Source organism: Pseudoalteromonas sp. SWYJZ12 (assembly GCF_015864395.1).
GTDB classification, from domain to species: Bacteria; Pseudomonadota; Gammaproteobacteria; order Enterobacterales; family Alteromonadaceae; genus Pseudoalteromonas; species Pseudoalteromonas arctica.
Map to the genome: position 1 here is coordinate 402,562 of NZ_JADYXH010000003.1, position 57,671 is coordinate 460,232.

49 protein-coding genes and 2 pseudogenes (2 of these 51 only partly in view) are annotated in these 57,671 nt (G+C 40.0%); 27 read left to right on the top strand and 24 right to left on the bottom strand.

Features of this window, described 5'->3' with window-relative positions:
- A protein-coding gene (locus I6F42_RS06115) for a 2,5-didehydro-3-deoxy-L-galactonate 5-reductase (protein WP_033012689.1) crosses the window boundary here: on the top strand, positions 1 to 454 show its 3' portion. The gene continues 311 nt to the left of window position 1, outside the view; 454 of the gene's 765 nt are visible here — the last part of the coding sequence; its start codon lies off the left edge, out of view; it ends in the stop codon at positions 452 to 454.
- 4 nt (positions 455 to 458) lie between these two features.
- Positions 459 to 1,907: an aldehyde dehydrogenase gene (gene aldA, locus I6F42_RS06120; protein ID WP_197151482.1), complete on the top strand. Its 1,449-nt coding sequence runs from the start codon at positions 459 to 461 to the stop codon at positions 1,905 to 1,907.
- A 72-nt stretch (positions 1,908 to 1,979) separates the two neighbouring features.
- On the opposite strand, the gene yfaE is transcribed toward aldA, so the two are convergent.
- From yfaE to ubiG, 5 genes are all read right to left on the bottom strand, one after another.
- A complete protein-coding gene (gene yfaE / locus I6F42_RS06125; protein WP_010552864.1) occupies positions 1,980 to 2,252 on the bottom strand; it encodes a class I ribonucleotide reductase maintenance protein YfaE in 273 nt (90 codons plus the stop codon).
- Positions 2,252 to 3,382 carry a class Ia ribonucleoside-diphosphate reductase subunit beta gene (nrdB, locus tag I6F42_RS06130; protein ID WP_007583038.1) on the bottom strand — a complete coding sequence of 377 codons (1,131 nt, stop codon included), beginning with the start codon at positions 3,380 to 3,382 and terminating at the stop codon, positions 2,252 to 2,254. The genes yfaE and nrdB overlap by 1 nt, the downstream gene beginning before the upstream one ends.
- 65 nt (positions 3,383 to 3,447) lie before the next feature.
- A complete protein-coding gene (nrdA, locus tag I6F42_RS06135) occupies positions 3,448 to 5,730 on the bottom strand; it encodes a class 1a ribonucleoside-diphosphate reductase subunit alpha (protein WP_010552863.1) in 2,283 nt (760 codons plus the stop codon).
- A gap of 1,065 nt (positions 5,731 to 6,795) precedes the next feature.
- The gene (locus I6F42_RS06140; RefSeq protein ID WP_007583042.1) at positions 6,796 to 7,476 is read right to left on the bottom strand and encodes an HAD family hydrolase; all 681 of its coding nucleotides are present in this window, start codon (positions 7,474 to 7,476) and stop codon (positions 6,796 to 6,798) included.
- Positions 7,476 to 8,186 carry a bifunctional 2-polyprenyl-6-hydroxyphenol methylase/3-demethylubiquinol 3-O-methyltransferase UbiG gene (ubiG, locus tag I6F42_RS06145; RefSeq protein ID WP_008171708.1) on the bottom strand — a complete coding sequence of 237 codons (711 nt, stop codon included), beginning with the start codon at positions 8,184 to 8,186 and terminating at the stop codon, positions 7,476 to 7,478. Before ubiG ends, I6F42_RS06140 begins: the two co-directional genes overlap by 1 nt.
- Positions 8,187 to 8,362: 176 nt before the next feature.
- On the opposite strand from ubiG, the gene gyrA reads away from it, so the two are divergent.
- The 10 genes from gyrA (at position 8,363) to I6F42_RS06195 (ending at position 19,644) form a co-directional block, all read left to right on the top strand.
- The gene (gene gyrA, locus I6F42_RS06150) at positions 8,363 to 11,062 is read left to right on the top strand and encodes a DNA topoisomerase (ATP-hydrolyzing) subunit A (RefSeq protein WP_007583046.1); all 2,700 of its coding nucleotides are present in this window, start codon (positions 8,363 to 8,365) and stop codon (positions 11,060 to 11,062) included.
- 321 nt (positions 11,063 to 11,383) lie between these two features.
- A complete protein-coding gene (serC, locus tag I6F42_RS06155) occupies positions 11,384 to 12,466 on the top strand; it encodes a 3-phosphoserine/phosphohydroxythreonine transaminase (RefSeq protein WP_197151488.1) in 1,083 nt (360 codons plus the stop codon).
- A complete protein-coding gene (aroA, locus tag I6F42_RS06160) occupies positions 12,466 to 13,743 on the top strand; it encodes a 3-phosphoshikimate 1-carboxyvinyltransferase (protein WP_197151489.1) in 1,278 nt (425 codons plus the stop codon). Before serC ends, aroA begins: the two co-directional genes overlap by 1 nt.
- A 106-nt stretch (positions 13,744 to 13,849) precedes the next feature.
- Positions 13,850 to 14,560 carry a (d)CMP kinase gene (gene cmk / locus I6F42_RS06165; protein WP_007583052.1) on the top strand — a complete coding sequence of 237 codons (711 nt, stop codon included), beginning with the start codon at positions 13,850 to 13,852 and terminating at the stop codon, positions 14,558 to 14,560.
- A gap of 95 nt (positions 14,561 to 14,655) precedes the next feature.
- Positions 14,656 to 16,323: a 30S ribosomal protein S1 gene (rpsA, locus tag I6F42_RS06170; RefSeq protein WP_002961176.1), complete on the top strand. Its 1,668-nt coding sequence runs from the start codon at positions 14,656 to 14,658 to the stop codon at positions 16,321 to 16,323.
- A 67-nt stretch (positions 16,324 to 16,390) separates the two neighbouring features.
- A complete protein-coding gene (gene ihfB, locus I6F42_RS06175; RefSeq protein WP_007583054.1) occupies positions 16,391 to 16,678 on the top strand; it encodes an integration host factor subunit beta in 288 nt (95 codons plus the stop codon).
- Positions 16,679 to 16,699: 21 nt separating this feature from the next.
- Positions 16,700 to 16,981: a lipopolysaccharide assembly protein LapA domain-containing protein gene (locus I6F42_RS06180; protein WP_007583056.1), complete on the top strand. Its 282-nt coding sequence runs from the start codon at positions 16,700 to 16,702 to the stop codon at positions 16,979 to 16,981.
- Positions 16,982 to 16,983: 2 nt separating this feature from the next.
- Positions 16,984 to 18,120 (top strand): lipopolysaccharide assembly protein LapB, encoded by a 1,137-nt coding sequence (gene lapB / locus I6F42_RS06185; protein WP_010552858.1) that lies wholly within the window; start codon positions 16,984 to 16,986, stop codon positions 18,118 to 18,120.
- Positions 18,121 to 18,471: 351 nt separating this feature from the next.
- Positions 18,472 to 19,176 carry an orotidine-5'-phosphate decarboxylase gene (gene pyrF / locus I6F42_RS06190; RefSeq protein ID WP_010552857.1) on the top strand — a complete coding sequence of 235 codons (705 nt, stop codon included), beginning with the start codon at positions 18,472 to 18,474 and terminating at the stop codon, positions 19,174 to 19,176.
- Positions 19,177 to 19,269: 93 nt separating this feature from the next.
- Complete coding sequence (locus I6F42_RS06195) at positions 19,270 to 19,644, top strand: hypothetical protein (RefSeq protein ID WP_007583062.1); 375 nt, start codon at positions 19,270 to 19,272, stop codon at positions 19,642 to 19,644.
- A gap of 43 nt (positions 19,645 to 19,687) precedes the next feature.
- Here I6F42_RS06195 and I6F42_RS06200 read toward each other — a convergent pair whose 3' ends face one another.
- Complete coding sequence (locus I6F42_RS06200) at positions 19,688 to 20,521, bottom strand: S1 RNA-binding domain-containing protein (protein ID WP_010552856.1); 834 nt, start codon at positions 20,519 to 20,521, stop codon at positions 19,688 to 19,690.
- A 2-nt stretch (positions 20,522 to 20,523) separates the two neighbouring features.
- Positions 20,524 to 21,852 carry a DEAD/DEAH box helicase gene (locus tag I6F42_RS06205; RefSeq protein ID WP_007583068.1) on the bottom strand — a complete coding sequence of 443 codons (1,329 nt, stop codon included), beginning with the start codon at positions 21,850 to 21,852 and terminating at the stop codon, positions 20,524 to 20,526.
- Positions 21,853 to 22,060: 208 nt separating this feature from the next.
- On the opposite strand from I6F42_RS06205, the gene I6F42_RS06210 reads away from it, so the two are divergent.
- From I6F42_RS06210 to I6F42_RS06220, 3 genes are all read left to right on the top strand, one after another.
- Positions 22,061 to 23,068: a rhodanese-related sulfurtransferase gene (locus I6F42_RS06210; RefSeq protein ID WP_007583069.1), complete on the top strand. Its 1,008-nt coding sequence runs from the start codon at positions 22,061 to 22,063 to the stop codon at positions 23,066 to 23,068.
- Between the two features lie 148 nt (positions 23,069 to 23,216).
- Positions 23,217 to 25,112 (top strand): DUF294 nucleotidyltransferase-like domain-containing protein, encoded by a 1,896-nt coding sequence (locus I6F42_RS06215; RefSeq protein ID WP_007583071.1) that lies wholly within the window; start codon positions 23,217 to 23,219, stop codon positions 25,110 to 25,112.
- Positions 25,113 to 25,115: 3 nt separating this feature from the next.
- Positions 25,116 to 25,826, top strand: a complete 711-nt coding sequence (locus I6F42_RS06220) for a 3'-5' exonuclease (protein WP_165725804.1) — start codon at positions 25,116 to 25,118, stop codon at positions 25,824 to 25,826.
- Between the two features lie 243 nt (positions 25,827 to 26,069).
- Here the strand turns inward: I6F42_RS06220 and I6F42_RS06225 are convergent, their stop codons facing one another.
- Positions 26,070 to 27,650: a BCCT family transporter gene (locus tag I6F42_RS06225; protein ID WP_007583074.1), complete on the bottom strand. Its 1,581-nt coding sequence runs from the start codon at positions 27,648 to 27,650 to the stop codon at positions 26,070 to 26,072.
- A 626-nt stretch (positions 27,651 to 28,276) separates the two neighbouring features.
- Here I6F42_RS06225 and egtB point away from each other — a divergent pair.
- Positions 28,277 to 29,548 carry an ergothioneine biosynthesis protein EgtB gene (egtB, locus tag I6F42_RS06230; RefSeq protein WP_197151492.1) on the top strand — a complete coding sequence of 424 codons (1,272 nt, stop codon included), beginning with the start codon at positions 28,277 to 28,279 and terminating at the stop codon, positions 29,546 to 29,548.
- The gene (egtD, locus tag I6F42_RS06235) at positions 29,545 to 30,519 is read left to right on the top strand and encodes an L-histidine N(alpha)-methyltransferase (RefSeq protein WP_197151496.1); all 975 of its coding nucleotides are present in this window, start codon (positions 29,545 to 29,547) and stop codon (positions 30,517 to 30,519) included. Before egtB ends, egtD begins: the two co-directional genes overlap by 4 nt.
- 18 nt (positions 30,520 to 30,537) lie before the next feature.
- Here the strand turns inward: egtD and I6F42_RS06240 are convergent, their stop codons facing one another.
- The 6 genes and pseudogenes from I6F42_RS06240 to pxpB all read right to left on the bottom strand — a co-directional run bounded on the left by I6F42_RS06240 (position 30,538) and on the right by pxpB (position 35,587).
- Positions 30,538 to 31,401, bottom strand: coding sequence for a PhzF family phenazine biosynthesis protein (locus I6F42_RS06240; protein WP_197151503.1), 864 nt, complete (start codon positions 31,399 to 31,401; stop codon positions 30,538 to 30,540).
- Entirely contained in the window at positions 31,385 to 33,058 is a 1,674-nt protein-coding gene (gene asnB, locus I6F42_RS06245; protein WP_010552851.1) for an asparagine synthase B, read from the bottom strand. The genes I6F42_RS06240 and asnB overlap by 17 nt, the downstream gene beginning before the upstream one ends.
- 153 nt (positions 33,059 to 33,211) lie before the next feature.
- A complete protein-coding gene (pcp, locus tag I6F42_RS06250) occupies positions 33,212 to 33,880 on the bottom strand; it encodes a pyroglutamyl-peptidase I (protein WP_197151507.1) in 669 nt (222 codons plus the stop codon).
- Positions 33,873 to 33,968 (bottom strand): annotated as a pseudogene (locus tag I6F42_RS20395) (5-oxoproline transporter, DUF979 family subunit); the annotation flags it as partial. The gene pcp and the pseudogene I6F42_RS20395, both read right to left, overlap by 8 nt.
- A 34-nt stretch (positions 33,969 to 34,002) precedes the next feature.
- Entirely contained in the window at positions 34,003 to 34,929 is a 927-nt protein-coding gene (locus I6F42_RS06260; protein ID WP_197151509.1) for a biotin-dependent carboxyltransferase family protein, read from the bottom strand.
- Positions 34,922 to 35,587 carry a 5-oxoprolinase subunit PxpB gene (gene pxpB / locus I6F42_RS06265; RefSeq protein WP_197151513.1) on the bottom strand — a complete coding sequence of 222 codons (666 nt, stop codon included), beginning with the start codon at positions 35,585 to 35,587 and terminating at the stop codon, positions 34,922 to 34,924. The genes I6F42_RS06260 and pxpB overlap by 8 nt, the downstream gene beginning before the upstream one ends.
- Positions 35,588 to 35,843: 256 nt before the next feature.
- On the opposite strand from pxpB, the gene msrA reads away from it, so the two are divergent.
- Positions 35,844 to 37,133 (top strand): peptide-methionine (S)-S-oxide reductase MsrA, encoded by a 1,290-nt coding sequence (msrA, locus tag I6F42_RS06270; RefSeq protein WP_197151519.1) that lies wholly within the window; start codon positions 35,844 to 35,846, stop codon positions 37,131 to 37,133.
- Between the two features lie 134 nt (positions 37,134 to 37,267).
- A complete protein-coding gene (locus tag I6F42_RS06275) occupies positions 37,268 to 38,044 on the top strand; it encodes an amino acid ABC transporter substrate-binding protein (RefSeq protein WP_197151520.1) in 777 nt (258 codons plus the stop codon).
- Positions 38,045 to 38,923: 879 nt separating this feature from the next.
- Here the strand turns inward: I6F42_RS06275 and I6F42_RS06280 are convergent.
- From I6F42_RS06280 to I6F42_RS06320, 9 genes are all read right to left on the bottom strand, one after another.
- Positions 38,924 to 39,805, bottom strand: coding sequence for a LysR family transcriptional regulator (locus tag I6F42_RS06280; RefSeq protein WP_024590165.1), 882 nt, complete (start codon positions 39,803 to 39,805; stop codon positions 38,924 to 38,926).
- A gap of 334 nt (positions 39,806 to 40,139) precedes the next feature.
- The gene (locus I6F42_RS06285) at positions 40,140 to 40,796 is read right to left on the bottom strand and encodes a CoA transferase subunit B (protein ID WP_077537942.1); all 657 of its coding nucleotides are present in this window, start codon (positions 40,794 to 40,796) and stop codon (positions 40,140 to 40,142) included.
- A gap of 14 nt (positions 40,797 to 40,810) precedes the next feature.
- Positions 40,811 to 41,509 (bottom strand): CoA transferase subunit A, encoded by a 699-nt coding sequence (locus tag I6F42_RS06290; protein WP_021032050.1) that lies wholly within the window; start codon positions 41,507 to 41,509, stop codon positions 40,811 to 40,813.
- A 63-nt stretch (positions 41,510 to 41,572) separates the two neighbouring features.
- Complete coding sequence (locus I6F42_RS06295; RefSeq protein WP_170070952.1) at positions 41,573 to 42,469, bottom strand: hydroxymethylglutaryl-CoA lyase; 897 nt, start codon at positions 42,467 to 42,469, stop codon at positions 41,573 to 41,575.
- Complete coding sequence (locus I6F42_RS06300; protein WP_197151521.1) at positions 42,469 to 44,472, bottom strand: acetyl/propionyl/methylcrotonyl-CoA carboxylase subunit alpha; 2,004 nt, start codon at positions 44,470 to 44,472, stop codon at positions 42,469 to 42,471. Before I6F42_RS06300 ends, I6F42_RS06295 begins: the two co-directional genes overlap by 1 nt.
- Before the next feature lie 8 nt (positions 44,473 to 44,480).
- On the bottom strand, positions 44,481 to 45,251 hold the full coding sequence (locus I6F42_RS06305; protein WP_197151522.1) for an enoyl-CoA hydratase/isomerase family protein: 771 nt from the start codon (positions 45,249 to 45,251) through the stop codon (positions 44,481 to 44,483).
- A gap of 12 nt (positions 45,252 to 45,263) precedes the next feature.
- Positions 45,264 to 46,883 (bottom strand): carboxyl transferase domain-containing protein, encoded by a 1,620-nt coding sequence (locus I6F42_RS06310; protein WP_166110958.1) that lies wholly within the window; start codon positions 46,881 to 46,883, stop codon positions 45,264 to 45,266.
- Positions 46,884 to 46,893: 10 nt separating this feature from the next.
- The gene (locus tag I6F42_RS06315; protein ID WP_024590171.1) at positions 46,894 to 48,069 is read right to left on the bottom strand and encodes an isovaleryl-CoA dehydrogenase; all 1,176 of its coding nucleotides are present in this window, start codon (positions 48,067 to 48,069) and stop codon (positions 46,894 to 46,896) included.
- A 55-nt stretch (positions 48,070 to 48,124) separates the two neighbouring features.
- Positions 48,125 to 48,559 carry a MerR family DNA-binding transcriptional regulator gene (locus tag I6F42_RS06320; protein WP_024592405.1) on the bottom strand — a complete coding sequence of 145 codons (435 nt, stop codon included), beginning with the start codon at positions 48,557 to 48,559 and terminating at the stop codon, positions 48,125 to 48,127.
- A gap of 330 nt (positions 48,560 to 48,889) precedes the next feature.
- Here I6F42_RS06320 and I6F42_RS06325 point away from each other — a divergent pair, with 330 nt between their 5' ends.
- The 7 genes from I6F42_RS06325 (at position 48,890) to I6F42_RS06355 (ending at position 56,666) form a co-directional block, all read left to right on the top strand.
- Entirely contained in the window at positions 48,890 to 50,071 is a 1,182-nt protein-coding gene (locus I6F42_RS06325) for an acetyl-CoA C-acyltransferase (protein WP_197151525.1), read from the top strand.
- Positions 50,072 to 50,196: 125 nt separating this feature from the next.
- Positions 50,197 to 51,687 (top strand): CoA-acylating methylmalonate-semialdehyde dehydrogenase, encoded by a 1,491-nt coding sequence (locus I6F42_RS06330; protein ID WP_007376568.1) that lies wholly within the window; start codon positions 50,197 to 50,199, stop codon positions 51,685 to 51,687.
- 169 nt (positions 51,688 to 51,856) lie between these two features.
- Positions 51,857 to 53,014 carry an acyl-CoA dehydrogenase family protein gene (locus I6F42_RS06335; protein WP_010552837.1) on the top strand — a complete coding sequence of 386 codons (1,158 nt, stop codon included), beginning with the start codon at positions 51,857 to 51,859 and terminating at the stop codon, positions 53,012 to 53,014.
- Between the two features lie 10 nt (positions 53,015 to 53,024).
- Complete coding sequence (locus I6F42_RS06340; protein WP_197151527.1) at positions 53,025 to 53,816, top strand: enoyl-CoA hydratase; 792 nt, start codon at positions 53,025 to 53,027, stop codon at positions 53,814 to 53,816.
- A complete protein-coding gene (locus tag I6F42_RS06345) occupies positions 53,816 to 54,967 on the top strand; it encodes an enoyl-CoA hydratase/isomerase family protein (RefSeq protein WP_197151530.1) in 1,152 nt (383 codons plus the stop codon). Before I6F42_RS06340 ends, I6F42_RS06345 begins: the two co-directional genes overlap by 1 nt.
- A 10-nt stretch (positions 54,968 to 54,977) precedes the next feature.
- Entirely contained in the window at positions 54,978 to 55,877 is a 900-nt protein-coding gene (gene mmsB / locus I6F42_RS06350) for a 3-hydroxyisobutyrate dehydrogenase (protein ID WP_197151540.1), read from the top strand.
- A gap of 9 nt (positions 55,878 to 55,886) precedes the next feature.
- On the top strand, positions 55,887 to 56,666 hold the full coding sequence (locus I6F42_RS06355; RefSeq protein ID WP_197151542.1) for an SDR family oxidoreductase: 780 nt from the start codon (positions 55,887 to 55,889) through the stop codon (positions 56,664 to 56,666).
- Between the two features lie 75 nt (positions 56,667 to 56,741).
- Here I6F42_RS06355 and I6F42_RS20340 read toward each other — a convergent pair.
- Positions 56,742 to 57,018, bottom strand: a pseudogene (locus I6F42_RS20340) (phage integrase N-terminal SAM-like domain-containing protein); the annotation flags it as partial.
- Positions 57,019 to 57,265: 247 nt separating this feature from the next.
- Between I6F42_RS20340 and I6F42_RS06370 the strand changes: the two are divergent.
- A protein-coding gene (locus I6F42_RS06370) for a hypothetical protein (RefSeq protein WP_197151546.1) crosses the window boundary here: on the top strand, positions 57,266 to 57,671 show its start. The gene runs 779 nt beyond the window's last position; only the first 406 of its 1,185 coding nucleotides appear in the window; the start codon lies at positions 57,266 to 57,268; its stop codon lies beyond the right edge, outside the window.

Below are 57,671 nucleotides of genomic sequence, written 5' to 3' on the forward strand. Positions count from 1 at the left end.
TGAGCATGGTGATGATTTATGGGATAAAGTGATTGAAGTTAACTTAAATGCTCAATTTATTTTAAGCCGCGAAATAGGCAAACAAATGATAGAACATGGCGAGGGTAAAGTTATTTTTACAGCTTCTTTGCTTACCTTTCAAGGTGGTATTACAGTACCAGGTTACGCAGCTAGTAAAGGTGCTATTGGGCAATTGGTTATGGCGCTTTCAAATGAATGGGCTGGCAAAGGCATTAATGTAAATGCCATTGCGCCAGGTTACATTGATACCGATAATACTGAAGCATTACGCAATGACAAAGAGCGTAATGCAGCCATCTTAGCGCGCATTCCACAAGGTCGATGGGGAAATCCTGAAGACTTTAAAGGGCCCGCAGTGTTCTTGGCTTCTGAGGCTGCTAGTTATGTAAACGGCGCTATTTTATTGGTTGATGGCGGATGGATGGGGAGATAGTACAATGAACTTTCATAATAATGTGAATTTTATAAATGGTGAATATGTCGCTTCTAAAGTAAGTGGCACCATTGAAATATTAAGCCCATCTACGGGTAAAAAAATTGGTGAAATACCAAAAGGCTGTATAGAAGATGCGCAGTATGCACTTGAGTCAGCGAATGTAGGCCAGAAAAAGTGGGCTAAATTGACAGCTCGCACACGTCAAAATATATTGCGCGTGTTTGCTAATAAAATTCGTGAAAATAAAGATATTCTTGCACCAATGCTTGTTGCAGAGCAAGGTAAATTGCTATCAGTTGCACAAATGGAAGTCGACGTAACAGCGACTTTTATTGACTATGCATGCGACCATGCACTTACTATTGAAGGCGATATTTTACCTTCAGATAACGAAGATGAAAAAATATACATTTATAAAGTGCCACGTGGCGTAGTTGTTGGTATTACTGCGTGGAATTTTCCGCTGGCATTGGCTGGTCGTAAAATTGGACCTGCGTTGATTACAGGTAACTCTATTGTATTAAAACCTACTCAAGAAACACCTTTAGCAACCACCGAGCTGGGTCGTTTAGCAAACGAAGCGGGGATTCCTGCTGGCGTGCTAAACGTTATTAATGGATCAGGTTCTGTTGTTGGCCAAGCATTGTGTGAAAGCCCAATTACTAAAATGATCACCATGACAGGCTCTACTGCTGCAGGTAAGCAAATTTATAAAACTAGCGCAGAATATATGACGCCTGTAATGCTTGAACTTGGCGGTAAAGCCCCGATGGTTGTTATGGCAGATGCCGACCTTGATGAGGCTGTTGAAGGTGCGCTTTGGGGTCGCTTTGCTAACTGCGGGCAAGTATGCACCTGTGTTGAGCGTTTATATGTTCAAGAGTCTGTGTACGATGCGTTTATGGCTAAATTTATACCAGCTGTAAAAGCACTTCGTGTTGGGGATCCTATGAACCCAGATACACAAATGGGTCCTAAATGTAATCAACGTGAAATAGACAACATTGATCACATAGTTCAACAAAGTATTCAACAAGGCGCTTCTGTCGCCACTGGTGGTAAAGTTGCTTCTGTTGAGGGTTTCGAAGGTGGTTGTTGGTACGAACCAACGTTACTTGTAGACGTTAAGCAAGATAACATTGCAGTGCACGAAGAAACTTTTGGGCCAGTACTCCCAATTGTCAAAGTTAAAGATATGGATCAAGCGATTAAATACTGTAACGACAGTATTTATGGCTTAAGCGCTTATATATTTACGCAAAACTTTTCAGATATTAATAAAGCAATTAACGAGTTAGAAGTGGGTGAAGTTTATATTAACCGTGGTATGGGTGAGCAGCATCAAGGTTTTCATAATGGCTGGAAACAGAGCGGCTTTGGCGGCGAAGATGGTAAATTTGGTTTAGAGCAATATCTAGAGAAGAAAACCGTTTATTTGAAAGAAAAATAAAACTTAGCCGTAATGCACCTTAAGAAAAAAGCCAATAACGTTTTCATTATTGGCTTTTTATTTGTCAGAAAATTACTTTAAATTAATACTTACGTTGCCATTGGGTTTACAGCAGCACAGGAGTATTTCGCCTTCGCGTACAAGCGCAAGTGGCTCTTCGTTATACTCAACACTGCCTGACACTAAAGTTGCTCTACAAGCGCCGCAGTAACCTTCGCGGCATTGGAATGCGACGTCTATTTTCATGGATTCTAAGCACTGTAAAAGAGAAGGGCAGCCAGCGGTAAATTCTATACACTGGCTGTTTTCTGCAAGCGTTATGCTTGCAGTAGACTTGTCACTCATTATAAATCAAAATCACCAAATTCTGATGCATCAACTTGAGAGTCTATTTGACCAACAAGGTATGAGCTAATTTCTGCTTCTTGTGGTGCTACTTGCACATTATCAGACACTAACCACGAGTTTATCCATGGGATAGGGTTACTGTTATTTTCAAACTGTGCTGGCAAGCCAATGGCAGTCATACGTGCATTAGTAATGTATTCAACGTACTGACATAAAATATGTTTATTTAAGCCAATCATTGAACCATCTTTAAATAAATACTCAGCCCACTCTTTTTCTTGCTCTGCAGCATCAACAAACATTTTAATCGCTTCGTCGCGGCACTGGGCTGCAACAATCGCCATTTCTGGGTCATCTTTACCGTCTTGCATAATGTTTAAAATATGCTGAGTACCCGAAAGGTGAAGTGCCTCATCGCGCGCAATAAGCTTGATGATTTTAGCGTTACCTTCCATCAATTCACGCTCAGCAAACGCAAACGAACATGCAAAGCTTACGTAAAAGCGAATCGCTTCAAGAATATTTACCGACATCATAGCTAGGTATAGTTTCTTTTTAAGCTCAAACAAATTCACGATAACAGTTTTACCATTAATCTCGTGCTTGCCTTCACCGTATAAATTGTAAAGCGATACAGAGTTGATTAAGTCGTCGTAGTATTTTGTTACGGCATCAGCACGTTCGCTAATTTTATCGTTGCTAACAATGTCATCAAAAATAAGTTCAGGTGCTTGTGTTACGTTACGGATAATATGTGTGTATGAGCGGCTGTGAATCGTTTCACTAAATGCCCACGTTTCTATCCATGTTTCAAGCTCTGGTAGCGATACAATAGGGAGTAGGGCAACGTTTGGCGAACGACCTTGCACACTATCAAGCAAAGTTTGGTATTTTAGGTTACTTAAAAATATATGCTTTTCGTGATCGGGTAACGCTTGAAAGTCTAAACGGTCTTTACTTACATCTACTTCCTCAGGACGCCAAAAGAAAGACAGTTGCTTCTCGATTAGTTTTTCAAAAATTGGGTATTTTTGTTGGTCGTAACGAGATACGTTTACAGTTTGGCCAAAAAACATTGGCTCTTGCATTTGGTTATTATGGTTTCGGCTAAAAGTAGTATAAGACATGTTTATCACTCAAAAAACTATCAGAAAAAGCGGGCTAAATGCCCGCTTAAAATAAAAATCAGCAGTTATATTTTACACGCGCCGCCTTCACAATCATCATCTTCCACTTCTGGAGTATCTTCTTGCATATCTGAGGCACCATCACGAGTATTGTGGTAGTACAAGGTTTTAACACCTAGTTTGTACGCGCTTAGTAAGTCTTTTAATAAGACTTGCATAGGTACTTTACCGCCTTCGAACTTGTTTGGATCATAATTTGTATTTGCAGAAATTGTTTGGTCTACAAATTTTTGCATTATACCAACAAGCTGCAAGTAACCATCGTTTGATGGAATGTCCCACAGTAGCTCGTATTGATCTTTTAAACGCTCATACTCAGGAACAACTTGCTTTAAGATACCGTCTTTACTTGCTTTAACGCTAATATGTCCACGTGGTGGTTCAATACCATTTGTTGCATTAGAGATTTGCGACGATGTTTCTGATGGCATTAACGCACTTAGTGTTGAGTTACGCATACCGTGCTCTTTAATATTTGCACGCAGTGTATCCCAATCAAGATGAAGTGGCTCATCACAAATTTTATCTAAATCACGTTTGTACGTATCTGTTGGCATAATGCCTTGTGAATACGTTGTTTCGTTAAACTTAGGACAGGCACCACGCTCTTTAGCAAGCTCGTTTGATGCTTTCATCAAGTAGTATTGAATCGCTTCAAATGTTTTATGAGTCAGTGCATTTGCGCTGCCATCTGAATAACGCTTACCGTTTTTAGCTAGGTAGTATGCGTAGTTAATCACGCCTATACCTAACGTTCGACGACCCATAGTTGCATTTTTAGCAGCCGGTACTGGGTAGTCTTGGAAATCAAGTAAGTTATCAAGTGCGCGTACTGCAAGTTCTGCTAGCTCTTCAAGCTCATCAAGTGATTCTATTGCACCTAAGTTAAACGCAGACAGTGTACAAAGGGCAATTTCGCCTTCTTCGTCATTTACGTTATTAAGTGGCTTAGTTGGCAATGCAATTTCTAAACATAAGTTAGATTGGCGAATAGGCGCAACTTTAGCAATGAACGGGCTGTGTGTATTACAGTGGTCCACATTTTGTAAATAAATACGACCTGTACTAGCACGCTCTTGCGCAAACATAGAGAAAAGCTCAATCGCTTTAATGCGTTTTTTACGAATCGATTCGTCTTGTTCGTATTTTACGTAAAGCGCGTCAAACTCAGCTTGGTCTTCAAAAAATGCATCGTAAAGACCAGGCACATCTGATGGGCTAAATAACGTAATGTAGTCGTCTTTAATTAAACGAGAGTACATTAGTTTATTAAACTGTACGCCGTAATCTAGGTGACGAACGCGGTTGTCGTCTACACCACGGTTATTTTTAAGTACAAGTAGGTTTTCTACTTCTAAATGCCAAAGCGGGTAGAACAATGTTGCAGCGCCGCCACGTACACCACCTTGCGAACAACTTTTAACAGCTGTTTGAAAGTGCTTATAAAAAGGAATACAACCTGTGTGGTACGCTTCGCCGTTACGAATATGGCTACCTAGCGCACGAATTCGACCAGCATTAATACCAATACCTGCGCGTTGTGAAACGTATTTAACAATAGCTGACGACGTTGCATTGATTGAATCAAGGCTATCGCCACATTCAATTAATACACACGAGCTAAACTGGCGAGTAGGTGTACGTACACCCGACATAATTGGCGTTGGTAGAGATATTTTAAATAACGATACTGCGTCGTAAAAGCGCTTAATGTAAGAAACGCGTGTTTCACGCGGGTAGTCAGAGAATAAGCTCGCTGCTACTAAAATATATAAAAACTGTGCACTTTCGTAGATTTCACCCGATACACGGTTTTGAACGAGATACTTACCTTCAAGCTGTTTTACAGCCGCGTAGCTAAAGTTAAGATCGCGAGAATGATCAAGGTATGCATCAAGCTCGTCTAATTCTTGCTCTGTGTAATCTACTAATAAGTGAGCATCGTAGCGTTTATCGCCAACCATTTTTGTTACGTGGTCAAATAAACGTGGTGGCTCAAATTGACCGTACGCTTTTTTACGTAAATGGAATACAGCTAAACGTGCAGCTAAGTATTGATAATCAGGCGATTCTTTTGAAATCTGATCCGCTGCTGCTTTAATGATGGTTTCGTGAATGTCTTTAGTACGAATACCGTCGTAAAACTGAATGTGCGATTTTAATTCAACTTGCGAAACCGAAACGTTGCTTAAACCTTCGGCGGCCCATTCAATAACGCGATGGATCTTATCCAGATCAAGAGGTTCTTTGCGCCCGTCACGTTTGCTTACAGATAACTGTTGGTTCATTTGCCTGTATTCCTTGGGAATTATGTATTTTGACCAATGCTTTATGCCTCGCCGAAGCAAGGTACATACTCATTTATTATAGGTTTCACCGTATTGGCGAATTTAATTGAATAACATTTGGCCACAATATCTGGTGTTGTTCAATTTAGAGATCACAAGATAGTGTGGTCTGAGTTGTTTTGCAAGGGACATAATTGCCCCTGTTTGTGGATAACTTTGGGATAACGCATTTGTGTTAGTAGACACTCACCTTCGAACAATCATTTAAGTTGAAATATGCAAAAATCAACTAATGATCTGCTAAATTTACTCATTTTAAAAATAAATTTTGACTGCTTTTTTTATCAGCAAGCTTTGTGTGAAAACTAACACAATCACAATATATAGTGTTTATTAATTAACATAGCACTATATATGGTTTCAGTGCACTATCTAAGTGAGTTGTTTAGTGTTCATGGTTGAACGCTTTTATAAATAAAAAGCATAATTAGAGGGAAGATATAGAAATGGGCTAAAAGATAGCCCATTTAAATTTATACAAAGAGCATGCTGCTCAGTGTAATAATTTTAAAAATACCTATTATTACACTTTCTGATATTTCTATAGATAAACTGAACTTCAATTTTAGTTATCCTAAATCTGAGTTAGTCACTTGCTGAGAATATAAGAATAAGTTACGCTCAAACTTCCAAACTTGGGCACTTTCTTAAAACTCGAGCAAGTGTCTTTGCTAACATCATATTCAAAATTTGAGTATGGTGTTAGCCCCTCCACTTAATTGAAATATCAATCCCATCAAAGTGTTAATAAAACTCTAATGTGGTCTGAGTTGTTTTGCAAGGGACATAATTGCCCCTATTTGTGGATAACTTCGGTATAGCGTATTTGTGTTAGTAGACGCTCACACTTAAACGACCACTCAACCAAAGGCGTTTAAAAAGTAAACTAATGATCTGCTAAATTTACGCATTTTAAAAATAAATTCTGACTGCTTTTTTTATCAGCAAGCTTTGTGTGAAAACTAACACAATCACAATATATAGTGTTTAATAATTAACATAGCACTATATATGGTTAAAACCATCAATTGGGCTTAGCCAGTTAAAATTGGCTTCCCAAGCTATCGCTTCATCTTTACTTGGAATGTAACCCCAAAGTGCCGTTGCGGTATGCATACCTGCCGCTTTGCCTGCTTGTATGTCACGCTGTGCATCACCAATGTATAAACATCGGCTTGGTTCTACCTGCATAAGCTTTGCACAATGTAGCAGTGGTAGAGGTGATGGCTTAGCTTCAGCTAATGTGTCGCCACTTATTACTACACTGGCATTTTTTAATGCGGGAATAGCTGCCACTAAAGGATCGGTTAAAAACCCTGGTTTATTAGTCATGATCCCCCACTTGATCTTTTTCTGATCAAGGGCGATAAGTAACGATTCAACTCCGCTGAAGCAACGTGTGTGATTTGCTATGTTTGTGGCGTACTCGTCAACTAATTGCTTTATAAGCTCGCTTTGGGGTTGTTTAGCCCATAATTCTTTAAAACCAGCCTCTAATAATGCGCCTGCGCCGTTAGATGCCGCAGGACGGTATATATCACTACTAACAGGTTCTATTTTATTGCTAATAAGGACTGCGTTTAAAGCGGCACCTAAATCATCAGCTGTGTCGAGTAGGGTGCCGTCTAAATCAAATAAAAATGCATCGTACTCAATAAGGGGTAGGGGGGCTTGAGAGTTAGCCATTAAGCTAACTTCTCAAAATAAAGTATGTAATTTACGCTAACGTCACTATTGAGCGTATATTGCTTTGATAGTGGGTTATAAGAAAGCCCTGTACTTGCACGAACTTTTAAACCGGCTTGCTCTGCCCATGCAATAAGCTGTGCAGGCTTTATAAACTTTTTATGGTCGTGTGTACCTTCAGGCACCATTTTTAAGAGTTTTTCAGCGCCAACAATCGCGTATAAATATGCTTTAGGTGTTTTGTTCAGGGTTGAAAAAAACACGTCCGCGCCTGGTTTGGCAAGTGCAGCTACAGCATGAATGATAGATGCTGGGTCGGGAACGTGCTCAAGCATTTCCATACACGTTATTACATCAAAGCGCTCAGGGTACTGTGTTGCAAACTCTTCTGCAGGCACTTTTATATAATCTACATTTACGCCAGTTTCTAAACTGTGCAACTTAGCAACGGTTAGAGGCTCTTGGCCCATATCGATGCCAGTTACTTTTGCACCCATACGCGCCATGCTTTGGCTTAAAATACCGCCGCCACAGCCAACGTCGAGTGTTTCTTTATCGAATAAGCCTTGCGTTTTGTTTGCTATAAAGTCTAAACGTAACGGGTTAATTTCGTGAAGAGGTTTGAATTCTCCGTCTAGGTCCCACCAACGCTCAGCGATGGCTTCAAATTTTGCTATTTCTGCGTGATCTACATTTTGATGTTCGGTCATAAAATACTTCCTCGTCAATCTGAGGCCATTATATAGGGCTAAATTGATAAATCGCAAAGTTTTGCGCCTGTAAATTAAAATTAATTGTGATAGCATGGCTGTTAGAAATAATAACAATACTCTTAATACCCAATACCGGGTTGTTGAGAGCTGATACTGAAGGAATGTGATATCAAATGACTGATCTCGCCAATGAAATTCTGCCAGTCAATATTGAAGACGAGTTAAAAAACTCCTACTTAGATTACGCAATGAGCGTAATAGTAGGACGTGCATTACCAGACGTACGTGACGGCTTAAAACCTGTTCATCGCCGCGTTTTGTTTGCAATGAACGAGCTTAGTAATGACTGGAACAAGCCTTACAAAAAATCGGCCCGTGTGGTCGGTGACGTAATCGGTAAATACCATCCACACGGCGACAGTGCAGTTTATGACACGATAGTTCGTATGGCTCAGCCATTCTCACTACGTTATATGCTTGTAGATGGCCAAGGTAACTTCGGTTCGGTTGATGGTGATTCAGCAGCGGCAATGCGTTATACAGAAGTACGTATGGCAAAAATGTCGCATGAGTTATTAGCCGATCTTGAAAAAGAAACGGTTGATTTCGTTCCTAACTACGACGGCACTGAGTTCATCCCTGACGTGTTACCTACGAAAGTCCCTAATTTATTAGTGAATGGTTCGTCGGGTATTGCAGTAGGTATGGCTACAAATATACCACCACATAACTTAACTGAAGTTGTGAACGGTTGTTTGGCACTTATTCAAAATCCTGATTTAACTATTTTAGAGTTAATGGATTATATTCCTGGTCCTGATTTCCCAACGGCTGCAATTATCAACGGTAAAAAAGGCATTGAACAAGCCTATTTAACTGGCCGTGGTAAAGTGTACATGCGTGCACGCGCCGACGTCGAAACCGATGAAAAAACAGGCCGTGAAACAATTATCGTTCACGAAATTCCTTATCAAGTTAATAAAGCCCGTTTAATTGAAAAAATTGCTGAGCTTGTTAAAGATAAGAAAATTGAAGGTATTAGTGCACTACGTGATGAATCAGATAAAGACGGTATGCGTATCGTTATTGAAATTAAACGTGGTGACGTAGGCGAAGTTATTTTAAATAACTTGTATTCACAAACTCAGTTACAAACTGTGTTTGGTATGAATATGGTTGCATTAATTAACAACCAACCTAAGTGTTTTAATCTAAAAGAAATGCTTGAAGAGTTTATTATTCACCGCCGTGAAGTAGTAACTCGTCGTACCGTGTTTGATTTACGCAAAGCGCGTGACCGTGCTCATACGCTTGAAGGTTTAGCAATTGCGCTTGCAAACATTGACCCAATTATCGAGCTTATTCGTAAATCACCTACACCTGCTGAAGCTAAAATTGCTTTAACTGCACGTCCGTGGGAATTAGGTCATGTACAAGGTATGCTTGAAAAAGCAGGCGAAGATAATGTAGCCCGTCCAGATTGGCTTGCTGATGATTTAGGTATTCGCGACGGTCAATACTATATTTCTGAGCAACAAGCTCAAGCAATTCTAGATTTGCGTTTACACAAGCTGACTGGTCTTGAACACGAAAAAATCTTAACTGAATATCAAGCGTTGTTAGAGTTAATTGCTGAGCTACTTTATATTTTGGCAACACCTGAGCGTTTAATGGAAGTTATTCGTGACGAACTAGTTGAAATTAAAGCGCAGTATGGCGACGAACGTCGTACCGAGATTAATGCAGCGGCTCACGATATCAGCCTTGAAGACTTAATTACCGAAGAAAACGTTGTTGTAACGCTTTCTCACGAAGGGTATGTGAAGTATCAGGCATTGTCTGATTACGAAGCACAACGTCGTGGTGGTAAAGGTAAGTCAGCAACGAAGATGAAAGATGAAGATTTCATTGAACGTCTGTTAGTTGCAAATACACACGATACTATTTTATGTTTCTCTACGGCCGGTCGTTTATATTGGCTTAAAGTGTATCAGTTACCACTAGCAAGTCGTGCAGCGCGCGGTAAGCCAATTGTTAACTTGTTACCACTTGAAGCTGATGAACGTATTACTGCTATATTGCCAGTACGCGAGTACGCAGAAGATAAATATATCTTTATGGCTACTGCATTCGGTACAGTTAAGAAAACACCATTAACGGCTTACAGTCGTCAACGTGCAAGCGGTATTATTGCTGTTAACTTAAATGATGGCGATAGCTTGATTGGTGTTGATATTACCGATGGTAGCAACGAAATTATGTTGTTCACTGATGCAGGTAAAGTTGTACGCTTCAAAGAAGCTGAAGAAACAACAGTTGTTGATGAAAACGGCAACCCAGTATTAGACGAAGAAGGTAACCCTGAGATTCGCTTCAAAGGTGTTCGCCCAATGGGTCGTACTGCTACAGGTGTTCGTGGTATTAAAATGCCAGACGAGCAACGCGTAGTATCGTTAATTGTACCAAAAACTGACGGTGCCATTCTAACGGTAACTGAAAATGGTTACGGTAAGCGTACACAACTTGAAGATTACCCATCTAAGAGCCGTGCAACACAAGGTGTTGTATCAATTAAGGTGAGTGAACGTAACGGTGCTGTTGTTGGTGCTGTGCAAGTTGATGACAACGATGAAATAATGATTATTTCGAATCGTGGTACCTTAGTACGAACTCGCGTTAATGAAGTTTCAACGGTTGGACGTAACACACAAGGTGTTATTTTGATCAGAACTATTGACGGAGAGCAAGTAGTTGGTTTACAACGTATAGAAGAGATTGAAGTTACAGAAAGTGACTTAATTGATATTGAAGACGTTGAAACAGTAGATACGGTTATTGATGAAGTAGCGGATGATAATCCTCCTTCAGAATAATTGATATTGAAAAAGCGGCCTTGGCCGCTTTTTTTAATGTTGTTGAAAAAAATTAATAGGGTGTGAAATTATACTCATACCAATTCGCTTAATTAAGAGATCTATTTTGAGGGTGGAAAAACGTGTTGATAGCTAGGCAAAAAATTCGCTATTTAGTTGTTCTAAATGAGAATTTTTTAACGCAAGTAGCGACACGTTTAGCCCCGCAAAATGATTAAGTATTATTGCGGATTGGTATTATTCATTAAATTTTAAAGGTTTAGCGGATTGGTATTAAATGTTCATGCTTAGTAGTTAAATTACTGGAATGAGGCAAAGGTAATGAGTAAATATAATTTTTGTGCGGGGCCAGCTATGCTTCCGCAAGCGGTTATGAAAAAAGCGCAAAAAGAGTTTCTAGATTGGCAAGACCTAGGTGTGTCTGTGATGGAGATTAGCCATCGCAGTAAAGAGTTTTTAGCGCTTACAGCTAAATGTGAAGCTAGCCTTCGTCGCCTAATGAATATTAGTGATGAATTTGAAGTGCTGTTTATGCATGGTGGTGGTCGTGGCCAGTTTAGTGCTGTGCCATTAAACTTACACCAAGAAGGCAAAACAGCGTTTTATTGCGAGAATGGCGTATGGTCGAAAAGCGCCAGAGATGAAGCGAATAAGTTTACTCAAACGTCTTTTACGGATGTCCGTAATGATGCTGATGGTGAGTTTTCAATTAAAGACGTTGCTGACTGGGAATTACCAGAAGACGCTGCGTACATCCACTATTGCCCTAATGAAACTGTCGATGGCTTAGAGATTTTTGATGTACCAAGCCACCCAACAGCTCCGATTATTGCTGATATGTCTTCAACTATTTTATCGCGTGAGATAGACGTTAATAAATTTGATTTGATTTACGCTGGTGCGCAAAAAAATATCGGTCCATCGGGCATATCAATTGTTATTGTTCGTAAAGCATTACTTGAGCGCGAAGGTTTGCCAAAGCCCGGTATTTTAGATTACGCACTTGAAGCAAAGCAGGGCAGTATGTTTAATACCCCACCTACCTTTGCTTGGTATTTAGCGGCTGAAGTATTTGAATGGCTTGAAAGCAATGGTGGGGTAAAAGCCATGGAAGCACAAAATATTGCTAAAGCAAATTTACTGTATGATTTTATCGATAACTCAGATTTTTATTCAAATATAGTCGCTAAACATTGCCGCTCACGCATGAATGTTCCATTTTGGTTAAACGATGAAAGCTTAAATAGCAAATTTGTTGCTCAATCAAACGAGGCCGGTTTACTTGCACTTGAAGGTCACAGAATTGTGGGCGGTATGCGCGCAAGTATTTATAACGCTATGCCTCTTGAAGGTGTTCAAGCACTTGTAGATTTTATGGCTGCATTTGCAAAGGAGCACAGCTAATGGAGCAGCTCCGTTTAGAACCTATTTCTAAAGTAAATGGCACGGTAACCCTACCAGGTTCAAAGAGTCTATCGAACAGAATTTTATTATTAGCAGCACTGGCAAACGGTACCACCGTTGTAGAAAACTTACTTGATAGTGACGATATACGCCATATGCTGGGTGCTTTAAAGTTATTAGGCGTAAATGTAACTTTAAATGATGAACACACTGTAGCGACCGTAGAGGGAGTTGGTGGTGTGTTTAATACACCTACGGAGCCCTTATTTTTAGGTAATGCAGGTACTGCTTACAGACCTTTAACGGCTGTACTTGCTGCCGTTGCTGGTGAGTATGAGCTAATAGGCGAGCCACGTATGGAAGAGCGTCCGATAGGGCACTTGGTTGATGCTCTACAAGCGCTTGGTGGTGATGTTACCTATACAAAACACAAAGACTATCCACCACTTAAAATTGTAGGTGGTCAAATAAAAGGTGGTGAGGTTGAAATTGACGGTAGTATTTCAAGTCAATTTTTAACGGCTCTATTAATGGCAGCGCCATTATTTAGCGGTGATACAACGATAACTATTAAAGGTACTTTAGTATCTAAACCTTATATTGATATTACGCTTGATGTAATGGCACGTTTTGGTGTTAATGTTGAACACAGTGATTATGCAACTTTTAAAGTTAAAGGTGGTCAACAGTATCAATCACTCGATCGAATTATGGTTGAAGGCGATGCATCTTCTGCTTCTTACTTTGTTGCTGCGGCTGCAATTGCTGGCGGCGAGATTGAAATTAAAGGCGTGGGTGCTAAATCAGTTCAAGGTGATATAGGCTTTGCTAAAGTAATGGAGCAAGTAGGCGCGAAAATCGATTGGTATGATGAGCGTTTAGTTGTTCGCAAAGGCGAATTAAAAGGCGTAGATATTGACGCTAATGCAATTCCTGATGCTGCTATGACCCTTGCAACTGTTGCTCTTTTCGCTAAAGGCCCAACTGCCATTCGTAACATTTATAACTGGCGAGTAAAAGAAACAGACCGTTTATATGCGATGGCAACTGAGCTTAGAAAAGTAGGTGCAGAAGTGGTAGAAGGGCATGACTTTATAGAAATCACACCGCCTAAACACTTCAACGATGTAGCAATAGACACTTACGACGATCACCGTATAGCCATGTGTTTTGCAATGGTTGCCGTTGGTGGAAAGCCAATAACGATTAATGATCCAAAGTGTACCTATAAAACATTTCCTACATTTTTCAATGTTTTAGCGTCAGTCAGTGAATAAGCTAATTAGAAGTAATTACAAAAGTTACACACTAATAGCAGATATATTTTAATAACTGACGTATAATGTCGCGGTTTATTTAGGTGTGCATTGCAGGAGGTTTTAAATGCAGGCGTTATTAATGCCCGTGATCACCGTTGATGGCCCAAGTGGTTCAGGTAAAGGAACTGTTTGTCGCTTGTTAGCCGACAAGTTAGGGTGGGATGTATTAGATAGCGGTGCGATTTATCGCGTTTTATCTTTAGCTGCACTTCATCACCAAATTGCATTAGACAATGAAGAAGGGCTTGTCCCTCTTGCTGCAAATTTAGATGTGCAGTTTTTGGTAGATAGCCAAACTAATGCAGGAAAAGTTATTTTAGAAGGCGAAGATGTAACTACTACTATTCGTAATGAAGAAGTAGGCGCTGCAGCATCAAAAGTTGCAGCATTACCTCGCGTTCGTGAAGCGTTATTACGTCGCCAGCGTGCATTTCGCACTGAAAACGGCTTAATTGCCGATGGCCGTGATATGGGCACTGTGGTTTTTCAAGATGCGCCGTTAAAAATATATTTAACAGCAAGTGCAGAAGAGCGTGCTCGTAGACGCTTTGTTGAGTTGAATACGCGCGGTCTTGATGTTACACTAAGTGGTCTATTACAGGACATTCAAGCTCGTGACGAGCGCGATATGAATCGTGCCGTTGCTCCGCTTGTACCTGCAGATGATGCTATTGAGCTTGATACTAGCGAACTCAATGCACAGCAAGTGTTTGATAAGGTAATAACTTTATTAGATATTGCAATCTCTGAAGGTAAGCTTCCTAAACGAAGCTAAACACATTTTATGCGCCAGCAGGATGCCAGTGCTATTTTAACAACCCCATGCAGCATGGTTGCTTATTGGTATAATATATAGAGACGTATATTCGTATGTCAGAAAATTTTGCGCAGTTATTTGAAGAAAGCTTAAAGGGTTTTGAAGCAGAGCAAGGCTCTATCGTTAAAGGTACAGTAATCTCTATCGAGAATAACATTGTACTTGTAGATGCTGGTCTTAAATCAGAAAGTGCTATCCCTGCTGAGCAGTTCAAAAATGCTGCTGGTGAACTTGAAGTTGCTGTAGGCGACGAAGTAGATGTTGCACTAGATGCAATTGAAGACGGTTTCGGTGAAACTATTCTTTCTCGTGAGAAAGCTAAGCGTCACGAAGCATGGATCCGTCTTGAGAAAGCATGTGAAGAGCAAGAGACTGTTACTGGTGTTATCAACGGTAAAGTTAAAGGCGGTTTCACAGTTGAAGTTGATTCAATCCGTGCTTTCCTACCTGGTTCACTTGTTGATGTTCGTCCAGTACGTGACACAACTCACCTTGAAGGCAAAGAGCTTGAATTTAAAGTAATCAAGCTTGACCAAAAACGTAACAACGTTGTTGTTTCACGTCGTGCAGTTATCGAATCTGAAAACTCACAAGAACGTGAAGAGCTTCTTGCTAACCTTGTTGAAGGCCAAGAAGTTAAAGGTATAGTTAAGAACCTTACTGACTACGGTGCATTCGTTGACCTTGGTGGTGTTGATGGTCTACTACACATTACTGATATGGCTTGGAAGCGTGTTAAGCACCCTTCAGAAATCGTTAATGTTGGCGACGAAATCGCAGTTAAAGTTCTAAAATTCGACAAAGACAAAACTCGTGTATCTCTAGGCCTTAAACAGCTTGGTGAAGATCCATGGGCAGCTATCGCTGGTCGTTACCCAGAAGGTTCTAAACTTTCTGGTCGTGTTACTAACCTTACAGATTACGGCTGTTTCGTGGAAATCGAAGAAGGCGTTGAAGGTTTAGTACACGTTTCTGAAATGGATTGGACTAACAAAAACATCCATCCTTCAAAAGTTGTTAGCTTAGGCGACACTGTTGAAGTTATGGTTTTAGAAATTGACGAAGAACGTCGTCGTATTTCTCTTGGTCTTAAGCAATGTATTGCTAATCCTTGGCAGGAATTTGCTCGTCTACAAAACAAAGGCGATCAAGTTACTGGTAAGATCAAATCAATCACTGACTTCGGTATCTTTATCGGTCTTGACGGTGGTATTGACGGTCTTGTACACCTTTCAGACATTTCTTGGAATACACCTGGCGAAGAAGCTGTGCGTGAATTCAAGAAAGGCGACGAAATCACTGCTATCGTATTGCAAGTTGACCCAGAGCGTGAACGTATCTCTCTAGGTGTTAAGCAAATCGAAGCTGACCCATTCAATAACTACCTTGATGCAAACAAAAAAGGTGCTATTGTTAAAGGTAAAGTGACTGAAGTTGATGCGAAAGGCGCAACTGTTGAACTTATCGAAGGCGTTGAAGGTTACATCCGTGTAGCTGATATCGCTCAAGAACGCGTTGAAGATGCAACTACTGTTGTTTCTGTAGGCGACGAGATTGAAGTTAAATACGTTGGTGTTGATCGTAAGAACCGCACTTTAAGCTTATCTGTAAAAGCTCTTTTCGAAGCAGAAGAGAAAGAAGTACTAGAGAAGCTTAAGAAAGAAGAGCCAGTGTTTGAAAACGCAATGGCAGCTGCTTTCGCAAATGCACAAAAAGACTAATATATAATTAGTTTTTAGTTGGAAGGGCATTTTTTGCCCTTCCTATATCTCTTTTTAAGGAAACGCTATGACTAAGTCAGAACTGATAGAAACACTTGCGGAACAACACGCACACGTTCCAGTGAAAGATGTTGAGAATGCTGTAAAAGAAATTCTTGAACAAATGGCCGGCTCATTATCTACTTCAGATCGTATTGAGATCAGAGGTTTTGGTAGTTTCTCTTTGCATTTCCGCGCTCCTCGCACAGGTCGTAATCCTAAGACTGGCGATACAGTTGAGCTTGAAGGAAAGCATGTACCTCATTTTAAACCAGGCAAAGAATTACGCGACCGCGTAAATGAAAGCATTGCCTAGTTAACTTAGTGGAGTAGTTACTTGTTCAAGGTATTAAAAATTATTCTGGTTGCGCTATGCCTTATCAGTGCATTTGTATTAGGGTCACAAAACCCACAGTTAGTACAAATAAATTATATTATAGCCAGTAATACACTACCTTTAGCTGTAATAATAAGTATCTGCTTTTTATTAGGTGTTTTAGTGGGTTGTTTTATTAGCTTTAAATTGTTTTCACAATTAAAGTGGCAAAACTACCGCTTAAAAAAGCAATTAGCGCCTGAAAAAGATAAAAAAAAGCTTGCCGCGAATAAAGACACCTAACTATGATTGAGCTTTTGTTTTTACTATTACCTGTTGCCGCCGGTTACGGCTGGATTATGGGTAAAAACAGTGCTAAAAACCAAGCTCATCAACTAAATCGTCAGATCACTTCTGAATACAGCAAAGGCTTAAAGTTTCTACTCGACAGAGAAGAAGACCAAGGCTTAGAGCACTTGATTAATTTGCTTGAAGTTTCAGCTGACTCTGTTGAACACTATTCTACACTTGCCACCATGTTTCGCCGTAGAGGTGAATTAGACCGCGCAATTAAAATTCATGAACTTCTATTAAAACACCCAGGCTTAAATGAACAACAAGCTGCAACTAGCCGTTTAGAACTTGCCGAAGATTATATAATGGCTGGTCTACTAGATAGTGCAGAAGAGCACTTAGTTTGGTTAGTTAAGGCTGGCCATGTAGAAGCGCTAGACCCTATTATTACTTTATATTCGCAAACCCGTGAATGGGAAAAAGGCATCAACATGTTTGAAGCCCACAGCGAACTATTTTCAAAAGAACAACAATTTAAAGCGATTGCTAATTTTTATTGTGAATCAGCTTTAAGTGATAACACACCCCAACTAATGAGAAAAGCGATTAGCTTAAATTATAAAGCCGTACGTCCGCTTTACGAGTTAGGATTAGTTGCTTACGCGAAAGAAGATTACGTTAAAGCTATTTATTACTGGCGTGAGCTTGTATCACAATTCACTTTGTTTGCGCCGTTGTTTATTGATGAGCTAGCTCACAGCTATAAACAATTAAATTTAACGCATCAATTTCATGAGTTAGTCAGTGACTTGTTAGAAAAGGGCGGTGTATTAATTAAAATAAAACATTGCCAGGCACTGCTTGAGCAAGGACACACTAAACAAGCCTTTGAATTTCTAACTGATAGCTTAAAACGTCAACCTACTATTCGTGGTTTCAGTTTTCTACTGCAATTAATGGGTGACCAAAATAAAAATACTAAAGAAGTACTTAATGAAATTGATAAGCTTGTAACCTCTTATATTGCTACAAAACCTGATTTCCAATGTCAGCATTGCGGTTTTACAAGCTACACCATATATTGGAATTGCCCTTCTTGTAAGCATTGGGAAACCATTGTTCCAAGTCGAGGCTTAGACGGATTTTAATAACCCCTTAAATAATATCGGATTTAACTATGATAATTTTAGCAAATTAAACTGAGAGTTTACTGGGTTGGAATTTTTTGATGTTGTGTCTATATAAATTCCTCTACACCTTCTCTCAAATTACCAGCTAGCACTATTGCATTAAATCTACTTATACAATTACTTTATATCAATTCGCTTAATTAAGTGGTCTGTTTTGAGGTAAGAAAATTGTGTCGATAACAAGGCAAAAAATTTCGTAATATTATTGTTCTATATAAGAAATTTTTAACGCAGTTAGCGTCAGATTTGGTCCTCAAATTGATTAAGTATTATTGCGGATTGGTATTATAGCCATACATTAGGATAGTCATGTCTTTCGAACACTCAAAAAAAATTCTTATAGCATTAGATTACGATGATCAAGAGGTTGCTTTAAACTTTGTTAAACAACTTTCTCCTGATACATGTCGTCTTAAAGTAGGCAAAGAGATGTTTACTTATTTTGGACCTGCATTTGTTAAAGAGTTAATTGATTTAGGTTTTGATGTTTTTCTAGATTTAAAATTTCATGACATCCCTAATACAGTAGCTAAAGCTGTTACTGCAGCTGCGAAAATGGGTGTGTGGATGGTAAACGTTCATGCTTCTGGTGGTTTTGAAATGATGAGCAAAGCTAAATCGGCTCTAGAACAATTTGGCGATAAAGCGCCATTACTTATCGCGGTTACTGTATTAACAAGCATGGATGAAACAGAACTAAAGCGTTTAGGCGTTGATAAATCTGCTCAAGAGCAAGTTATATATTTAGCTAAGCTTGCAAAGGAAGCAGGGCTTGATGGTGTTGTGTGTTCTGCACAAGAAGCAAAAGCTTTAAAAGCAGAGTTAGGTGAGAACTTTAAACTTGTAACACCAGGTATACGTCCTGAAGGCAGTGATGCCGGCGATCAAAAGCGTATTATGACTCCTAAGCAAGCAATAGATGCAGGAAGTGATTATTTAGTTATAGGACGACCTATTACTCAGGCGGATGATCCCGTAAAAGTGCTTAGTGATGTTAATAGATCTATAGCATAATTTAACAAAAAGCAGCAATATAGTGCTAAAAGCCCTTACCTCATGTGTATTTTATGTTACATTATTAGGATTGAAATGTAGTAGGGGTTTGTTTTGAAGTTATTATTAGGTTTTATAATTATCATTGTTGCGGGTTTTTCAGTAAATAAAAATCTTTTTTCTAATAAAGCATATGATGATGTTACATCAGTAACAGATATAATCACGAATTACCCTGTCAATATGTTCGATTTTAAACAAACAATGCAAGATTATGCACACCACCTGTGTTACAAAAATGAGGATACACTTACATCTCAGCATATAACAGTAACTGATTGCATATCTAAGCTTGATGATAAAAAAATAGAATGCGAAAAGAAGGTTTTTCGTTTGGCACCGCTTAACCTAGAGTCAAAAGGTGAAGTGCTTGATTATTCAAGGCAATATACGCAATGTACATTGCCTTATAAGTATATTTTAGGTTAATTACAAACAGATAATATTAGTAATTACAGCCTATTATTTATAATTAAGATTTTAAGCGAATGGATTTCGCTTCAATATCTATCAACTCTTGTTTGAATAATCCACCAATTGCTTTTTTATAGTTAGCTTTACTAGTAGAAAACATCTTTTTTATTGCTTCAGGTTCAGATTTGTCACCTAATGGGATAACACCACCTTCATTTTTTAGTTTTTGCATAATAGTTTCACCAAGGTCAGTTACTTTTCCCATACCTGGTTTTTCTAATACAACATCAATTTTTCCATCTTCACGTACTTTCTGAATGAAGCCTTTAAGCTTTTGACCCACAAATAAGCTTTTAAATACCATATTATAAAAAACAACACCGAAATGCGATTCTTCAATTAATACCTTGTAGCCAATATCTGTTTTGCCAGCAACAATTAAATCCACTTCTTGTAAGTGAGTATATTGCGGCTCATCTTTAGATAGGAAGCGATTAAAGTTGTTTGATGCACAAATACGTTGGCTTGCATTATCAAGGTACAAACGAACTAAATATGAGTGACCTTCTTGCATGCGTGGTTTTTGTTCGTTAAACGGGGTTAGTACATCTTTCTCAAGACCCCAATCTAAAAATGCACCAATACTATTAATTTCTTTAACGCGAAGCAGGGCATATTCACCTACTTGTGCGTGTGGCTTTTTAGTTGTGGCAGTTGCTAAGTTAGCGTTGTCTAAAAAGATAAATACACTAATGCTATCGCCCGCTTCAAGCTCATGTTTAATTTCTTGTTTTGGTAAAAACACTTCACCTAAATCATGACCATCTAAGTAAGCACCTTCGTTACTCACTTCTTTTACAAATAATGTTTGTGTGGTTCCTAGGTAACTCATAATTATTCCTGCTCAGTCTTTTTTTTACGGCGCATTGGTGTATCGCCATCAATGTTCATTGGTGCTTTAATTGGTGCTGTTGGCTTTTTAGGTTTGGCTTTGCGTTTAAACACAGGCTTTTTAACAGCGGCGGATTTTTCTTTAGATTTATCCCACGTTGCCTCAGGCTTTTTCTCTTTTAAACCTTTAAACTTAGCTTTTAAGCCCTCTACGCTCGCAAATTTTAACTCATCATTTAAAAATGCTTTAATAGCTAAATAACTTGCCCAATCTTTTGGGCCAACTAATGAAATTGCGTTACCTTTAAAGCCAGCTCGTCCTGTACGACCTATGCGGTGTACATACTCTTCAGCGTGTTTTGGTAAATCAAAGTTAATAACATGCGTTACACTTAGTAAATCTAAACCACGAGATGCAACATCGGTGGTGATTAATATTTTAAAGTTTTCGCGACTAAACGAATCCATTATATCTAAACGTTTATTTTGTGTTAAATCACCAGCAAGCGCTACAGACTTGAAGCCTTTAGCATTAAGCGCTTCACTCAAGCGACTCGTGTCAGAACGTGTTGCTGTGAAGATAATGCATTGACCAACATCATCTTGATTCAAAAAGTGCTCTAATAGCGCTTCTTTATGGTCAAGGTGATCGGCTAGATATAAAGTTTGTTTAATATCGCTATGTTGCTCGTTCGCTGCACTTAGCGTAATTTGCTTTGGTTTTTTTAATAGGTTACGTGATAGAGCATCTACTTGAGCATGGTCAAGTGTTGCAGAAAACAATAACGTTTGACGTAAACGGTGATTAGCTTGCTCGTTAATCATTTTTAACTGCTCGGTAAAGCCTAAATCTAAAATACGATCGGCTTCATCAAAAATAAGCAGTTCTAGTCCACTCAATTGTAATGAACGTTTTGTAATGTGATCAGCTAAACGCCCTGGTGTAGCAACTACGAATTGTGGGTCGTTTCTAAGTGCTTTTATTTGGTCATTAAAGTTTTCGCCACCAAGTATTTTTACGGCCTTAATGGCTGTGCCTGCAATTAATAAACGCAGCTGAGTAAATACTTGCGTAGCAAGCTCACGAGTAGGAGCAACAATAAGTACACGAGGATCGCGTTTACTGAGTGCTTTTTGTTTCATAACCCTTTGTACAGCAGGTAATAAAAACGCCAAGGTTTTGCCCGACCCAGTTTTAGACTGAGCGAAAATGTCATGCCCTGCAAGTGCGGTAGGCACTGCATGCGCTTGAATATCGGTGGGCTGGGTGATCCCTTGATGTGCTAGTTGTGTTTCAAGGCGTGTATCAATCCCAAGATCAGTAAACTGCAATGTGTGTTTCTCCAAAATGAGCAAATTAAGTCTATAAATTTATCAGCGCATTATAGCTTACACAGATAGGTCGCTAACAGTAAAAACCAATCTATAGCGCTATTTTTTGCAATTAAACTAAAAAAGCGTAAAATACGCGCCCCATATGCGCCGGATTTACGATTCGGTAAACGCCAATACTGGCTAATAAGGCAAAATAGGAAATATAATGACTGTTGTTCATAAAGATAATGTAACGGGCGATCACTTTGTAGTATGTGCGCTGTATAAATTTGTTGGTTTACCTGAATTTGAAGCTATCCGTAAGCCGTTGCTTGAAGTGATGGAAGCAAATGAAGTACGCGGTACTTTACTACTCGCTGCCGAAGGTATAAACGGAACTGTTTCTGCAAAACGTGAAGGGATAGACAACTTATTAGCATGGCTTGATGAGCAACCAAATTTAAAAAACATCGTAACAAAAGAATCTTACGATGATGAATGCCCGTTTTACCGCACTAAAGTAAAACTAAAAAAAGAAATTGTAACGATGGGCGTTGAAGGCGTAGATCCGCTTAAAGTTGTGGGTAGCTATGTAAAGCCAAATGAGTGGAACGCACTTATATCTGACCCAGAAGTAATTTTAATTGATACACGTAATGATTACGAAATTGAAATTGGTACATTTCAAAATGCCGTCGATCCAAATACTAAAACTTTTCGCGAATTTCCACAGTGGGCTAAAGAAAACTTAGACCCTGAAAAACATAAAAAAGTAGCGATGTTTTGTACAGGTGGTATCCGCTGCGAAAAATCGACGGCCTACATGAAAGAGCAAGGTTTTGATGAAGTTTATCATCTTGAAGGCGGCATTTTAAAATATCTAGAAGAAGTACCAAAAGAAGAAACAATGTGGGAAGGCGAGTGCTTTGTATTTGATAATCGCGTTGCGGTTGATCACGACTTACAAAAAGGCTCTTATGATCAATGCCACGCGTGCCGTATGCCAATTACAGAAGACGAAAAGTTAAAGCCTGAATACATGGAAGGTGTATCTTGTCATCATTGTATTGAAGAAGTGACAGACGAGCAACGGACACGTTTTGCGGAGCGCCAAAAGCAAATAGAATTAGCGCAAGCCCGTGGTGAAGGTCATATTGGTAATGAGGCACAAGCTGTTTTACAGCAACGTAAAGAAGCCAAAAAAGCCCAAAAAGACGCTCAGCGTGGTAAATAAATTTTTACAATAAGTATTACATTTAAAGAGTCTATTTAGGCTCTTTTTTTGTGCCCAAAATTGTGCAGTAATTGTTTTCACACTCCGATGATAGTGTTAATCTGCAAAACATATTTAGTCATTTTAATGCGCATACAGGAAGGGATTTATGCAAGCCGAACAAGTTGAAATCGCACAATTTTTAGCACAACATCCTCCTTTTGATGACTTACCTCAAAAAGCGCTTAATGAGCTAGCTCAACAAGTAGAAGTTGCTTATTTTAGAGCAAAAACAGACATTTTAAGTTTTGGACAAGACATATCTGATTTGTATGTGATTAGAAGTGGTTCTGTAGAAATGTATCGCCGCAATGGTGAGCTATACAATCGTTTGGCCATCGCAGGAATATTTGGTCAAATGGGTTTATTGATGAACCGTAAGGTGCGTTTTCCTGCAACTGCTCTTGAAGATACGTTAGTTTATTGTATAAATGTCGAGCTATTTAATCGTTACTGTGATGAGTTTGATGCGTTTGCTGATTACTTTGAAACAGATGGTAACGTGCGTTTACATCAAGCTATTGTTGAACAAGCTGATGGCAATGACCTTACAACAGCTAAAGTAAAATCATTAATTCACAGAGATGTAGTCACCGTAGATGCAACATCTACAATACAAGATATCGCTAAATTAATGACCGAAGAGGCGGTATCGTCAGTTTTGGTAACCGATGTAAATAAACCAATAAACGACGATCCTGAGGAAGATGATGGACAAGTCGTTGGCATAATAACCGATAGGGATTTACGCTCAAAAGTAGTGGCTAAAGGGCTTGATTTTAACACACAAGCAAAAGAGATTATGTCTACTAACTTAGTGCTTTTAGATGCTAATGACTATATTTTTGAAGCGGTACTGGCCATGCTCAGAGATAATCTCCATCATTTACCCGTAGTACAAAAAAGACGTCCTATAGGAGTTATCTCCCTCTCTGATATTTTACGTTACGAATCGCAAAGCAGCTTATTACTTGTACGCGGCATACTTGCTCAACAAACAATTGAGGATTTAGCGCATTATGCACGCCAATTACCCAATGTATTTGTCCGTATGGTTAACGAAGATGCAAATTCACACATGATTGGTACTGCCATGGCCGTTATCGGACGTACTTTTAAACAAAGATTACTTGTATTAGCTGAAGAAAAGTTTGGTCCACCTCCCGTTCCTTATTGTTTTATTGCACTGGGCTCCATGGCTCGCGACGAGCAACTTATTGTAACTGATCAAGATAACGCACTAATTTTAGATGACAGTTACGACGATGAAAAACATAACGCGTACTTTCAAAATATTGCCGATTTTGTGTGTGATGGCTTAGCGCAGTGTGGTTACACTTATTGTGATGGCGAAATAATGGCGTCGTTTAAAAAATGGCGTAAAACTCGCTCAGAGTGGTTCGATCAATTTGCTGATTGGATAGCCCAGCCAAAACCACAAGCACTGCTTAATAGCTCTATATTTTTTGATTTAGACGGTGTGTGGGGCAAAACCAAGTGGGCCGACGAGCTTAAAATATTTATAGCGAAACAAAGTAAAGTGAATCGTATATTTCTAGCAAATATGGCGGCAAATGCTCGAAATAGGACACCACCTCTTGGCTTTTTTAAAGGCTTTGTTATGGAGCATAACGGCCAACATAAGCGTTCAATGAACTTAAAACGAAGAGGTACTGCACCACTTTCTGATGTTATACGCGTGCACGCATTAGCTATTGGTTCGCGTAAACAAAACTCGTTTGAACGTTTAGAAGATATAATTGAAGCTAAGCTATTACCGCAGGGTAAAGCGCAAGATTTACGTGATTCACTTGAGTATATTGCCATGATGCGAATTCGCCATCAAGCGTGGCAAATAGAGAAGGGCGAAGAGCCTGATAACGACTTAGACCCGCATTTACTTTCTCCTTTTGAACAGCGAAACTTGAAAGAGGCATTCGCTATTTTAGAAAAAGCACAAAGCTATTTAAAATTTAGCTACACAGCAAACTCTGGTGTGAAGTAGCCTATGAATCCGCGTAATTACAAAGCAGTTGATTGGCAAGCTAGATACAACGAGCTTGCCAACAGCACCGAAAATAAACTTCTAAAACACTTTTATGCAGGTGCTTATAACCAAGATAAAGCCGCAGTAGAAGATGTGCCTTTTGTAGCAATGGACTTTGAAACAACAGGTTTAAATAGCCAGAACGACGATATAGTGAGTGTTGGCTTAGTGCCGTTTAATTTAAAGCGTATTTATTGCAAACACAGTCGGCATTGGGTTGTTCAACCAAGACGAAACCTGCATGAAGAGTCTATTTTAATTCATGGAATAACGCACTCTGAGGTGGATGACGCCCCAGACTTTAACCGAATTATTGAGCCTTTACTTGAAGCGCTAAGTGGTAAGGTTGTCGTGGTGCATTACGCTGCAATAGAGCGCCATTTTTTAAATAATGCGTTATTACTGAGGCTTAAAGAAGGTATTGAGTTTGCACTTGTTGATACAATGGAGCTAGAAAAAAGAGCACTAAAAGCAAGGCAGGGAGTATTAGGTCGATTGTTTAACACAAAACTAGGATCGCTCAGATTAACAGATTGCCGCGAGCGTTACTCATTACCTCCATATAATAACCATAATGCTTTAACGGATGCGCTTGCTACAGCCGAGCTTCTACAAGCGCAATTGAGTCATCATTACCGTGTAGATACTCCAATTTCAGAGTTGTGGGTATAATACCAATACGCAATGATACTTTAATCGTTTTTGGAGTTAAACCTGACGCTAGCTGCGTTAAAAATTTCTCATTTAGAATAACTAAATAACTAAATTTTTGCCTTACTATCGATACGATTTTCCTGCCACAAAATAGAGCACTTTATTAAGCAAATTGGTATGATTTTAAATAGTTAAACAAAAAAGCGCCGCAAAAATTGCGGCGCTTTTGTTACTAAGTAAAAGTGTTACTTACTAAAAGTATTATTTAATTGAGCGAGGCTCAGTTCGTAAACCTAAAACTAAGCTTAAACACATAAATAACAATACAATAGTGAAAGGTAATCCTGCTGATACAGAGCCAGCTTGAAGTGCTTGAATCGCTTCAGTTCCGCCTATCCAAAGTAATGCCGCGGCTACCGCACCTTGCGTCACAGCCCAAAAAATACGCTGTGGTACTGGAGCATCTATTTTGCCACCGGCAGTGATTGAATCAATTACCAAAGAACCAGAGTCCGATGAAGTAATAAAGAAAACCAATACTAAAATAATTGCTACAAATGATAAAATGTTCGCCATAGGTAATGCATCAAACATTTGGAACATAGCTAAAGGTACTTCAGTTAGGCCGTTAGCACCTAGTTCACCTACACCGTTGATTACTTGATCAATTGCAATTCCGCCGTATATAGACATCCATAAAATAGTAACAGCAGTAGGAACAAGCAATACCGCAATTAAGAATTCACGAATTGTACGACCACGTGATACACGCGCGATAAACATACCTACGAACGGTGACCAAGAAATCCACCATGCCCAATAAGATACAGTCCACCCGTGCATCCAAGTTTCATCTTCACGACCATGAGGATTACTTAGTGGAATAATATTTTCTATATACCCCATAACAGTAGTTGGGATATTACCTACAGAAACAGCAAAGCCTACTAAAAAAACAAAGATAAGCAAAACTAAGGCGATTAGCATATTGGCATTACTAAGTACTTTAACGCCGCCATCAATCCCTCGAATTACTGAAACAATAGCTAAAAGTGAAACACCTATAATGACTAAAATTTGTGAACCAACTCCGCCTGAGGTACCAAATACATGGTCTATACCTGCAGAAGCTTGCTGTGCCCCAAGTCCTAAAGAAGTAGCAAGACCAAACAGGGTTGCAAGCACGGCTAAAATATCGATAAGGTGACCTGGCCAGCCCCATGCTCTATCACCTAAAATAGGATAAAAGATAGAACGAATAGACAGTGGCAAGCCTTTATTATAAGTAAAAAATGCAAGCGAAAGCCCTACAACGGCATAAATAGCCCAAGGGTGAAGGCCCCAGTGAAACATAGTCGCACCCATTGCTACTTTTGCCGCCTCGGGTGTATTAGGTGTTACATTCAGTGGTGTTTCAAACCAGCCTGTATAATAAGCAAGTGGTTCAGCAACGCCCCAAAACATTAAGCCAATACCCATTCCCGCAGCAAATAACATAGCTAACCATGAGATACGTGAATGAGTCGGTTTAGCATCATCACCACCTAAACGAATGTTACCGTAAGGTGAAACAATAAGCGCTAAACAAAAAACAACGAAAAAATTAGCAGCCCACATAAATAAGGCGTCAAAGTTATTGATAATATCTGTTTTTATACCATCAAGAGCTGATTTAGCCGTTTGTGGATCGGTAACAAGAATGGCGATTAAAAAAATGACAATCAGTCCGGCACTTATGCCGAAAACAGAGTTATGTATATCAAGCCCCCATTTTTGTACGTTGTCTTGACCTACAGTGTAGTCTGTACTGTCAATACTATATTTGTCATGATTTTCCTTCATGCAATACCTCTTTAGTTGTCCTAACAAGCCAAAATAAATTCGGCGTCATATCGAATTACATTAGCCTTTAAATATTAAGTAAATGTAATACCATAATTATTTGAAGACTAACTAATTTGAAGAGTGATCATACAGCTAGTAGTGTATGAGTTAAATATTAAATGTAAATGAATTTGCATTTAAAACGCTGTTTATATAGCCAAATTCATGATTCTTTTATTTAAAAAGCCCTAAAATTGTAAATTCAGTGAACGTTAAAATTTAGTTTGCTATTAAAAGTATTAATTTACTTAGTTAAGTAAAAAAAGATCACTTTTAAGCAACTTAATTAATGCTTAAATACTAGGGCTTGTTGACCTTTTAGGATTGAAATTTGTTCTATTTAGGAACGATTTAATCGATCCTAGGTTTGTAATCTAACGGTGCTGTTACAAATCTGCGTTATTCTACATGCTTACATACACTGAGAATAATCAAAAACTGAGCAGTAAAGAGCAAGTTTCCCTTCAGGGCTAGTATAAATTTATAAGCTGATAAGCATCTTTAATCAAGTTGTAATATGAATATGATTTAACACAACACTAAGCTATATTTTATAAATAGATAGGCAAAGGATTAATACTATTATGCGTGAATGCGCTTTAAACAATACCAATCAAAACGAACTTGTTAAACGCTTTTACAGCGTTAGAGACGAAAGCCTGGCTATTATCGAGGTACTCACTGTAGAAGATTGCCAATTACAAGCTATGGCAGATGCCAGCCCAAGCAAATGGCATTTAGCGCACACGACGTGGTTTTTTGAAACGTTTTTACTTAGTGTTTATTGCAAGCAGTACACTGTGTTTAACTCTCACTATAGAATGCTTTTTAATTCTTACTACAATGGGATTGGAGAGCAATTTAAGCGCGCGCACCGAGGTAGTTTATCTAGGCCTAGTTTAGATGAAGTGCTAGCTTATAGAGAGCATGTAGATAGCTGTGTGGTTGAATTACTTAAAACTGAAGTTAGCCCACAAATTAAAGATATTATTGAACTTGGGTTACACCACGAGCAACAGCATCAAGAACTAATGCTGATGGACATCAAATATAACTTTTCAGTAAATCCATTATTTCCGCAATATAAAACATCGTTTTTAAATAGCCAAAACAAATCAACTGATATTAAGCCCCTTAATTTTATAAACTTTGAGCAAGGTATTATCAATATAGGCACAAATGCCGACGATGAATTTGCATACGATAACGAGCGCCCTAAACACCAAGTATTAATTCATCCATTTAGCTTCGCCAATAGGTTGGTCACTAATGGGGAATATTTAGAGTTTATAAATGCAGGCGCGTACAGCAATCCACAGTATTGGTTAAGCGACGGTTGGGCAAACATACAAAACAACGCTCTAACGCAACCATTGTATTGGCATTGTATAGATAACGAGTGGTTTGAGTTTACACACTATGGATTAGAACCTCTCAATTTAAATGCCCCGATCTGCCATGTTAGTTATTTTGAGGCCAGTGCCTATGCTAATTTTGTAAAGGCTCGCTTGCCTACAGAGTTCGAATGGGAATATGCAGCTAAAAATACACCTTCAAAAGACACTAATAATCACTACCTAACACCTCAGCAAGCAAAGAGTGATACTGAAATAAATCAGTTAACTGATTCGTGTTGGCAATGGACGAACAGTGCATATTTACCATACCCCGGTTTTAAGCCTATTGAAGGAATAGCAGGGGAATACAATGGTAAGTTTATGAATAACCAAATGGTGTTACGTGGTGGGTGTGTGTTTACCCCTCAAAACCATTTACGACAAACATACCGTAATTTTTATTACCCGCATCAAGCGTGGATGTGCAGCGGGATAAGACTAGCTAAGGATATAGTATGAGCCAAGTAACAGCGATTAAGCAAAGCAACATAACCGACACTGAATTTCTAAACGACGTGATAAGCGGATTAACTCAACAACAAAAAACGCTTCCGTGTAAATATTTTTATGATGATAAAGGTGCTGCATTATTTGAGCAAATAACAACCTTACAAGAGTATTATGTTACACGTACTGAGCTTTCTATATTAGAGCAACACTCAAAGTCGATTGCTCAAATGCTACCTGAAAATCTCTCTATTATAGAGCCCGGCTGTGGCTCGGGTAAAAAGGTAGCCTATTTATTAGCGCATATGGCAAACGTTAAAACCTTTGTACCGTTTGAAATATCTGAGGAGATGCTCAGTTATTCACTTGCACATTTGTCACCGTTATTTCCAGATTTGGCAATTTCGCCATTATTAGGAGACTTTACACATAGCCAAATGGTCAAACAGCTAACCAAAGACACCGCTTTAGACAGTCAAACTAATTTGGTGTACTTTCCGGGCTCTACTCTTGGTAATTTTGCCCCAGTTAAAGCCATAGAAATTATGAATAATTTCCATCGCTTATGCGGTGTAAATGGTTATGTATTAATTGGGGTTGATTTAGTAAAAGAGCGCCAAGTGTTACTTGATGCATATAACGATAAAGCGGGAGTTACCGGTGCTTTTAATAAAAATTTACTACAACGTATTAATAACGAGCTAAACGGCACATTTAATATAGATAACTTTAGCCACGAGTCACGCTTTAACGAGCAACATAGCCGTATCGAAATGCATTTAGTAAGTAATCGTACTCAAAGCGTGATTATAAATGATCAGCAAATAGACTTTATAGAAGGCGAAAGTATCCATACAGAAAACTCTCATAAGTACACGCTTGAGTCGTTTAAGCAGCTTGCAGCGCAAGCTAATTTAAAGTTAGAGCAAACATGGCAAGACGATAGTAACTATTTTGCCCTGTGTTTATTAAGACCGCTTTAAGCATTACTTAAGTTATGTTTAGTAAATGACAACTTTAGCATTGTTAAACTCATAGTTTAGCAATGCGCCACTATTTGACTGCTGTACAAGCATAGCTTTATTTAAACCGTGTAGTCTAAATAGCAGGGGGGCAATAACAGATACCGCAGAGCCTGTAGCACTGTCTTCATTTACACCAAACTGGGGTGCAAAGTATCTAAAATGCGCTATGGCATTTTTTTTGTCTTTATTTTTTATACTAAGGGCAATTACTGCATTTTTGTGGAGTGCACACAAAGCTTTAAAATCAACGTGTACGCTTTTTAAATCGTCTTTTTCAACTGCTTTATCGAATTCTTCATTAAATAATACAACCGTATAACCGTTTTTATCAGCGGTAGTGTAGGCTGCTTTTATTGCTACTGAAAACACACTTTTTAACTCACCTTCAGCTAACTCGCTTTTTTTAGGCTCTATGCTTTTTAGTAACAGCTGAGCGCGTTGTTTTTTTACTCTTATAGTAAAGCGCTCATTACTCATTGAAGTAAATACTTCAGGACAATAATCAAAATGGTCTATTAAAAAATTAGCGGCTGCTAAAGTACCATGTCCACAGCGTTTAATTTCACTCGTTTGATTAAACCAACGAATTTTACAATGGCGTTTAGTTATCTCATTTTGATTTAAAAATACGGTAGCAGGGTAAGTTGATTGTGATGCAATATATTGCATTGTTTTTGAAGTTAACCCATTTTTATAAATAACAATTAAAGCACTTGAGCCTTTTAAGTTATGTGCAGGGCTATAAAAAACAGATTCGGTGGAAATGAGCTCTATAAAGCGAAGCGTAAGCCATTTAGGCTTACGCTTCGCTAAACAAAGAGTATTAACCTTTGCTTGCATATGCGTCGTTATGAACGCCAGCAGCACGACCTGATGGATCAGCATTGTTTTGGAACGATGCGTCCCATGCAAGTGCTTCGGGAGTCGAACACGCTACCGATTTACCATGTGGTACACATTTAGCTGATGCATCACCCGGAAAATGCGATTCAAAAATAGTACGGTAGTAGTAAGCTTCTTTTGAATCTGGTGTATTAATAGGGTATTTAAATTTTGCATTTGCAAGCTCTTGATCGCTTACTTGCTCGTTTACAAACTCTTTTAAGGTATCAATCCAGCTGTAGCCTACACCGTCTGAAAATTGCTCTTTTTGACGCCATAGCACTTCATCAGGTAAGTAACCTTCAAAGCCTTCACGTAAAATGTGTTTTTCAATTTTTCCATCTTTACACATTTTAGCTTCAGGGTTGATACGCATAGCAACATCAACAAATTCTTTATCAAGAAACGGTACACGTGCTTCTACGCCCCATGCCGCCATTGATTTATTAGCACGTAAACAGTCAAACATATGCAGTTTTGATACTTTACGGTTTAGCTCTTCATGAAACTCTTGTGCGTTAGGGGCTTTATGGAAGTATAAGTAACCACCAAATAGCTCATCAGCACCTTCGCCAGATAACACCATTTTAATGCCCATTGCTTTAATTTGGCGAGCCATTAGGTACATAGGTGTAGAGGCACGAATTGTTGTTACGTCGTAGGTTTCTATGTGGTAAATCACTTCACGTAATGCATCAATACCTTCTTGAATGGTAAAAATGATAGGGTGGTGAATAGTACCAATCATGTCAGCTACTTTTTGTGCAGCCGCTAAATCAGGTGAGCCTTCAAGACCTACTGAAAAAGAATGCAGCTTAGGCCACCATGCGTCGCTTTCGTCGTTATCTTCAATACGTTTTGCAGCAAAGCGCTGGGTAATAGCAGAGATAACCGATGAGTCTAAACCACCAGAAAGTAATACACCGTAAGGCACGTCACACATTAATTGGCGTTTAACGGCCGCTTCTAATGCATCTTTAACGTCTTGCGCTTCTGCGCTGTTATCTTTAACTGCATCAAATGTTTCCCAATCACGTTTGTAATAAGGCGTCATTTTGCCATCTTTGCTGTACAGGTAATGCCCTGGTGGAAATTCTTCAATATGCTTACAAATTGGAGAAAGTGCTTTTAGCTCAGAAGCAACGTAAAAGTTACCGTGCTCGTCGTGACCGGTGTAAAGCGGGATAATACCAATATGGTCACGGCCAATTAAGTAGGCGTCATTTTCTTCGTCGTATAAACAAAATGCAAAAATGCCATTTAGGTCATCTAAAAAGTCAGGCCCTTTTTGTTTATACAGCGCTAAAATAACTTCACAGTCTGATTGAGTTTGAAAAGTAAAATCAACGTCTAACTCTGCTGCAAGTTCTTTATGATTATAAATCTCACCGTTAACCGCTAAAATATTTGTTTTTTCAGGATTGTATAAAGGCTGCGCACCGCTTGATACACCAACAATAGCTAAACGCTCATGCACTAAAATAGCTTTTTCGGATGCATATACACCAGACCAATCTGGGCCACGGTGTCTAAGCAGCTTTGACATTTCAATTGCTTGGGTACGCAATTGAGTGGGATCAGATTTAATATCTAATACCCCAAAAATTGAACACATAGTAACTCCTCATTCCTATTATGTGTGCAGCAGAGCCAATTTGCTGTGCTGCGAAACCTTGTTTTATCAGAAAAAATTACTCAAGTCACATAGCTTTTACAATTAATTAAGAATAATTTATGCACCAAGCTAGATGTAATTGCACCAAAGTGGTTAATGCGTGGTTCCTCCTGCTATTTTTACGTCGCTATTATTGTTCAAAGCTTGTGCAATCATAACTCTCAGGGCATTAATAACGGTTTCTTCGCTCATGCTTGGTGCGCCATTGTGGTGCACAGCTTGGCTTGGTAAATAAGGAATATGCACAAAGCCACCTTTCATTACAGCGCAGTGATCATTTATGTAATGCATAAGACCATACATAACGTGATTACACACATACGTACCTGCTGTATTGGAAATGGCAGCAGGTATATTGCTGTTGTGCAATGCTTGTAACATGCGCTTTATTGGTAAGTTTGTGAAATAGGCATCAGGGCCATTTTTTTCTATTGGTGTATCGATAGGCTGCTTACCTGCATTGTCTTTAATGCGTGCATCGTCAACGTTTATTGCAATACGCTCAATTGATATTTCGCTGCGCCCACCAGCTTGGCCTATACATAAAACAACCGCCGGATTGTGCGACTCAATGGCGTTTATAAGCTGACTGATAGACGTATTAAATTCACAGGCAAGTTCTAGTGTGCATATTTTGTGTTTCATGATGATAGTTTCATCAAGTTTTTGCACTGCTTGCCAAGAAGGGTTTATAGCTTCGCCACCAAAAGGAGCAAAGCCAGTTATTAATACACACGGCATAGTAGAAGTTGATTTAGTCATTAAACACCAAGCTATACATTAAAATAATATTAACGGCGAGTAAGGTAACGGCCGTCGGAATTTGAACCTTTATTACATGGTACCTATTTTTAAAATCTAGGGCGTGTTGATTCTAGAATATTTTATAGGTTATTTTTAAGTGCAAGGCTCAATTGATGTAGGTGCCCGTTAAGTTTCTGCTTCGCCTTTGCTGCTTCTTCAAACGTTACATATTTAAATTCAACAGTATCTAAAGGTCTAAATTGTGCAAATTGATGTAAGTCGGCTTCAATTACAGTCCCTAAAAGAGGGTAACCCCCGGTTGTTTGACCATCGTTAAGTAGCACAATAGGCTCACCATTCGGTGGCAGTTGAATACTCCCAGGACTCACCCCTAGTGATGGCAAAGAGTGCGAATGTACCAAATTATTTTTATGCTCAAGCCTTACGCCCATTCGGTTGCTGTTACTACTAACTTTAAATGCGGTAGATACAAAGTTGTTAAGTAAAGGTTCGCCTAATAAATTAGCATGAGGGCTTGGGTGCAGTCGTATAAGCTTGCGCTGGGCGGGAGCAATTGCGCCTACTTTTATAAACTCTCCATAATAAGGAGTAATAGGTATTTCATCACCAGTGGCGAGAGCTCTACCTTCAATACCACCAAAACATGCGTTTAAATCTGTAGATTTAGAGCCCATAACTTCAGTATTTTGTATACCGCCTTTCACTGCTAAATAAGCTCTTAAGCCGGCTCTACCAGTAGCAAAGCTCAGTACTTGTTTGTTTTTTACTGTGTATGTCCAACCAGGGTAAATTGCTTGTCCATCAAGGGTTGCTTGCAAATCTGCACCATGAAGCGCAATTACTGTGTCGCAGGTGAATTCCAGCTCGCACAAACCAACGGTTATTTCTAAAACGGCATCATTGTCGTTATTGTTAAGTAATCTATTAGCAATTATTTGTGCAAAGGGGTCCAAGCTACCCGCTTTGCTTACACCTAAATGACGGTAGCCATTACGGCCAAAATCTTGAATTGTAAGTAATACACCACTTTTAAGTACTTTAATCATGAGTTGCTCCTTTATTAACTAGCGGAACAAATTCAAGCGTATCGCCTGGTTGAATTAAACAAGGTTGCTCCGAGGTCGAATCAAACAAAGCAGTATCTGTATGGCCTATTATGTGCCAACCACCAGGGGTATCTGCGGGGTAAATTCCGGTTTGTTCAGCACCTATCGCAACAGAGCCTTTAGGAACTTTAATGCGTGGCTCATCACGCCTTGGCGTATGTAATTGCTCATCTAAGCCATGTAGGTAAGCAAAACCGGGCTGGAAGCCTAAAAATAAAACGTGGTACTTGGTTTTACTATGAATATTAATAACCTCATCAGCGTTTAAATTATGATAACGAGCCACGTAATTAATATCTTCGCCATTGTATATGGTTTCGATTAAGTGATGCTGCCCCTTAAAAGTACTCGTTTTAATATCATTCCACAGCGAAGGTAGCACTTGTAACCACTTATTTAAGTGTTTATCTGATTTTAAATAGAGAGTGAGCGAGTTCATGGCTGGCACCAAATCGGTAAATTCATCAGTGCATTTACAGTGGCTGGTTAAAGCCCAAATTTTCTTTTGAATAGAGAGTCTATCTGTAGCGTCTAAATGCGATGCATCAAGTAGTAAACTACTGTTTGTTAATGCATAAATATGGGGAGCTGGCTTCATTAAATAAACCTATTTGTACAACATAATTTAAACGTAACACAGTTTTATTAATTTATTTACACCATTGCGACTAAGTGGTTATGTTTAGTGTTTATTTACCCAGCTTACTTTAAGAGTGTTTTTATATTCAATTAATCGTATTTAACTTATTGAGGACTAAAACTTAATACATTTCGTACTAAATAAGTAATTAGGTTGAAATGAAAATTAAGATAAGGAGGTCTTAATTAGCACGCACTTGTTTATGAGGTACTTTATGAAACACCAGCATTTATTATATTTATCAGGCGCTGCTATTATATTTAGCGCAGGCAGCTTTGCTTTATCTATGGAAAAGGTAGAACACAGTAATGTAGAAGCCACCATGCATGTAGAAACCATTGTACTGGGGTCTGGTTGTTTTTGGGGAGCAGAAAAACGCTACGAAGCGCTTAATGGCGTTATTGATGCTGAGTCGGGTTATGCTGACGGTAATGGGTTTAAAGCAACGTACAGAAATATTACTGATCAGTCTCGTCGTTTTGACGAGGACAATTATGCTGAAGTTGTGCAAGTTATGTATAACAGCAATATAATTTCAGCAGAAGACCTCTTAAAAAACTATTTTGAAAGTCACGATCCTACGCAAAAAAATCGCCAAGGTAACGACATCGGTACTCAATATCGTTCAATTGTATTAACGACTACTGATGCACAAGCTAAAGTAGCTGAGCAAGTTAAATCGCAATATCAGCAGCTTTTAACTGATGCGAGCTACGGCAAAATCGAAACGGTTATTAAACCGCTTACAGGTTTTGTATCGGCAGAAGAATATCACCAAAATTATCTAGAAAAGAACCCTAATGGCTATTGCCCCGATCATTCTACAGGCGTAGTTTTTAATAAAACACCCGTAGAAAAAGCAGACAACAGTGCTCTACTCGCAGGTAAGCAAATAGTGGTACTTGATTCTCGTGATTACTGCCCGTACTGTGAAAAATTTAAAAAAGCAGTCGCAAATGATTACAAAGGCACAATACCTATGACATTTCGTCATGCTGACCAACTTAATGATTTAACTATTAAGTCAGCCACGTGGGCAACGCCGACTATTTTGTTTCTAGAAAATGGCGTTGAGGTATATGGCCGTCAAGGCTATGCAACACCTGAAGAGTTTTATAAAGCATTAGGCGCTTTTAAATTAGGTAACAGTGATGCTTATAAAGTTGCATTCGATGCACGAACAGATAGACCTTATTGTAAAGAGTACAAAGAGTTTAAAAATACACCTGATGGTACTTTTGTTGATAAATTAAGTGGAGAGCCACTATTTGATACAAGAGATAGGTTTAACTCCGGTACTGGTTGGTTGTCGTTTAAGCACCCAGTAAAAAGTAGTGTAACGCAGCATGACGATAGCAGCTGGGGAATAACACGTATTGAGCTACGTTCTAAAAGTACAGGTATTCATCTTGGTCATTTATTCCCAGGAGAAGGCCCTAGAGGCACAGACCGCTACTGTATAAACGCAACAGTACTCGATTTTGTACCAAGAGATAAAAGCTAAACCTTTTACTTTGTAAAGCCTGATTTTAATCAGGCTTTTTCTTGCATAAAATAAAATAGATTTATCATATTCTTTGCAAATTTGTTAAAATCAAAGCGTTGAGCTACACATCAATAATATTACTTAGGTTGTAAATGAATCAATTTATAAAAATAACAACGCAGTTAATGTATTTGCCTTTAGCTTTATTAATTTTTATTACCGATGCTAAGTCGGCAACGCACTATGTCGTCGGCGTAGAGAATATAGAGTATCTACCTTACTTTGATGGTAGTGGAACAAATGGTGCTGACTATTATGGCTTCAGTGAAGAGTTGCTCACTTTATTTGCACAGCAGCACGATTTTGAATTTGAGTTTTACACGCTGCCAATTAATCGTCTTTATAAAGAATTCATTGATCACCATCATGTTGATTTTAAATATCCAGATAATCCACAATGGAAACCAAGTTATAAAGCTTCCTTTGGTGATTTAAATGAAATTATTTATTCGCAGCCAACCGTTGTGACTAAAACGGGTATTGCGAGTTTAAATAAAAATATCACTATTGATGAATGCGTTAGTTTTGCAACGGTGAGAGGGTTTACGTCTCAAAGCTTTAAACCTTTAATGAATAACGAAAACGTTGAGCTAATTGAAACAGCTAACGTAATGGAATTAATAGAGATGCTTTTAAAAGAGCGAGTGGAGTGTATTTACATATCTAACGATGTATTAAACTATAATATCGTTAAATATTTCAAATTAACCCGACCCGTTTATTTTCAAAACGAATTGCCGACAGATTTACAAGCCTTTTTATTATCGTCGATTGACTATCCTGAGGTAGTTGAGCAATTTGATACATTTTTGCTTTCACATAAAGTGCAAATAAGTAAATTAAAAAGAGAGTATCAAATAAAAAATTAACTAAAAAAGCCCCGTAAGTTATAACTTACGGGGCTTTTTAAAAGGTATTAACCTGTATATAACTATATTATGTATGTGCTTAATAATAAAAACAGTTCAAGCCAAGTCACCACCTAACTTGAACTGCTTTTCACACTGACAACATCTTCACACACAATATAAAGATTCTGTTTACGACTCTTACGTAGCCTTGTAATGCATATCATGTGGTTGAGCCAAGAATAAAAACAGTTCAAGCCAAGTCACCACCTAACTTGAACCGCTTTTCACACTGACAACATCTTCACACACAATATAAAGATTCTGTTTGCTACGCTTTAGTAGCCTGGTAATGCATATCATGTGGTTTGTGCCAAAAATAAAAACAGTTCAAGCCAAGTCACCACCTAACTTGAACCGCTTTTTCACACTGACAACATCTTCACACACAATATAAAGATTCGGTTTGCTACGCTTTAGTAGCTTTGTAATGCATATCATGTGGTTGAGCCAAGAATAAAAACAGTTCAAGCCAAGTCACCACCTAACTTGAACCGCTTTTTCACACTGACAACATCTTACACACACAATATAAGATTCTTTTCACTGCTAAGTTTGAGTTACTAAAACTCAAAAGGTTGCATTTATTGCTCTTAAAAAACAAATTAACTAAGTTGTTTTGAGCTGATGAAGTAACTTTAATATTTAACTTTATTTTCGACAAACGATAAAAATGAAACCAATGAGTGAAAAAAATTAAACTATAGACTTTAGTCTAATGCTCGGCGTTAAGCTTATGTATTTAAATAAAAAATATTATTAAAAATTGCAGAGAGGTTTAGACGAGTTCAGTAATAAAACACAGAGTGGGTTCTATTAATGAGCTCGTCTAATAGGGGATTATTCTTGGATTTTTCTAAACGTATTTACAACCCACTTCGCAAATAAATCAAGCGGGTGATTAGGCGTGCTTGATTCGTGCTGTACTAAATAGTATTTATCTTTAGTTGTTAAAGGCTGCTCGAATAATTTATAAAGCCATTGCTCATCTAACCAGCTTTGACTAATAGGCAGTGGAATAAGTGCAATGCCCATGCCTTGCTGCGCTGCACGCGCTACACCAAACATGCTATCTATTTGAATAATCTGCGAAGGAGAAAAGTCATCAATACCCGCTTTTTCGGCCCACTGGTGCCATGCCCAAGGGCGAGCTTTGTGGAGGATCAGCGGAACTTGGTTAAGCGCTTGACGATGATCGTCCCTCCATTGGTCGAGCAATTTTTTATTACATGCAGGGATATATTCAAGGTTAAACAACTCAGTCGCTAACCCTTCAGTAGGTTTACCAGAGGACAATACAATAGATAAATCGCTATGACGCGTTAACTCTTTGCGTGTTTTAAGCGTGTCCATTTGCAGGTTTATATTAGGATGCTCTGACGTCCACTCACTTAATTTAGGCATGAGTAGCTCGCTGGCAAAAAACTCAGGCAACGTAATTGTCAAATTTGTATTTTGCTGCATCTGACTAAACTCGTTAATGGTGCCCTCTAACATTGTGATGATAGGAGACACTGCATCAAAAAAGTTTTTACCCGCTGTGGTTAAGCTAATTGAACGCGTTTTACGTTGAAAAAGTTCAATACCAAGTTGTTCTTCAAGTTGTTTTATTTGATGGCTTACCGCAGACGGCGTTAAGTACAGCTCATTAGCTGCATGCTTAAAACTTAGGCTTCTTGCGGCAAAGCAAAAAGAGCGAAGGCCACGAATAGGAGTTTGCATGTTTTCCAGAATTATTTAATTTATTGAGACGCCTTACTTAGGCAAAATTTGAACCAACTATTTAATATATAAATATCAGTAGGTTAAAAATAAATTCAACGCTAGTTCACAAAAAGGGTGCAGACTATCCACAAAATAGTGCAAAGAATCTAAGCGCTTACATTTAATTTATATTTGTATTATAGATAAAATTTACTACAGATGTATGAATGACGGTAAAAATAATGGCAAAAGATAAAAAAAATCCCTCGTGAGAGGGATTTTGGGTAACTCAGCGCCATTGGCACTGGGAATGAGGTCGGTACAGGGGAAAGCGTTATTTTTAAGCTAAAACCTAAAAAACCATTTCTGGTACTTCACCGTCAACAAGTAATTTACCTGCTGTTTTACTAATGATTTCATCAACAGTAACGCCCGGAGCGCGTTCTAATAAATGAAATGCGCCGTCTTTAACTTCTAATACGGCTAAATCTGTTACTATTTTTTTTACGCAATTAACGCCAGTAAGCGGTAAAGAGCAGGACTCTAATAGTTTAGAGTCACCATGCTTACTTGCATGGGTCATAGTAACAATAATATTTTTCGCGCCAGCGACTAAATCCATCGCGCCACCCATGCCTTTAATCAGCTTTTTAGGGATCATCCACGATGCGATGTTGCCGTTCTGGTCAACTTCAAATGCACCCAGAACAGTTAAGTCTACATGACCACCCCGTATCATGGCAAAACTATCTGCACTATTAAATATGGCTGCACCTTTAGCTGCTGTCACGGTTTCTTTACCCGCGTTAATCATATCGGCATCTAGCTCTGCTTTAGTAGGGTACGGACCCATGCCTAAAAGGCCATTTTCGGACTGTAACATAACTTCAATATCATCCGGTACATAGTTTGCGACGAGTGTCGGAATTCCTATGCCCAAATTTACGTAGTAACCGTCTTGAAGTTCTTGTGCAACGCGCATTGCAACTTGTTCACGTGATAATGCCATAATTATGCTCCTGCTTAATCTCGTGTTGTTACACGTTCAATGCGTTTTTCAAAGTTGCCTTTAATAACGCGATTTACAAAAATACCCGGTGTATGAATTTGGCTTGGTTCAAGCTCACCCGGCTCTACAATTTCTTCTACTTCGGCAACGGTAATTTTGCCAGCCGTTGCTGCCATTGGATTAAAGTTCATGGCGGTGTGTCTAAACACTAAATTACCGTAACGATCGGCTTTCCATGCTTTTACTATGGCAAATTCACCTGTTATAGACTCTTCTAAAATATACGGGCGACCATTAAATTCTTTTACGTCTTTGCCTTCAGCCACAGGAGTACCGTAACCGGTAGCGGTGTAAAACGCAGGTATACCCGCGCCACCAGCACGCATTTTTTCAGCAAGTGTACCTTGTGGTGTAAGCTCTACATCAATTTCGCCACTTAATAACTGCTGCTCGAATAGGGCGTTTTCACCAACGTACGAGGCAACTACTTTTTTGATTTGTTTGTCTTGTAATAAAATACCTAAACCAAAGTCATCAACACCACAGTTATTAGATACCACGGTTAAGTCTTTTGTTTGCATGTGCTTAATTTGTTTAATTAAGCCCTCAGGAATACCACATAAACCAAAACCACCGGCAATAATGGTATCGCCATCTTTTAATCCTTCCATTGCAGCTTCGTAGCTATAAACTACCTTATCAAAACCGGCCATGAGTCTCTCCTCAATGTGTGCTATTTGTTGTTAACTATCCTGAATCATCATTTTATAAGATAGCTATTTAGTGTGCAGTGCCACAGATACTTTACTCACAGGTTGCTTACCAAGTGCTTTGGTGATCTCCCAGCCAGCGCAGCTTAACCTTTGTAAATCAATTCCGTGTTCAATGCCAAGCCCTTGCAGTAAGTAAACTACATCTTCGGTGGCAACATTTCCTGACGCACCCTTAGCATAAGGACAGCCACCAAGGCCTGCAACTGCCGCGTCAACCGTTGCTATACCTAGGCTTAAAGCTGCGTAAATATTTGTGAGCGCTTGGCCGTAAGTATCATGAAAATGCACAGCCAACTTAGTTTTATCAATGTGCGTTAAAAGTAACTCAATTAACTGCGTTACTTTTTTAGCGGTGCCAACACCAATGGTATCGCCAAGGCTTACTTCGTAGCACCCTAAATCTAATAGCTTTTGCGATACACTTAATACTGCCTGTGGGTTGATCTCACCCTCATAGGGGCAACCTAGCACACAGCTTACATAACCACGTACGCGGATGTTATTAGCTTTAGCAAACGCCATTACCTCGCTAAAGCGCTCAATACTTTGCTCTATTGAGCAGTTTATGTTTTTTTGACAAAATGACTCACTTGCAGCGGTAAATATAGCAAACTCTTTAATGCCTACAGCATGCGCTGCTTGTGCACCTTTTAAGTTAGGTGTAAGAGCGCTTAAATTTACATCGGGCAAATTAAGGGCTGATATTACATCCGCTGAGTCTGCCATTTGTGGCACCCATTTAGGAGAAACAAACGCGCCAGCTTCAATATCTTTTAAACCTGCAGCACTTAGGGCGTTAATAAGCGCTACTTTATCAGCTGTGCTTACTGTTTTTTCGTTTTGTAGACCGTCTCGCGCACCAACTTCAACAATACGTACTTTACTTGGAAAGGCATTCATTATGCACCTTCCTCAGTCGTATCTTCTACTATCGCAAGCAGGGCACCATGGGTTACTAATTCGCCTTCACCAAAACAATAGCTTTTTAAAATGCCGTCGTGTGGTGCGTTAAGCGTGTATTCCATTTTCATGGCTTCAATAATAACAACCGCATCGCCTTTGGAAATTGTGCTACCAATATCGATTAAGTGTTTTACTACCGTACCATTAAGCGGGGCGGCAAGTGGCAGAGCTTCGCTTTCGTGCGAACTAATATAATGTTTATCAACTAGTTCAAGCTTAGTTTGCAGTGCTTTATTCATCACCGTTACACTATTACCTACCGTATTACTATCTACCGTAGTTACGTGTGCGCTGTGTTTTTCGCCATTAATAAATACACTGCAAAGATTGTTATTTAATGTGCCTTGTAGGTTAAATACGTGCTCGTTATGCGTAATAGTGTAGCCCGCTTTCGTTTTTATAGCGCTTAGCTGTAAATCAGCAAAAGGGACTTTAATTGCTTGCGGAGCATTGAGTGTAAAACCGCTTAGTTGTTGCCAAGGGCTAGCACTGTTTTGCGCATTTTGGGTGCTAGTTAACGATTCTAAATAGGCAAAAGCACCAATAAGCTGACTTGCTTGCAATAACGATTCATCAACCGCTACTAACGAATCACCTTGCTCTGCAATAAAGTGTGTACTTGGCGCGCCTTGTTTAAACGTAGGGTGGCTTGCTAAATTATGTAAAAAGCCAATGTTAGTGCTAAAACCCGCTAAATGAAATTGTTCAAGGGCGTGTTGTAAGCGGCTCAATGCTTTTTCGCGATTATCATCGTGCACAATAAGTTTTGCAATCATCGGGTCGTAAAACGGGCTGATTTCGTCGCCTTGTGCAATGCCTGTATCAATGCGTACAAATTCGCTGTTAAGTGGCGTATGTAGCGCTTCAATAGTGCCTGAGCACGGGATAAAGTCGTTAGCTGGATCTTCTGCGTATATACGCGCTTCAAAGCTATGACCCTGCAATTGAATATCACTTTGTGTCAGTGGCAATGTTTGCCCACCCGCAATATTAATTTGCCAGTTGACTAAATCTACACCGGTTACCATTTCGGTCACTGGGTGCTCTACTTGAAGGCGCGTATTCATTTCCATAAAGAAAAATTCATCGCCACACAGTAAAAACTCAACCGTACCAGCGCCTCTATAATTTATAGCCAGCGCACAACGTACAGCTGCTTCGCCCATTTCTTTGCGTAGCTCGTCAGATAAACCCGGAGCAGGGGCTTCTTCAATTACTTTTTGATGACGACGTTGCAAAGAACAATCACGATCGCCTAAATAAACACAGTTGCCATGGTTATCTGCAAATACTTGCACTTCAACATGGCGAGGCTGGTTTACGTAGCGCTCAAGCAATACTAAATCGTTACCAAAACCGGCAATCGCTTCACGTTGTGCGCCCTCAAGTGCACTCATAAATTGTTTGGCATTTTGTACAACGCGCATGCCTTTACCACCGCCACCAAAGGCGGCTTTAATTAGTACAGGGTAGCCAATTTTTTCAGCTTCACTTTGTAAAAAAGCAGGGGCTTGTTTATCACCATAATAACCAGGTACTAATGGCACATTAGCAGCTGCCATTATTTCTTTAGCGCGGGTTTTAGATCCCATTGCTTCAATGCTACTTGCTGGTGGTCCTACAAAAGCAATGTTGTTAGCTTCGCAGGCTTTAGCAAATTCGCTGTTTTCAGATAAAAAACCATAGCCTGGGTGAATACAATCAGCGCCGCAGTCTTTGGCAACTTGTAAAATTTTGTCTGCCACCAAATACGAATCTTTACTTGGTGCGGCACCAATATGGTAAGCCTCGTCAGCCATTTTTACGTGCTGGGCATGTTTGTCAGCATCAGAATAAACCGCGACCGTGGTTAAGCCCATTTGTTTTGCGCTGCGCATTACACGGCACGCAATTTCTCCACGATTGGCAATCAGTATTTTTTGTAATCGTTGTGTGTTCATAATCAATCCTACAGTTGCCAAGCGGGTGGGCGTTTATCAAAAAAAGCACTTAGCCCTTCTTGACCTTCTTCAGATACGCGAATTTTTGCAATACGCTCTGCGGTAAGCTCAATGAGTTCATTGGTAATTGGTTTATTTGCTACATCGTTAATTAATGCTTTAGCGGCTTTTACTGCAACAGGTCCGTTATCAATCAGTGTTTGCAGCATATTATCGACCGCACAGTCTAAATTACCGGTTACTTGATGAATTAAACCAAGTTGCTTAGCAGTATGTGCATCAAACACTTCAGCCGTTAAAAAGTACCTGCGAGCAGCGCGCTCACCAATAGCTTTAATTACATACGGGCTAATAACAGCCGGAATAAGACCCAGCTTTACTTCGCTTAAACAAAATTGTGCATCGTCTTTACTAAGGGCTATGTCGCAACAGGCTATTAAGCCCAGAGCACCACCAAAAGCAGCACCTTGCACGGCGCAAATTGTAGGGTGTGGCGAGCTTGCTAACACTTGCATTAATTTAGCTAATTGCATTGAATCAGCTAGGTTATCGGCGTAGTTGTTATCCGCCATCGACTTCATCCAGGCTAAATCGGCGCCTGCTGAAAAGTGTTTACCCTCTGTTTTTAAAACCAGGGCACGAATATCAAGCGTATTTGCATGTTCAATACACTGAATCAGCTCGTGTATTACTTCGCTGTTAAATGCGTTTCTTTTTTCTGGGCGACTTAACACAAGTACAGCCACATTAGATTTTGTTATTTGTAGTGTTACTGACATTTTGCGCTCCGGTTACATTCTAAATACGCCAAATTTCGAATCACGTTTTGGTGCGTTATTCGCAGCTGTTAACGCAAGACCTAATACATTACGCGTGTCAGCAGGGTCTATAATACCGTCATCCCACAAGCGTGCGCTGGCGTAATACGGATGACCTTGCTCTTCGTACTGGTCAATAATTGGCTTTTTAAAGTCACTGATTTCTTGCTCGCTCATGCTTTGACCCTTGCGTGCTAAACCATCTTGTTTAACTTGGGCCATTACACCCGCTGCTTGCTCGCCGCCCATTACCGAAATACGGGCATTAGGCCACATCCACATCATGGTTGGTTCAAATGCACGGCCACACATTCCGTAGTTACCTGCGCCGTAAGAGCCGCCAATAAGTACTGTAAATTTAGGCACATCAGCACACGAAACCGCCATCACCATTTTAGCGCCGTGCTTTGCAATGCCTTCGGCTTCGTATTTTTTACCCACCATAAAGCCGGTAATATTTTGTAAAAACACTAAAGGAATATTGCGCTGAGCACACAGCTGAATAAAGTGCGCGCCTTTTTGCGCCGACTCACTAAATAAAATACCGTTATTAGCCACTATGCCAACGGGGTTGCCATAAATGCTGGCAAAACCTGTGACTAACGTTTCACCAAAGTAGCGTTTAAATTCATCAAATGATGAGTCATCTACAGTGCGCGCTATTACTTCGCGTACATCAAACGGCTTTTTAAGGTCGGTGCCTACAATGCCGTAAAGCTCGTTAATATCATAACGAGGTGGTTTTACATCTTCTAGCTCTTGTTTAAGTAACGGCGCAGTAGGGCGTGTGTAGTTAATGCGCTCAATACATTGGCGCGCAATAGAAAGCGCATGAGCATCGTTTTCAGCGTAGTGATCGGCAACACCCGACACTTTACAGTGCACATCGGCGCCGCCTAGTTCTTCGGCTGTTACTTCTTCGCCTGTTGCTGCTTTTACAAGCGGCGGACCTGCTAAAAATATAGTGCCTTGATCTTTTACAATAATGCTTTCATCGGCCATAGCAGGTACGTACGCACCACCTGCGGTACATAACCCCATTACCACGGCAATTTGTGGAATGCCTTTACCCGACATACGGGCTTGATTATAAAAAATACGACCAAAATGCAGCTTATCCGGAAATACATCGTCTTGCTCAGGCAGGTTAGCACCGCCCGAATCTACAAGATAAATACACGGTAAGTGGCAGCGCTCTGCGATGTCTTGTGCGCGTAAATGTTTTTTAACGGTAAGCGGAAAATACGTACCGCCTTTAACCGTGGCATCGTTTGCAATAATCATGCATTCAATGCCTTTAACACGGCCTATACCCGCTACAACACCGGCGCACGGTATTGCTTGTTCGTACACACCAAAGGCAGCAAATTGCGATATTTCTAAAAACGGTGAGCCTTCGTCAATTAACGTACTTATACGGTCGCGTACAAATAATTTACCACGGCCTTCGTGGCGCTCCTTTAATGCAGCGCCTCCGCCTTGGCTAATTGTTGCTACTTTACTGCGTAAATCATCCACCAGCGCCGACATGTTTTTATGGTTTTGCACAAACGTTGGATCGTGAGGGTTAACGCTCGATTTTAAAATCGTCATGGTTTAATCCTTAACGGCTTTCAGTGAAAAGTTCGCGGCCAATAAGCATGCGGCGTATTTCTGATGTACCTGCACCAATTTCGTATAATTTAGCATCACGAAGCAGGCGGCCTGTTGCGTATTCGTTTATGTAGCCATTTCCGCCTAAAATTTGAATCGCATCAAGCGCCATCTTAGTCGCAAGCTCTGCGGCATATAAAATGGCACCGGCAGCATCTTTACGGGTTGTTTCGCCACGGTCACAAGAGCGAGCTACCGTGTACACATATGAGCGCGCAGCATTCATTTGTGTATACATGTCGGCTACTTTGCCCTGAATTAACTGAAATTGACCAATAGGGGTGTCAAACTGTTTACGCTCATGAATGTACGGTACCACTATGTCCATACACGCCTGCATTATGCCAAGCGGGCCTGCTGCAAGTACTACGCGTTCGTAATCAAGGCCACTCATAAGTACCTTAACGCCTTCGTTTAAGTTACCTAAAATGTTTTCCTCTGGCACTTCGCAGTTTTCAAATACCAGCTCACAGGTGTTTGAGCCACGCATGCCAAGTTTGTCGAGCTTTTGCGCCGTAGAAAAACCAGGAAAGTTGCTCTCAACAATAAACGCGGTAATGCCTTTAGCACCGGCGTTTAAATCTGTTTTAGCGTAAATAACTAACGTGTGTGCGTCGGGGCCATTGGTGATCCACATTTTGTTGCCGTTTAAGATGTACTTATCGCCTTTTTTCTCGGCTTTAAGTTTCATCGATACAACATCAGAGCCCGCATTAGGCTCGCTCATTGCAAGGGCACCAATGTGTTCGCCACTAATAAGCTTAGGTAAGTATTTTTCTTTTTGAGCTTGTGTACCGTTACGGTTAATTTGATTAACACACAGATTTGAATGTGCTCCATAGCTTAAACCTATAGAGGCACTGGCACGGCTAATCTCTTCCATAGCAATAACATGTTCTAAGTAACCTAAACCGGCGCCGCCAAGTTCTTCAGATACGGTCATACCCAGTACGCCCATTTCGCCCATTTGAGCCCAAAGTTGATTTGGGAAAGCGTTATCTAAATCAGTTTTTTCAGCAAGCGGGGCAATCTCCTGACTCGCAAAACTGTTTACGTGGTCGCGGATCATATCGGCGGTTTCGCCTAGGCCAAAGTTCATTTCTTTATATAGTGAAATAGTGCTCATGATTCATTCCTGTGTGACGTGTGTGTTGTCAGTGTGTTGTTATTTTAAAATAAACTTACTCGTCTATTTTATTAAGCGTGTCTCTGCAGCGGCGCTCGGCCGTCACCAACTCCATAAGAACAACTTTAATGTCGTCCATTTGTTGAGATAGGTCAGACTTTTTATCGGCTATTAAATCAAGCATGGTAACCAGCTGCTTAGCACTCGACTTATCAGCGTCGTACAGTTCAAACAAACGGCCTGTTTCAGCAAGCGTAAAGCCCAATCGTTTACCACGTAATATTAGTTTTAAACGCACTTTGTCGCGTTTTGAATAAATACGTGTTTGACCATTACGATCAGGCGTTATTAACCCTTGATCTTCGTAAAAGCGAATAGAGCGGGTTGTAATGTCAAATTCTTTAGCGAGTTCGCTAATGCTAAATGTTTGTTCATTACTAGCCGGCATTTTGGCTGAGCTTGCAAAGTTTGTTTGATTGTCTGGTTTCATAATTGTATTTACCTCATTCGAATAACTCCAATATAAGTGAAGTTTACGTAAAGGTAAAGCTTGGTGTGTTTTGAAACTATCTATAAAGGAGTGTTGGCGCGAAGAGTTGACTTATTTTATTAATTTTCAGTAGGTTAATTTTATTTCCTCAGTGTGGCCTAACAGCTGGAAAATAATGCTTACACTTATAAAACTAAAAATTAAGCTGTTTTTAGTTGACGTTGGCGTAAACGTTAGTATTGTGTGTAGGTATTAAATAATAAATGAATACTAAATTAATAGAGCAAATATACTAACAATTATTTGCATTAAATTACAACGGAGTTAGTTATGACTTTAGAATCAGTGGTAATTGTAGCAGCAAAACGCACCCCAATGGGTGGTTTTATGGGAGCGTTAAGTGATGCGCAGTCTACCGAGCTTGGCGCTACCGCCATTGCCAGTGCACTTGCACAAACTGGTTTAGCTAATGATGCAATAGATGAAGTAATTATGGGCTGTGTATTACCAGCAGGGCTTGGGCAAGCGCCCGCACGCCAAGCAATGTTAAAAGCAGGCCTTGCACTTAGCACTGGCGCTACAACAATTAACAAAGTATGTGGCTCTGGTTTAAAAGCCGCCATGCTTGCAAACGATTTAATTAAAGCCGGCTCTATTCAATCTGCTATTGCTGGTGGCATGGAAAGCATGACAAACGCACCGTACTTTATTCCAAAAGCGCGTGGCGGAATGCGTATGGGGCATGGCGAAATAAAAGATCACATGATGAGCGACGGTCTTGAAGATGCCTACGACAACAAAGCAATGGGTTGTTTTGCACAAGACACCGCCGACGAATACGGCATTGGTCGCGAGCAAATGGATACGTTTGCATTAGGCTCATTAACTAAAGCAAAAGCCGCGATACAAAATGGCAGTTTTGATAACGAAGTTGCCCCGCATACGATGCAAACACGCAAAGGCGATGTAACAGTTTCGATTGACGAGCAACCAGGTAACGCCCGCCCAGAAAAAATTCCAAGCCTGCGTGCAGCCTTTAAAAAAGACGGCACCATTACAGCGGCTAATTCATCGTCAATTTCAGACGGTGGCGCGGCGCTTATATTAATGAGCGAATCAAAAGCAAAAGAGCAGGGTTTAACACCGCTTTGTAAAATTGTAGCGCACAGTACTCATTCTCAAAAACCAAGTGAATTTACAGTAGCGCCAGTTGGTGCAATAAGCAGCGTGCTTGAAAAAGCAGGTTGGGCTGTAAACGACGTTGACCTTTGGGAAATTAACGAAGCATTTGCCATGGTAACCATGCTGGCTATTAACGAGTTAAAACTTGATGAAAGCAAAGTAAACGTTAACGGCGGTGCATGTGCACTTGGCCACCCAATTGGTGCAAGCGGCGCGCGTATTTTAGTAACGCTTATTCATGCCCTTAAAAACCGAGGCCTTAAAAAAGGCATTGCGTCTTTGTGTATTGGTGGCGGTGAAGCGGTTGCTATGGCCGTAGAAGCGTATTAACTAGGTATTAAGCAGTTATAAGAAAGCTATACGAATAACTATAAAAGCGCTGCACTAATAATACTAACAAAGCGGCGCTACCAATTTTAAAAGAGAACACACAACTCACACACTAGGATTTAATCATGCACCAAGTACCACTACTTATTAATGGCGAATTTATTCAATCAGCATCAAAAGAGCTTATCGATGTTATAAACCCAGCAACTCAAGAAGTACTTGCACAAGTGCCATGCACCACCGAGTCAGAAATGGACGCGGCAATTGCCTCAGCCTCTGAGACGTTTAAAACATGGAAAGACGTACCCATTACTGAACGTGCTCGTATTATGATGAAGTACGCTGCGCTATTAAAAGAACATCACGATGAGCTTGCTACCATTATTTGCCACGAATTGGGTAAAACGTTTGAAGATGCAAAAGGCGATGTTTGGCGTGGTATTGAAGTAGTAGAACAAGCCGCTAACGCGCCATCATTAATGATGGGTGAAACAATGGAAAACGTAGCGCGTAAAATCGATACGTATTCTTACATGCAGCCACTTGGCGTGTGTGCGGGCGTAACACCATTTAACTTCCCTGCAATGATCCCACTTTGGATGTTCCCGCTGGCTATTGTGTGTGGTAACACCTTTATTTTAAAACCGTCTGAGCAAGATCCACTTACACCAATGCGTTTAGCAGAGCTATTTATTGAAGCTGGCGCACCAAAAGGCGTATTACAAGTTGTTCACGGTACAAAACCACAAGTAGACCGCCTATTAGAAGATAAAGCAGTGCGTGCTATTTCGTTTGTTGGCTCGTGTGGTGTAGGGGCTTATATTTATTCTAAAGGCACGCAAAACCTTAAACGTGTGCAAGCGTGTGTTGGTGCTAAAAACCACATGGTTATTATGCCTGATGCAAGTAAATCGCATGTTGTAAACAACCTAGTAGGCGCATCAGTAGGTGCTGCTGGTCAACGTTGTATGGGTATTTCTGTTGCTGTATTTGTAGGTCAAGCAAGTCAGTGGGTAGATGAAATTAAAGCAGGCTTTGAAAATGTACGCCCAGGCGTGTGGGATGATGCAAACGCGGCATACGGTCCACAAACATCAAAAGCAGCAAAAGCACGTATTTTATCACTCATTGCCGGTGGTAAAGAGCAAGGCGCTACCTGTTTAATTGATGGTTCTGACTTTACAGTTGAAGGGTATGAGCAAGGTAACTGGGTTGGCCCAACGTTATTTACCGATGTAACCAAAGAGATGGATTTATACAAAGAAGAAATATTCGGCCCAGTACTAGCGTGTATGTTTGTAGACACGCTTGATGAAGCAATCGCACTTATTAACGACAGCCCTTACGGTAACGGTACCTCGTTATTTACCTCAAGCGGCGCAGTGGCTCGTAAATTCCAACACGAAATTGAAGTAGGCCAAGTAGGTATTAATGTGCCAATTCCGGTGCCACTTCCGTTCTTTTCGTTCACTGGTTGGAAAGGCTCGTTTTACGGTGATACTCACACGTACGGTAAACAAGGCATTCGTTTTTACACAGAAACTAAAACGATTACCTCACGTTGGTTTGAAGACGACATTGCGTCGGGTCCAAATATGAGCATTAACTTAAAATAATCGTAATTAAAAAATGAGTAAATAAAAGAATAATTAATAAAAAAGATGGGCGCGAAGGTTACTTCACACACAACACACATAAGCCTTCGCCGCTCGTCACGAACTACTCCCGTGACGGGAGACACTAACAACACAACTAACATAACTTACACAATTAAAGAGGTCTAACATGGACTTTAACTTATCTGAAGATCAACAAGCCTTTGCTCAAACAGCACGCCAATTTGCCGAGTCAGAACTCGCACCTTATGCAGCAAAGTGGGATCGCGAACATATTTTTCCTAAAGACACGATTAAAGCAGCAGGCGAGCTTGGTTTTTGTGGTTTATACACGCCAGAGGAAGCGGGCGGCCTTGGTTTATCGCGTTTAGATTCGAGCATTATTTTTGAGCAGCTTGCTATGGGCTGTACCGCAACAACGGCCATGTTGACCATTCATAATATGGCCACCTGGATGGTAGCAAGTTTTGGTACCGATGCAGTTAAAGACAAATACGTTGAGCAATTAGTAATGGGCGAGTTACTTGCCTCTTACTGTTTAACAGAGCCAGGCTCGGGTTCAGACGCCGCATCACTTAAAACAAAAGCCGTACTTGAAGGTGATGAGTACGTTATTAACGGCTCAAAAATGTTTATATCGGGCGCGGGCGAAACCGAAGTATTAGTGGTAATGGCACGTACAGGCGGCGAAGGCGCTGCTGGTATTTCGGCATTTGTAGTGCCTGCCGACGCAAAAGGCGTGGAATACGGCAAAGCTGAGGAAAAAATGGGTTGGAACGCACAACCTACACGCCTAATTAGCTTTGAAGATGTGCGCATTCCGGCGCATAACTTATTAGGCGCAGAGGGCGAAGGCTTTAAATTTGCGATGCAAGGTCTTGATGGCGGCCGAATTAACATTGCCACATGTTCAATTGGTACAGCGCAAGCGGCGCTTAATACAGCCCGTGAATATTTAAAAGAACGTACACAATTTGGTAAACCATTGGCTGCGTTTCAAGCATTGCAATTTAAAATTGCCGATATGAACACCGAGCTTGTAGCTGCGCGCCAAATGGTTAGGCTTGCTGCATTTAAACTTGATAATAACGACGTTGAAAAAACCACTTACTGCGCCATGGCTAAACGCTTTGCTACCGATGTTGGCTTTACTGTATGTAACGACGCACTGCAAATTCATGGTGGTTACGGTTACATAAAAGAATACCCGCTTGAGCGCCATGTACGCGATGTACGCGTTCATCAAATTTTAGAAGGCACTAACGAAATTATGCGTGTAATTATTGCGCGCCGTATTTTAGCTGAGTCTGCAAGCGACGTTTTATAAGGAGCAATGTATGTCAGAATCAAAATCTAATCCGAGTATTGAACTTACAACCGAAGGTCATGTTGCTATTTTAACGATGTCTAACCCCCCAGCAAATACCTGGACAAAAGACACCCTAGTTGATTTAAAAAATACCGTTAATGAGCTTAATAATAATAAAAATATTTATGCATTAGTACTGACTGGCGAAGGCGAGAAGTTTTTTAGCGCGGGTGCCGATCTAAACGTATTTGCATGTGGCGATAAAGGCGTAGCTGCTGATATGTCGCGTGTATTTGGTGAAGCATTTGAAGCGCTTACTAATTTTAGAGGCGTGTCGGTTGCTGCCATAAACGGCTATGCAATGGGCGGCGGTTTAGAGGTGGCGCTTGCGTGCGACGTACGTATAGCGGAAGAGCAAGCACAAATGGCGCTCCCTGAAGCTAAAGTAGGTTTATTACCCTGTGCTGGTGGCACACAAAATTTAGCATGGCTTGTAGGCGAAGGCTGGGCAAAACGCATGATTTTATGCGGCGAGCGCTTAAAAGCCGATAAAGCCCTGCAAATTGGCTTAGTAGAAGAAGTAGTACCACAGGGTGAAAGCTTTGCGGCAGCATTAAAACTAGCTAATCAAGTAAGCGAGCAAAGCCCTACCTCAGTTGCAGCGTGTAAAACATTGATTCAAAAAGGGCGCCATCAACCAATGGCAAGTGTATTGCCTTTTGAGCGCGAGTTATTTGTTGGTTTATTTGATACCGAAGATCAACAAGAAGGCGTAAATGCCTTTTTAGAAAAACGCCGCGCTAACTGGGTAAACGGCTAATGAGTGCTTTAACAGTATTAAATAACGCCGATGAGCCCGTGGTATTTGAAACCGCAACCGCAGAAAACGGCAGTTTAATTGGGCTTATTACACTCAACGCGCCAAAAGCCTTAAATGCACTTAATTTTGAGATGATCAAGTTACTTGAACCGCAATTGCGAGCTTGGCAAGACGATGATGCTATTGCTATGGTCTTGTTAAAAGGCGCAGGCGATAAAGCATTTTGCGCCGGTGGCGATGTTGTAAGCCTTCATCATGCAATGGCGCAAGGTAAACCAACAAGCTTAGTTGAAGAGTTTTTTACGCTTGAGTACAAGCTTGATTATCTTATTCATACCTTTGATAAACCTATCCTCGTTTGGGGTAACGGCATAGTAATGGGCGGCGGTTTAGGGCTAATGGCCGGTGCTAGCCATCGCGTCGTAACTGAAACATCACGCATTGCCATGCCAGAGCAAACCATAGGTTTATACCCAGATGTAGGCGGGAGTTACTTTTTACATAAAATGCCACAAAACGTCGGGTTATTTTTAGGGCTAACGTCGGCATCAATTAACTGCGACGACGCGCGTTTTGTATCGCTTGCCGATCACTTTATCGACAGCACTAAATATGATGCCATGCTTGCGCAAATTTTAGCAGCTAAATGGGGCAAAACCGCAAGCTTAAATCATGAGCGTTTAACTAAGTTATTAACCGATTTAGACAACCAATCTGCGCGTATGCCAAAAGGCAATATAAAAGCTAATCTCAAAACGATTCAAAAGCTGGGTGAGTTTACAACTTTGCAGGAGCAGGTAGATTATATTTTAGGGCTAACCACTGACGATAAGTGGCTACAACGGGCCCAAAAGTCACTAAAACAGGGATGCCCACTAAGCTGCGCACTCGTTAGTGAGCAATTAAAAACAAGTAAAGGCAAAAGCTTATTAACGTGTTTTAAAATGGAGCTGGGTATGTCGGTGCGCGCTGGCGAAGTAGGTGAGTTTCAAGAAGGCGTAAGAGCGCTATTAATAGATAAAGACGGCGCGCCTAATTGGCAATACAAAACACTTAGTGATGTACCACAAACAATAATAGACAGCTTTTTTGTTAACCGCTTTGGCGAAAACCACCCACTCAATGGCTTAGACACGCCAATACACAAATAAAGGAAAGACGATGACTAAACTCAATATCGGTTTTATCGGCTTAGGCAATATGGGCGGCCCAATGGCGGCTAACTTAATTAAAGCTGGACATACTGTGAGTGCGTTCGATTTAAACCAGTCGGTCGTAAATGAACTTGCAAGCAAAGGCGCAAAAGCCGCAGTTGATGCAAAACAGTGCGCAACTAATGCTGACGTACTTATTAGTATGTTACCTGCAGGCAAGCATGTTAAATCGCTGTATTTAGGAAATAACGACGACAGCGGTTTAATTAACGTGCTGAGCAAAAATACATTAGTAATTGATTGCTCAACAATAGATGCAGAATCAGCACGCACTGTAGGCAGTGCACTTGGCAAACAAGGCATAAGCTTTGTAGATGCACCGGTATCGGGCGGTGTTGCAGGCGCAATCGCAGGCACACTTACTTTTATTGTAGGCGGCGAGAAAACCGCGTTCGATAAAGCATATACAGTGCTGAGTGATATGGGTAAAAACATATTTCATGCAGGCGATATTGGTGCAGGGCAAGTAGCAAAAATATGTAATAACATGTTACTCAGTATTTTAATGGCAGGCACCAGCGAAGCACTGCAAATGGGTATTAACAACGGCCTCGATCCTAAAGTACTTAGCGACATAATGACAGCAAGTTCAGGCCGTAACTGGACGCTTGAACTTTACAACCCTTGCCCAGGTGTAATGGATACAGCCCCTGCTAGTAACGATTATAAACCAGGCTTTATGGTTGATTTAATGGCTAAAGATTTAGGCCTTGCCATGGAAGCCGCGCAGCAAAGTAATTCATCAACCCCTATGGGTTCAATGGCTAAAAATTTATACACTATGCTACAACACCAAGGTGCGGGTAGTGATGACTTTAGTGCCATTTTTAAACTGTTTTCTAAGTAGGAGCAACGCGTGGAAATTAAAAATAACACGGTAGTGATAACCGGTGGCGCACAAGGTTTAGGCTTTGCAATGGCGCAAAAGTTTGCACTTATGGGTGCAAACATTGCATTAATAGATATGGCACAAGACTTATTAAACAACGCATGCGAGCAACTTATGCAACTAATGCAGCTTGAAGGTGTAACTAGCAATATAAAAGGGTATGCAGCAAACGTAACAAATGAAAGCGAAGTAGAAAACGTATTTAATACCATTAATAGCGATTTTGGCCACATTGGTGTGCTTATAAATAACGCCGGTATTTTACGCGACGGCATGTTTATAAAGGCAAAAGACGGCAAAGTCGTTAAAAAAATGTCTCTTGAGCAATTTCAATCAGTGATTGATGTAAACCTGACCGGTGTGTTTTTAGCAGGGCGGGAAGCTGCAAGCCACATGGTTGAATCAGGCAAAGGCGGCGTTATAGTTAATATGTCGAGCGTAGCGCGCGCAGGTAACATAGGCCAAACAAACTACGCAGCATCTAAAGCAGGCGTAGTGGCACTTACCACCACATGGGCTAAAGAACTTGGCCGATTTGGTATACGTGTAGGCGCTATTGCACCAGGTGTAATAAGCACCGCCATGACCGACGCCATGAAGCCCGAAGCCAAACAACGTATGCTTGCAGTAACGCCAGTAGGGCGATTAGGCGAAAGCGACGAAATTGCGCATACTGCACAATACATAATCGAAAACGACTTTTTTACCGGTCGCGTGGTTGAAATAGACGGCGGCATTCGTTTGTAAACCGAACTGGATTAAGATTGATTTAAAAAGCATGGCGCTTGTGGGCTGTGCTTTTTTGTTTTAAATAATGTCTAATAATGAGAGTGGCTTTTTAATCACTTCTTTAAATAAAAAGCTCAACGCATTTAAGGCTTGTGTTTGAGTGTTAGGTGCAACATTTTGTTGGTTGACTAAACGAGTTTAAAAAAGCTAAAAAAAGTTCGACCTCATTATCTCCCATCGTTGTTGGGTGCCTCATAGAGTTAAATCGAATAAACGAAGCTATCCAGTATAAATACGCTTTAATAGTACTTTTAGCATAACGCTTTAGATACATTTGTTCGGCTATCATAGTTAAAAAAGGTGATTTCATAATATGAATCTCCAGTAAAAATTAACTGTATATATAGACAGTGCTTATTGTTTTGTCCAATATTACTGCTCTCCACCATTTCGGTGTATTTGTGCATTGATTAAAAATAATTTCCAGTTAACTAATTGTTTACAGGTGTTTATTTGATGGTTAAGATAAATGCACTGTAATATATGGACATTTGTCGGTTTATAAAACGACAAATGTCGTAGACAAAATTGTTAGGCGAATATGGAAGTTTCATGGCATGGCAAAATTAAAAATCCCTGAAGATATAGAAGTACTCAAACAGAGAGTTATTTTAGCTTTAGGTGATGTAAAGTCCGTACAAGAAAATACAAAGGCTGACAAAATTTTTCTTTTCACTGCAAAACGCACTGATGCAGGAAGAACATTACCTCCATACTATCTTGTTTTCTTTTTGTTAAATGATTTATTGGGTTTTAAGAACCTTGGTAGATTTGAAAAAATATCATGGTCGTTACCAATTGATTATAGAGGTAAGGCTTTTTTAATTGAACATCGAAAATTTGGGTTGGGCGTTTTTGCCGATAATTTAGAAACTGATGAAATTGAAGCACAAGAGATTGTTAAAAACATCCATAAGGCTGTAAAAGTAGCTAAACCATATTTTGAATGGGTTGCTTCTGAAG

Excerpts from the sequence above, each read along its gene's own strand:
- I6F42_RS06290 (WP_021032050.1), bottom strand. The coding sequence starts at position 41,509 with ATGGCCGGTTTTGATAAGGTAGTTTATAGCTACGAAGCTGCAATGGAA.
- I6F42_RS06280 (WP_024590165.1), bottom strand. The coding sequence starts at position 39,805 with ATGCAAACTCCTATTCGTGGCCTTCGCTCTTTTTGCTTTGCCGCAAGA.
- pyrF (WP_010552857.1), top strand. The coding sequence starts at position 18,472 with ATGTCTTTCGAACACTCAAAAAAAATTCTTATAGCATTAGATTACGAT.
- pcp (WP_197151507.1), bottom strand. The coding sequence starts at position 33,880 with ATGACTAAATCAACTTCTACTATGCCGTGTGTATTAATAACTGGCTTT.
- I6F42_RS06320 (WP_024592405.1), bottom strand. The coding sequence starts at position 48,559 with ATGAAACCAGACAATCAAACAAACTTTGCAAGCTCAGCCAAAATGCCG.
- aldA (WP_197151482.1), top strand. The coding sequence starts at position 459 with ATGAACTTTCATAATAATGTGAATTTTATAAATGGTGAATATGTCGCT.
- I6F42_RS06310 (WP_166110958.1), bottom strand. The coding sequence starts at position 46,883 with ATGACGATTTTAAAATCGAGCGTTAACCCTCACGATCCAACGTTTGTG.
- nrdA (WP_010552863.1), bottom strand. The coding sequence starts at position 5,730 with ATGAACCAACAGTTATCTGTAAGCAAACGTGACGGGCGCAAAGAACCT.
- I6F42_RS06240 (WP_197151503.1), bottom strand. The coding sequence starts at position 31,401 with ATGCAAGCAAAGGTTAATACTCTTTGTTTAGCGAAGCGTAAGCCTAAA.
- rpsA (WP_002961176.1), top strand. The coding sequence starts at position 14,656 with ATGTCAGAAAATTTTGCGCAGTTATTTGAAGAAAGCTTAAAGGGTTTT.
- I6F42_RS06200 (WP_010552856.1), bottom strand. The coding sequence starts at position 20,521 with ATGAGTTACCTAGGAACCACACAAACATTATTTGTAAAAGAAGTGAGT.
- serC (WP_197151488.1), top strand. The coding sequence starts at position 11,384 with ATGAGTAAATATAATTTTTGTGCGGGGCCAGCTATGCTTCCGCAAGCG.
- I6F42_RS06315 (WP_024590171.1), bottom strand. The coding sequence starts at position 48,069 with ATGAGCACTATTTCACTATATAAAGAAATGAACTTTGGCCTAGGCGAA.
- I6F42_RS06215 (WP_007583071.1), top strand. The coding sequence starts at position 23,217 with ATGCAAGCCGAACAAGTTGAAATCGCACAATTTTTAGCACAACATCCT.
- pxpB (WP_197151513.1), bottom strand. The coding sequence starts at position 35,587 with ATGAAGCCAGCTCCCCATATTTATGCATTAACAAACAGTAGTTTACTA.
- aroA (WP_197151489.1), top strand. The coding sequence starts at position 12,466 with ATGGAGCAGCTCCGTTTAGAACCTATTTCTAAAGTAAATGGCACGGTA.
- lapB (WP_010552858.1), top strand. The coding sequence starts at position 16,984 with ATGATTGAGCTTTTGTTTTTACTATTACCTGTTGCCGCCGGTTACGGC.
- gyrA (WP_007583046.1), top strand. The coding sequence starts at position 8,363 with ATGACTGATCTCGCCAATGAAATTCTGCCAGTCAATATTGAAGACGAG.
- I6F42_RS06335 (WP_010552837.1), top strand. The coding sequence starts at position 51,857 with ATGGACTTTAACTTATCTGAAGATCAACAAGCCTTTGCTCAAACAGCA.
- I6F42_RS06140 (WP_007583042.1), bottom strand. The coding sequence starts at position 7,476 with ATGGCTAACTCTCAAGCCCCCCTACCCCTTATTGAGTACGATGCATTT.
- I6F42_RS06295 (WP_170070952.1), bottom strand. The coding sequence starts at position 42,469 with ATGAATGCCTTTCCAAGTAAAGTACGTATTGTTGAAGTTGGTGCGCGA.
- ihfB (WP_007583054.1), top strand. The coding sequence starts at position 16,391 with ATGACTAAGTCAGAACTGATAGAAACACTTGCGGAACAACACGCACAC.
- egtB (WP_197151492.1), top strand. The coding sequence starts at position 28,277 with ATGCGTGAATGCGCTTTAAACAATACCAATCAAAACGAACTTGTTAAA.
- msrA (WP_197151519.1), top strand. The coding sequence starts at position 35,844 with ATGAAACACCAGCATTTATTATATTTATCAGGCGCTGCTATTATATTT.
- I6F42_RS06260 (WP_197151509.1), bottom strand. The coding sequence starts at position 34,929 with ATGATTAAAGTACTTAAAAGTGGTGTATTACTTACAATTCAAGATTTT.
- I6F42_RS06225 (WP_007583074.1), bottom strand. The coding sequence starts at position 27,650 with ATGAAGGAAAATCATGACAAATATAGTATTGACAGTACAGACTACACT.
- I6F42_RS06285 (WP_077537942.1), bottom strand. The coding sequence starts at position 40,796 with ATGGCATTATCACGTGAACAAGTTGCAATGCGCGTTGCACAAGAACTT.
- I6F42_RS06275 (WP_197151520.1), top strand. The coding sequence starts at position 37,268 with ATGAATCAATTTATAAAAATAACAACGCAGTTAATGTATTTGCCTTTA.
- I6F42_RS06345 (WP_197151530.1), top strand. The coding sequence starts at position 53,816 with ATGAGTGCTTTAACAGTATTAAATAACGCCGATGAGCCCGTGGTATTT.
- egtD (WP_197151496.1), top strand. The coding sequence starts at position 29,545 with ATGAGCCAAGTAACAGCGATTAAGCAAAGCAACATAACCGACACTGAA.
- I6F42_RS06330 (WP_007376568.1), top strand. The coding sequence starts at position 50,197 with ATGCACCAAGTACCACTACTTATTAATGGCGAATTTATTCAATCAGCA.
- I6F42_RS06325 (WP_197151525.1), top strand. The coding sequence starts at position 48,890 with ATGACTTTAGAATCAGTGGTAATTGTAGCAGCAAAACGCACCCCAATG.
- cmk (WP_007583052.1), top strand. The coding sequence starts at position 13,850 with ATGCAGGCGTTATTAATGCCCGTGATCACCGTTGATGGCCCAAGTGGT.
- mmsB (WP_197151540.1), top strand. The coding sequence starts at position 54,978 with ATGACTAAACTCAATATCGGTTTTATCGGCTTAGGCAATATGGGCGGC.
- I6F42_RS06300 (WP_197151521.1), bottom strand. The coding sequence starts at position 44,472 with ATGAACACACAACGATTACAAAAAATACTGATTGCCAATCGTGGAGAA.
- I6F42_RS06305 (WP_197151522.1), bottom strand. The coding sequence starts at position 45,251 with ATGTCAGTAACACTACAAATAACAAAATCTAATGTGGCTGTACTTGTG.
- I6F42_RS06340 (WP_197151527.1), top strand. The coding sequence starts at position 53,025 with ATGTCAGAATCAAAATCTAATCCGAGTATTGAACTTACAACCGAAGGT.
- I6F42_RS06210 (WP_007583069.1), top strand. The coding sequence starts at position 22,061 with ATGACTGTTGTTCATAAAGATAATGTAACGGGCGATCACTTTGTAGTA.
- I6F42_RS06220 (WP_165725804.1), top strand. The coding sequence starts at position 25,116 with ATGAATCCGCGTAATTACAAAGCAGTTGATTGGCAAGCTAGATACAAC.
- nrdB (WP_007583038.1), bottom strand. The coding sequence starts at position 3,382 with ATGTCTTATACTACTTTTAGCCGAAACCATAATAACCAAATGCAAGAG.
- ubiG (WP_008171708.1), bottom strand. The coding sequence starts at position 8,186 with ATGACCGAACATCAAAATGTAGATCACGCAGAAATAGCAAAATTTGAA.
- yfaE (WP_010552864.1), bottom strand. The coding sequence starts at position 2,252 with ATGAGTGACAAGTCTACTGCAAGCATAACGCTTGCAGAAAACAGCCAG.
- asnB (WP_010552851.1), bottom strand. The coding sequence starts at position 33,058 with ATGTGTTCAATTTTTGGGGTATTAGATATTAAATCTGATCCCACTCAA.